Genomic DNA, 54517 nt, shown 5'->3' with positions numbered 1-54517 from the left:
CGTCCCGGACGGCGGCGACCAGGTCCGTCCCCCGAATGGCCTTGAGGACGTATCCGGCCGCGCCGGCCATGATCGCGTTGAAGAGGGCCTCGTCGTCGGCGTACGAGGTCAGCATGAGGCAGGCGACCCCGTCCGTACGGGAGCGGATCTCGCGGCAGACCTCGACGCCGTTGCCGTCGGGCAGCCGGACGTCCAGCACGGCGACGTCCGGTCGGCTGGCGGGGACGCGCGCGAGCGCCTCGGCGGCGGTGGCCGCCTCGCCGACGACCACGAGGTCGGGCTCAGCGTCCAGCAGCTCGCGCAGCCCACGTCGGACGATCTCGTGGTCGTCGAGGAGAAACACCCTGACCTGTCCACTTTCGGGCACAATGCCAGTCTCACATATTGACCCCCCGCTTGCTCTTCCCGTGGCCGCCGCCTCCGGGTTAACGTGCGTTAGTCCTTCGAGGCTGCAAGGCTGTGACCTGTGGTGTTCCCGGCTGCTGTGATCCCGACCGCGATGTACTTGGATTTCCCAACAAATTTGCAGGTCAGCGGTGTTTCACACGCGTGCCGGGTTACTGGGTAACGTGCCTTGTGCGGGCCGTCGAACGGGACACCTGTCACCGCTCGGTCCGACCGCGCCGCACCCCACCCCGTGCGCCGTATCGGCACCGGGCGAGCCGCACTGGCTCTTCCGGAGACCCCGGGGGCCGGACAGACGGAGGAGCACACGTGACCGTGGAAAGCACTGCCGCGCGCGGAACGTCGCGCAGCAGCAGCGGAAAGCGCACGGCGGCGGCCAAGACGGCCGCCAAGAAGGCGCCCGCGAAGAAGTCGGCGAGCCGCGCCAAGCGCGGCTCGGCACCCGCACAGCCGGAGCTGGTGCAGCTGCTCACCCCCGAGGGCGAGCGCGTCGAGCACCCCGACTACGCCATCGACCTCAAGCCCGAGGAGCTGCGCGGTCTGTACCGCGACATGGTGCTCACCCGGCGCTTCGACTCCGAGGCGACGTCGCTGCAGCGGCAGGGCGAGCTGGGCCTGTGGGCCTCGCTGCTGGGCCAGGAGGCCGCGCAGATCGGCTCCGGCCGGGCGCTGCGCGACGACGACTACGTCTTCCCCACCTACCGTGAGCACGGTGTGGCGTGGTGCAAGGGCGTGGACCCGGCGAACCTGCTCGGCATGTTCCGCGGTGTGAACAACGGCGGCTGGGACCCGAACAGCAACAACTTCCACCTCTACACCATCGTCATCGGCTCGCAGGCGCTGCACGCCACGGGCTACGCGATGGGCGTGACGAAGGACGGCGCGGACTCGGCCGTCGTCGCCTACTTCGGCGACGGTGCCTCCAGCCAGGGCGACGTCGCGGAGGCGTTCACCTTCGCCGCCGTGTACAACGCGCCGGTGGTGTTCTTCTGCCAGAACAACCAGTGGGCCATCTCCGAGCCCACCGAGAAGCAGTCCCGCGTCCCGATCTACCAGCGCGCCGCCGGCTTCGGCTTCCCCGGCGTTCGGGTGGACGGCAACGACGTGCTGGCCGTACTGGCCGTGACGCGGGCCGCCCTGGAGCACGCCCGCTCCGGGCAGGGCCCGATGCTGGTGGAGGCGTTCACCTACCGCATGGGCGCGCACACCACCTCCGACGACCCGACCCGCTACCGCGCCGACGACGAGCGCGTGGCGTGGGAGGCCAAGGACCCGATCCTGCGGCTGCGCACCTACCTGGAGAAGGAGGGCCTGGCCGACGAGGCGTTCTTCGCCGGGCTGGAGAAGGAGAGCGAGGAGCTGGGCGTCAGCGTGCGCGAGAAGATCCGCACGATGCCCGACCCCGACACGATGGCGATCTTCGAGAACGTCTACGCGGACGGCCACGCGCTCATCGACGAGGAGCGCGCCCAGTTCGCCGAGTACCTCGCGTCCTTCGCCGACGCGGACGAGACCGCCGGAAAGGGCCACTGACATGGCTGCCAAGAGTTCGGGCCAGCTGCCCGTCGCGAAGGCGATCAACGAGTCGCTGCGGGCCTCCCTGGAGGCCGACCCCAAGGTCCTGGTCATGGGCGAGGACGTCGGCAAGCTCGGTGGCGTCTTCCGCGTCACGGACGGGCTCCAGAAGGACTTCGGCGAGGACCGCGTCATCGACACCCCGCTCGCCGAGTCGGGCATCGTCGGCACCGCGATCGGCCTGGCCCTGCGCGGCTACCGGCCGGTGGTCGAGATCCAGTTCGACGGGTTCGTCTTCCCCGCGTACGACCAGATCGTCACCCAGCTCGCCAAGATGCACGCCCGTGCGCTCGGCAAGGTGAAGATGCCGGTCGTCATCCGCATCCCCTACGGCGGCGGCATCGGCGCGGTGGAGCACCACAGCGAGTCGCCGGAGGCGCTGTTCGCGCACGTCGCGGGCCTCAAGTGCGTCTCGCCGTCGAACGCGAACGACGCGTACTGGATGATGCGCCAGGCGATCGAGTCCGACGACCCGGTGATCTTCTTCGAGCCCAAGCGGCGCTACTGGGACAAGGGGGTCGTCGACACCTCCGCCATCCCCGCCCCGCTGCACGAGGCGCACGTCGCCCGCACGGGCACGGACCTCACCCTGGTGGCCTACGGCCCGATGGTGAAGACCTGCCTGGAGGCCGCGGCGGCGGCCGAGGAGGAGGGCCGCTCGCTGGAGGTCGTCGACCTGCGCTCCATGTCGCCGATCGACTTCGACACCGTCCAGCGGTCGGTGGAGAAGACCGGTCGGCTGGTGGTGGTGCACGAGGCGCCGGTGTTCTACGGCTCCGGTGCGGAGATCGCCGCCCGGATCACCGAGCGGTGCTTCTACCACCTGGAGTCGCCGGTCCTGCGGGTGGGCGGTTTCCACGCGCCGTACCCGCCGGCCCGCCTGGAGGAGGAGTACCTGCCGGGCCTGGACCGGGTGCTCGACGCCGTCGACCGCTCCCTGGCGTACTGAGCAGGGGCTGAGGAGAGTCGTGACGATGACTGCGAACGCGCAGCGCTTCCGCGAGTTCAAGATGCCCGACGTGGGCGAGGGCCTGACCGAGGCGGAGATCCTGTCCTGGCACGTCAAGCCCGGTGACGCGGTGACCGACGGCCAGGTCGTGTGCGAGGTCGAGACGGCCAAGGCCGCCGTCGAGCTGCCCATCCCCTTCACCGGGACGGTCAGCGAGCTGCACTTCGGCGAGGGCACGACGGTGGACGTCGGGACGTCGATCATCACCGTCGACACCGACCCGTCGGCGGGCCCGGCCCAGGCCGCCCCGGCCGCACCCGCAGCCGAGCCCGCCGCACCGGCCGCTCCGGCAGCACCGGCCGAGCCCGCCGAGGAGGCGCCGGAGGAGGGCAAGCGGCAGCCGGTGCTCGTCGGCTACGGGGTGTCCGCCTCGTCCACCAAGCGGCGGCCCCGCAAGCAGGCGGCGGCCGTGCCGGAGCAGGGCGCGGCCGACGCGCTCCAGGCCGAGCTGAACGGCACCGTCCCCGGGGCGCCCGCCCCGGACGCGCCGACGGCCCCGGCCGCCACCCGTCCGCTGGCCAAGCCGCCGGTGCGCAAGCTGGCCAAGGACCTGGGCGTGGATCTGGCCCGCGTCACCCCCACCGGGCCCGAGGGCACCATCACCCGGGACGACGTGCACGCGGCGGCGGCACCGCCGGCGCAGGCCGAGGCCCCGGCGGCGGCGCCCGCACAGGCCGCGGCCGAGCCCGCTGCGGCCCCCGCCGTGGAGCCGCAGTCCATGGCCGCCATCCGGGAGCGCCGGGTGCCGGTCAAGGGCGTCCGCAAGGCGACGGCGGCGGCGATGGTCTCCAGCGCGTTCACCGCGCCGCACGTGACGGAGTTCGTCACGGTCGACGTCACCCGCACGATGCGGCTCGTCGAGGAGCTCAAGCAGGACCCGGACATGGCGGGGCTGCGGGTCAACCCGCTGCTGATCGTCGCCAAGGCCCTGCTGACGGCGATCCGCCGCCACCCGGACGTCAACGCGACGTGGGACGAGGCGAACCAGGAGATCGTCTACAAGGACTACGTCAACCTGGGCATCGCCGCCGCCACCCCGCGCGGCCTGATCGTGCCGAACATCAAGGACGCGCAGGCCAAGACCCTGCCGGAGCTGTCGCGGGCGCTCGGTGAGCTGATCGCCACGGCACGCGAGGGCAAGACGTCCCCCGGCGACATGCAGGGCGGCACGGTGACGATCACCAACGTCGGCGTGTTCGGCGTCGACACCGGCACCCCGATCCTGAACCGCGGGGAGTCCGCGATCCTCGCCTTCGGCGCGGTCAAGCTCCAGCCGTGGGTCCACAAGGGGAAGGTCAAGCCCCGGCACGTCACCACGCTGGCCCTGTCCTTCGACCACCGGCTGGTCGACGGCGAGCTGGGCTCCCGCGTGCTGGCGGACGTGGCGGCCGTCCTGGAGCGCCCCAAGCGCCTCATCACCTGGGGCTGAGCCCCGGCGCACCCCGCACCGCAGCCCGTCCCCGGACCATCGGGGGCGGGCTGCGGGCGGTTCGGGCCGTGGACGGCTCGGGGCGCCGACGGCCGGGGGTGGCCGTCGGCCGCGTCAGAGCGTCAGAGGTAGGGGCCGCCGGAGCGTCCGGGGCCGCGCTCGGCGGCGTCCTCGGGCACGGCGCCGGGCGGCAGGGCGCGCCGCATCTGCTCCAGCTGCGCGCGGGCGGCCATCTGCTGGGCGAACAGGGCCGTCTGGATGCCGTGGAAGAGCCCTTCGAGCCATCCGACGAGCTGGGCCTGCGCGATGCGCAGCTCGGCGTCGCTCGGCACCACGTCGTCGGTGAAGGGGAGCGAGATGCGCTCGAGCTCCTCGATGAGCTCCGGCGCGAGCCCGTCCTCCAGCTCCTTGACGGAGCTGTGGTGGATCTCCTTCAGCCGGGCGCGGCTCGCCTCGTCGAGCGGGGCGGCCTTCACCTCTTCGAGAAGCTGCTTGATCATGCTGCCGATGCGCATGACCTTCGCGGGCTGCTCGACCATCTCCGTGATGGGTACCTCGCGCGACTCCTCGTCGCCCTCGCCGCCGCCGGGGGTGCTGAGCGCCATGCCGTCCGGGCCGACCACCAGGACGTGTGAACGGTCTTGCGGCTGTTCGTTCGTCGGCTGTGTCATGGGTCCATTCTGCACGGCGTCCGCAGGCTTCCGGGGGCGCTACCGCCGACGCAGCCGCAGGCCGAGGAAGGCCAGGCCGAGGCCCACCGAGGCCATGCCGGCGCCGAGGGAGAGGACGGGCAGGACGGGTCCGCCGACGGGCGGGGCGGCGGCCTGCCGGACGGGGGCGGTCCCGTCGGCGGATTCGGCCTCCTCCGCGTAGTCGGCGTAGAGGTCGTAGGTGCCGAAGGTCTCCGCGGGCCGCTCCGGCAGCGGGACCCACGGGTGGGCCGGCGCCCGGGACACCGTCTGGGGCGCGGGGCTCCGGTCGGCGGCGGGCTGCTCCTCGGGCGCGGGCGAGGCGGGCTCGGGCGCGCTCGGTGACGGGCTGCCGGGATCGGTTGAGGGGGAACCGGACGGCGTGCCGGTGGGCTCGGGTGCCGTCGGCGAGGGCGACACGTGCCCGGGTGGTCGGGGCCCGTCGGGGCCCACCCCCGGCTCGGGGGAGAAGCGGTAGCCGTCCTCCTCGGGGAGGACCCAGCCCGGAGGTCGGCTCGGCTCCGCCTCCTGGCCGGGGCCCGGGCTCTCGGCGAGGGCGGGGACGGGCAGCAGGACGGCGGCACCGACCAGCAGGCCCACGGCGTGCGCTTTCACTGCGTGACTCCCCTCTCGCCCCGTGCGTCCCATACGTCCCGTACATCCCATGAGGTCCGTGCGCCCCCTGCAGCCCATGCAGCCCTTTCGGCTCGGTGAGCCCGCCCTTCACACTGACCAGTGACCAGCGTCACACGTCGGCTCACGTCCGGCACCTTGGGCGGGAACTTCCACGCTCAGTGACGACCGCGTGACGTGAAGCCGCTTTCCGACGGCGTGCGTTCCCGTCGCTCCAGGGGCGTGTGCCCCGGCGCACGCACCCACATGCGCGCCCCTTTCGGCCCGCGACGCGCCTCGGGCACCATCGGCTCCCCCTCACCTCACCAGCACGACCTTCCCGACGTGCTCGCCGCCCTCCAGCACCCGGTGGCCCTCGGCGGCGTCCGCCAGCGGCACGGTGCGGTCCACGACGGGCCGCACCCGGCCGCTGCCGATGAGCGGCCAGACGTGCTCGCGGACGGCCGCCACGATCGTCGCCTTCTCCGCGACGGGACGGCCGCGCAGGCTCGTCGCCGCGATCGCCCCACGCTTGGCGAGGAGCGCGCCGAGGTTCAGCTCGCCCTTGACGCCGCCCTGCATCCCGATGACCACGATGCGCCCGCTGACGGCGAGCGCCGCCACGTTCGGCTTCAGGTACTTGGCGCCCATGATGTCGAGGATGACGTCGGCGCCGTGGCCGTCCGTCGCCGCCTTCACCTCTTCGGTGAAGTCCTGCTCCCGGTAGTTGACGAGGATATCGGCACCCAGCTCGGCGCAGCGCGCCAGTTTCTCCTTCGTCCCGGCGGTCACGGCCACCCTCGCGCCGACCGCCTTGGCGAGCTGGACGGCCATGGTGCCGATGCCGCTGGCCCCGCCGTGCACCAGGAAGACCTCGCCCGGCCGCAGGTTGCCGACCATGAAGACGTTGGACCACACGGTGGCGGTCACCTCCGGCAGCGCCGCCGCCGTCACGAGGTCGACGCCCTCGGGAACCGGCAGCACCTGTCCGGCGGGCACCGCGACGCGTTCGGCGTACCCGCCGCCGCTCAGCAGCGCGCACACCTCGTCGCCCACGGCCCACCCCACGACACCCGGCCCGACGGCGGCGATCCGCCCGGAGCACTCCAGACCGGGGTAGGGTGACGCTCCCTCAGGCGGCGGGTAGAGGCCCTGACGCTGCAACAGGTCGGCGCGGTTGACGGCCGCGGCGGCCACGTCGATCAGCACCTCCCCCTCGCCCGCTTCGGGATCGGGCACCTCGGCCCACACCAGCGCCTCGGGACCACCGGGTTCGGGAATCGTGATCGCACGCATGGGCACGACGCTACCGTCTGCGCGCGGCGGTCCGGTGATCGCGACGTGTCGGGTCGCCGACGGACTCGTGGTCACCCGGGTGGTGTTCCGCGACGGCGGGCCCGCCGGGTCGCGGAGCGCCGCCCGGCATGATGGCGGGTATGAGCGAAGAGACGACACGCCGCATCGGCATCCTGCTGTTCCCCGAGGTGGAGGAACTCGACGCCTTCGGACCGTGGGAGGTGCTGTCCCACTGGACGCGGATCTATCCGGAGGACGGCTGGGAGGTGTTCACCTTCTCGGAGGAGGGCGGCGCGGTGACCTGTGCCAAGGGCCTGACGGTCCAGGCGCACCACGCCCTGGCCGACGCGCCCCCGCTCGACGTGCTGCTGTACCCCGGCGGCGACGGCACGCGGACGATGCTCAAGGACGAGGAGCACCTGGCCTGGCTCCGGGAGCAGCGCGCGACCGTGCCGCTGCTGACGAGCGTGTGCACGGGCGCCCTCGTCTACGCGGCGGCGGGGCTGCTGGCGGGGCGGCGGGCAACGACGTACTGGCAGGCGCTGCCGACGCTGGCGGAGCTGGACCCGACGGTCGAGGTGCGGCCCGACGAGCGCTTCGTCGACGACGGCGACCTCGTCACCGCCTCAGGGGTGTCGGCCGGGATCGACATGGCCCTGCACCTCGTGGCGCGGCTCGCCTCCCCCGAGCGGGCGCGCGAGGTGCGCAGGGGCATCCAGTACGACCCCGAGCCGCCGGTGTGAGGCGGGGCTGACGGCGGTCACTGCCCGAGGTCGTCGCGGGGGGACTGCCAGTCCCGCTTGGCGGCGGGCTGCATCTTCGGCGGGTTGCGCAGCTCGCCGGTGTCGTCCTCGTCGCCCTTGCGCAGCTTCCTCACCGGCTGCTCCTCCTGCGAACGGCGGATGACGACGACGCGGTCCTGCTGCTGGAGCGCGGCGGCGGCCGGCTCGTCGAAGTGCAGCAGCCGGTGGCCCCTTATGACGGCGAGGACGAGGTCGGGGCACTGGCGCGGCGAGCGTCCGACCTCGGCCTTGGTGACGGGGCGTTCGGCCAGCGTCATCCCGATGCCGGTCTGGATGAGGTCCTCCATGACCTGGCCCGCGCTCGGGCTGATGAGGGACAGGCCCAGCAGCCGTCCGGCCGCGCCGGAGCTGGTGACCACGGAGTCCGCGCCGGACTGCTTGAGCAGCGGCACGTTCTCCTCCTCCCGCACGGAGGCGACGATGTTGAGCTGCCGGTTGATCTGCCGCGCGGTCAGCGTCACGAGGACGGCCGTGTCGTCGCGCTGGGTGGCGATGACGACCTGCCGGGCCCGGTCGATGCGCGCCCGCTCCAGGACGCTGGAACGGGTGGCGTCGCCGACGACTCCGGCGAACCCGTCGGCGTTGGCCGCGTCGATGACCTTCGCGCTCGGGTCCACGACGACGATCTGCTCCTTCGTCGCACCGGCCGCGAGCAGCGTCTCGGCCGCCGAGCGGCCCTTCGTCCCGAAGCCGACGATGACCGTGTGGTCGCGCACGGTGGACCTCCAGTGGGACAGCCGCCACTGCTGGCGGGTGCGCTCGGTCAGCACCTCCAGCGAGGTGCCGACGAGGATGATCAGGAAAGCGACGCGCAGCGGGGTGATGACGAAGGTCGTCAGCATCCGCGCGGTGTCGGAGGTGGGATAGATGTCGCCGTAGCCGGTCGTGGAGAGCGACACGGTGACGTAGTACACCGAGTCGAGCAGGGTGATGCCGCCGCCCGCGTTGTCCGCGTAGCCCTCGCGGTCGAGGTAGACGACGGCGACCGCTATCAGCAGCACGACGTGGGCCATGAGCAGCCGCTTGGCCACCTGGAGCAGCGGACCGGTGAGCTGCCGGGGGAGTTGCACCCGGAAGGTGTACTCGTCCGCGTAGGCGATCCGCTTCCGGCGCGCCGTGAGCGGGTTCTCGAGCTTCATGGAAGGGTCACCGGTCAGTTCCGGGGCAGGCCGAGCAGATGGACGGGGGCGCCCGCTCCGGCGCCGCCGGGCGGGATGACCGCCAGGGCCGTGGCCGAGGCGATCCCCCGGAGCATAGCCGGGCCGTGGAAACGCAGCGGCGTCGCGGTCCCGCGCCGGTGGGAGACGGGCACGAGCCGGGTGTCCTCGGGGTGGCCCTGCACCCGTTCGGCCAGCCGCGCCGGGCCGGGCCCCGCCTCCGGGTCGCGGTCGGCGAGGGTGCGCAGCAGCGGGTCGGCGAGCGTCAGCAGCGCCGAGACGGCGGCCAGCGGGTTGCCGGGCAGCCCGACGACGTGCCGCCCGTCGGGGAGCGCCGCGAGCAGCATCGGATGACCGGGCCGCACGGCGACGCCGTCGACGACGAACATCGCGCCGAGCTCCCGCAGCGCGGGGCGCAGGTGGTCCACGGGCCCGGCGGCCGTCGATCCGGTCGTGACGAGCACCTCGGCGTCGCCGCCGGTGAGTGCGTCACGCAGCGCCGAGGCGCTGTCGCCCAGGTGCCGGGTGGCGACGACGTCCGCGCCCAGCTCCGCCAGCCAGGGGGCGACGAGGGGGCCGAGCGCGTCGCGGATCCGGCCGTCGGCGGGGACGCCCTCGGTCAGCAGCTCGTCCCCGAGGACGAGGACCGCGGCGCGCGGGCGGCGGGTCAGCGTCAGCCGGTCGTACCCGGCGGCGGCGGCGAGCCCCAGCACGGCCGGGGTGACGAAGGCCCCGGCGGGCAGCAGCAGGTCGCCCGTGCGGCACTCCTGGCCGCGCGGCCGGATGTCGCCGCCGTGCGGCGGGGTGGCGGGCGCGGTGAGCCGACCGCCGCCCGCGAAGCCGTGCTCGCTGCGCAGGACGGCGGTGGCGCCCTCGGGGACGCGGGCGCCCGTCGCGATGGCCACCGCGTGCCCGTCGGGCAGCCGCTCGGGGGTGTCACCGGCGAGGACGCCGGGCCCGGTGTCCTCCAGCGCCCACGGTCCGGGGCCGGCGACGGCCCAGCCGTCCATGGCGGAGGTGTCGAAGGCGGGCAGGTCGGTGAGGGCGGGCAGGGGCTCGGCCAGCACGTGGCCCAGCGCCTCGGGCAGCGGCAGCTCGACCGGCTCGCCGGGGCGGGCGGCGTACCGGGCCGCCGTCCGGGCCTCCGCCCAGCTGACGGCGGCGGGCCGGGAGGGGCCGCCGGAGGGTCGGCCGCCCTCGGGCGCGGCGCCCGGCGGGCCGCCGCCGGACGCGCCGCCGGGGCGGGGGCTCAGCGCGGCGTCGAGCCCGGCCGTGCCGTTGGCCAGGGCGAGGGCGTCGTCGAAGTCGTCATCCATCGCGGGCGTCCGGGGGTGGGAAGGAGGGGTCATGGGGGCCTCGCGCTCTGTGCCGTCAGCCGGCGGGGGGTGGGGAGCCGGGGGAGGTGCCCGGGCCGCCCGGCGCCTCCTCGTTCCAGCGGTCGGCCAGGGCCGCCGCCTTGCGGACGGCGACGGCGATGTCCTCCGGCGAGCCGCCCTGGCGGGCGGCGGCGTAGCCCACGAGGAACGTCGTCAGGGGTGCCGCCGGGCGGGCGACGCCGTGGGCGGCGTCCCGGGCGAGGTCGAGGACGGCGGTGATGTCGACGTCGAGTTCGAGGCCGAGCTCCGCCTTGACTGCGGTGGTCCATTCATCCAGCACACGCCCATGCTCCCTGATGCGGGCGCGGGCGGCGGCGATGTCCTCCCAGGTGTCGCAGTCGGCGCCGGTGTCCGTCGGCACCCGGCGCACCGCGAGCTCGGCGGTGAGGAGCTTCAGGGGCAGGTGGTCCAGGCGGCCGTGCTCGGTGGCGAGCAGCGCCAGTTCGCGGCGCAGCGGCTCGGCCCGGTGGACGGCCAGGAGCGGCTGGTCGCGGCCGTCCGCGGTGGCCAGCGCGCATTCCGCGGCCGGGTCCCCGGCCAGCGCGGCGCGCAGCCCCCGGACGGTGTCCGGGGCGAGGAAGGGCAGGTCGGCGGAGAGCACCAGCACGGTCCGGGCGGTGACGTGCCGCAGTCCGGCGTCGAGCGCCGCGAGCGGGCCGCCGCCGGGGCGGGCCTCGCGCGTCCACGTCACCGGCCGGACGGTGGGCCTGCGGGGGCCGACGACGACGGTGCGGGCGGCGTCCGGGCAGGCGGCCAGGGTGCGGTCCAGCAGGGTGCGTCCGCCGACGGTGACGGCGGGCTTGTCCGCGCCCCCCAGGCGCCGCGCGCCCCCACCGGCCAACACGACCACGTCGTATGCAGCTGCCACGCCTAGAGGGTACGGCGACACCGGGGGCTCGGGGCTCCGGGCTATCCTGCGACGGGCGCAGGCCCGCGATCACCGTGCGCCGGGCGCGCACTCGGGCGTGCGCGGGACGCGCTGGGCGGGGGCGCACCGGTCCGGCCGACCGCGCTCGGCACCCACCGGCTCGGTACGACGACGAGGGCTTGATGAGGTTGTTCCCTTCCACCACGGCCTCGGCGATGCCGTCGTGTCCTCCCGTTCCGTCCGGCCCTGCCGCCGCACCCCGCCACCGGGACGCCGTCGCGTGCGGTGCGGGCCGACGGTGACCGGGAACCGGCGCACCGGTCGCGCCGCCGTCACCCTGGGCCTGACCGTGATCACGGTGGTCACGGTGGTCACGCTGCTCGTCCTCACCGGCGTGCCCGGCACCGCCACGGACGACGGACGGGACCGGGCCCCCGGACACCTCCCCCTGGGCCCGGCGGACCTGGCGGAGCACCGCACCGTCACGCCCCTCGCGCCGGGCGTCGAACACCTCGCCATCCGCCGGGGCGACGCGTCACCCGACGAGCACTGGACGCTCACCGTGGGCCTGGGCACCTCGGAGGCGGAGGTCGCCGAGCTGCGACGACGCGTACGGGAGGCCGGCCACACCCCGGTGCTGAGCGAGGTGGTCGGTGCCGATCCCGGCCGCCGCGACGGCACGGGGCCGGGGACGCTCGTGCGCGTCGGGGCGTACGCCGGTGAGGGGGAGGCGGACGAGGTCCGCGAGGAGTTGGCGGAAGCGGGGGTGCGCACCAAGCAGCAGCACACCAGCGGGGACGGACGAGTCGCCACGGGGCCGTGGTCGGTCCACGTGCTCGTCATCGACCCGGAGGAGTTCGACGGGCGTCTCACGGCGGAGCTCGCGGCGGGGACCGTGGCGGGCCGGGAGACCGTGACCTCTCTCGTCAGCCGTACCGGAGCCCTCGCCGGTGTCAACGGCGGCTTCTTCGTGCTCGGCGAACGTGATCGCCCCGGACAGGGGATCGCCGGCACGGAGGGCGACCTCGCGGGTGTCTCCGTGATCAGGGGCGAGTTGCTGTCCGAGGCCGTGAACGGGCGGCCCGCCCTCGTCCTGCCCGACGGCTCGGGCGCCGAGGCGACGATCCGGCGCCTGCGGACCCGGCTGTCGGTCCGGGTCGCCGGTGCCTCGCGCGAGGTCACGGGCCTCAACCGCGTACCCGGTCTGATCGTCAACTGCGGTGGGGTGGGCGAGCAGACACCCCTGATGCGTCCCGCCCATGACTGGACGTGCGGCAACGCGCACGAACTGATCGCGATCACGCCGGAGTTCGGGGCGCAGGCACCGGGGGGCGAGGGCTACCAGGTCGTCCTGGACGGCGACGGCCGGGTGACCGGGGCGCGGGAGAACGGTGGCGGACCGGTACCGGCGGACGGCCTGGTGCTGCGGGCGACCGGTGATTCCGCGACCTGGCTCCGGCGCCACGTCGCCGTCGGGTCGACCGTCAGCGTCACCGAGGACGTCGTGGACGTCGGGACCGGGAAGGTGCTGCCCAGGTCGGCCGGGACCTCGGTGGTCAACGGCGGGCCGCTGCTCCTTCGGGACGGAGCCGTGGCGCTCGATCCGGAGCGCGACGGCTGGAGCCCCCGGGACATCGCGGCCACCGACCGGGCGGAGTGGTTCACCGAGTGGTACCTGCGGCGGAAGGCCCGCAGCGCCGCCGGGGTGACGGCGGACGGACGTCTGCTGCTGATGACCGCCGACGGCGATCAGCCGGACCACGGTGTCGGGCTCACGATCGGCGAGACGGCCGAGGTGATGCGCTCGCTCGGCGCGGTGGACGCCGTCAACCTCGACGGGGGCGGTTCGGCCGCCATGGCCGTGGACGGCACCCTCGTGTCGAGCCCCAGCGACGCGGCGGGGGAACGCCCCGTGGCGGACGCGCTGCTGGTGCTGCCCTGACGCGCCCCCGGCCGTCGCGGACGACGGCCGGGGTGGTGCGGGCCGGCTCGGTCGGTCAGCTCGGTCGGTCAGCTCGGTCGGTCAGAGGGTGCGCAGGAGGACGGCGGGGTGTTCGACGCAGTCGGCGACGTACCGGAGGAAGCCCCCGGCCGTGCCGCCGTCGCAGACGCGGTGGTCGAAGGTCAGCGAGAGCTGGACGACGTGCCGCACGGCCAGCTCGCCCTCGTGCACCCACGGCTTCGGCACGATCCGGCCGACGCCGAGCATCGCCGCCTCGGGGTGGTTGATGATCGGCGTCGAGCCGTCCACCCCGAACACGCCGTAGTTGTTGAGGGTGAACGTGCCGCCCGTCAGCTCGGCCGGGGAGAGCCGGCCCTCGCGGGCGGCGTCCGTCAGCCGCTGGAGCTCGTCGGTCAGCCCCTGCGCGTTGCGCCGGTGGGCGTCCTTGACGACGGGCACGACCAGCCCGCGCTCCGTCTGCGCGGCGAAGCCGAGGTGCACGGCGGGGAGCCGGACGACCTCGCGCCGCTCGGTGTCCACGGTGGAGTTCAGCTCGGGGTGGCGCTCCAGCGCGGCCACGCAGATCCGGCCGAGGAGCGCCAGGAGGGAGATCTTCGGCCCGGCGGCGTTCATGGCCCGGCGGGCCGCGAGCAGCTCCGTGGCGTCGGCGTCGACCCAGCAGGTGGCGTCGGGGATCTCGCGACGGCTGCGGGCGAGCTTGTCCGCCACGGCGCCCCGCACGCCCTTGAGGGGCACCCGCTCGCCCTCCGGCTCCGCCGCGGGGGCGGAAGCGGCCGGGGCGGCGGCCGGCTCGGGACGGGCGGCGGCGCGCTCGACGTCGGCGCGCAGGATCAGCCCCTGCGGGCCGGAGCCCGGCACGGTGTGCAGGTCGATGCCGTGTTCGCGGGCGATGCGGCGCACGAGCGGTGAGATGACGGCGAGGGGCGCGCCCGTCCGGGCGTCCGCCGGGTCGCCCGCCCGCGTGGCGGGGGCGCGGGGCGCGGAGCGGGGGCGCGTCGGCGCGGGGGCCGGAGCGGGGGCGGCCGGGCGCGCCCGGCGGCGCCGGCGCGGCGCCTCGCTCGTCCCGTAGCCGACGAGGACGTTCCCCGAGCCCTCCTTCGCTCCGGACGCGGCGGACGCTGCGGGCTGCGCGGACGGCGCGGGGGTGCCGTCGACGACCTCCACACCGTTCACGGCGGGCTTCCCGTCCCCTTCCTCCGGTGCCGAGGCGACGGTCACCAGCGGGGTGCCGACGGGGATCTCGTCGCCCTCCGCGCCGTACCGGGCGGTGACCACGCCGCCGTACGGGCAGGGCACCTCCACCATGGCCTTCGCCGTCTCGACCTCGACCACCGGCTGGTCGATGGCCACGACGTCCCCGACCTCGACCAGCCACCGGGTGATCTCGGCCTCGGTCAGCCCCTCGCCCAGATCGGGCAGAGTGAACTCGCGCACCTCGGGCATCAGCGTCCGTTCCCTTCCGTCCACCGCGACTCCCACTGGAGCCTGTCCACAGCGTCCAGGATCCGGTCGACGCCGGGAAGGTGGTGGCGCTCCAGCATCGGCGGCGGGTACGGGATGTCGAATCCGGCGACGCGCAGGACGGGCGCCTCCAGGTGGTGGAAGCAGCGCTCGGTGACGCGCGCCGCGATCTCCCCGCCGGGCCCGCCGAAGCCGCCCGACTCGTGCACGACCACGGCCCGCCCGGTGCGCCGCACGGACGCGGTGACCGTCTCGTCGTCGAACGGCACGAGGGAGCGCAGGTCGACGACCTCCAGGTCCCAGCCCTCGGCCGTCGCCGCCTCGGCGGCCTCCATGCACACGGGCACGGAGGGGCCGTAGGTGAGGAGCGTCGCCGAGGTGCCGGTGCGCCGGACGGCGGCCCGCCCGATCGGTTCCACGGCGGCGGGCGCCTGCGGGTCCCAGTCGTCCTTGGACCAGTAGAGCCGCTTGGGCTCCAGGAAGACGACGGGGTCGTCGGAGGCGATGGCCTCGCGCAGCATGCCGTAGGCGTCGGCCACCGTCGCCGGGGTGACGACGTGCAGGCCGGGCGTGGCGATGTAGTACGCCTCGGAGGAGTCACTGTGGTGCTCCACCCCGCCGATGCCGCCGCCGTAGGGCACCCGGACGGTGATCGGCATGGGCAGGGCGCCGCGCGTGCGGTTGCGCATCCGGGCGACGTGCGAGACGAGCTGCTCGAACGCCGGGTAGGCGAACGCGTCGAACTGCATCTCCACGACCGGGCGCAGCCCGTACATGGCCATGCCGACGGCGGCGCCGAGGATGCCGGCCTCGGCCAGCGGCGTGTCCGTGCAGCGGTCGTCGCCGAACTCCTTCGCCAGCCCGTCGGTGACACGGAAGACGCCGCCGAGGGTGCCGACGTCCTCGCCGAGCACGTGCACGGCCGGGTCCTCGGCCATCGCGTCCCGCATCGCGCGGTTCAGCGCCTGCGCGAGCGGCGTGGGCTTGCGGGCGGCGGCCCGCGTGGCGTCCGCCGGTCGGCGGGTGGCCGCCGTGCTCATCGGCCGTCCTCCTGTCCGTGCTGGGCCTGCTGGGCCTGTTCGTCGTGTGCGTCGTGTTCGTCGGCCGCCGCCAGCTCGGCCCGCAGCTGCTCGGCCTGCTCCCGCAGCTGGGTGGTCTGCTCGGCGTACACGTGGTCGAACAGGGACATCGGGTCGAGCTCGGCCTCCGCGTTCATCCCGTCCCGCAGGTCGGCGGCCATGCGTTCGGCGGCCTCCCGGGCGGCGGCGATGCCGTCCTCGTCCAGCAGCCCGCGCTGCGTCAGCTCGGACTCCAGCAGAGCCACCGGGTCGTGGGCGCGCCACGCCTCGACCTCGGCGTCGCCCCGGTAGCGGGTGGCGTCGTCGGCGTTGGTGTGCGCCTCCATCCGGTACGTCACCGCCTCGACGAGCGTGGGCCCGCCGCCGCGCCGGGCGCGGTCCACCGCGTCGGCCAGCACCTCGTGCACGGCCACCGCGTCGTTGCCGTCCACCAGCCGGCCGGGCATGCCGTACCCGACCGCCTTGTGGGCGAGCGTCGGGGCGGCGGTCTGCTTGGCCAGGGGCACGGAGATGGCGAAGCCGTTGTTCTGCACCAGGAAGACGACCGGGGCCTGCCAGACGGCGGCGAAGTTCAGCGCCTCGTGGAAGTCGCCCTCGCTCGTGCCGCCGTCGCCGACGAGGGCGAGGGCCACGACGTCGTCCCCGCGCAGCCGCGCCGCGTGCGCGAGGCCGACGGCGTGCGGGAGCTGGGTGGCGAGCGGGGTGCTGAGCGGCGCGATGCGGCACTCGAGCGGGTTGTACCCGGAGTGCCAGTCGCCGCGCAGGAGGGTGAGCGCCTGCGCCGGGTCCAGGCCCCGGGCGACGGCGGCGAGGGTGTCCCGGTAGCTGGGGAAGAGCCAGTCCCGCTCCTCCAGGACGAGGGCGGCGGCGACCTCGCACGCCTCCTGTCCGGTGGAGGACGGGTAGACGGCGAGCCGGCCCTGCTTGGTCAGGGCCGTGGCCTGCTGGTTGTAGCGGCGGCCCTTCACCAGCTGGGTGTACAGCTCGGACATGAGCGCCGGGTCGAGCTCGGCGCCGGTTCCGAGGACGCGGTGGGGGTGCTCGTCCGGCAGGAGGGGCGCCGCGTCGGTGAGCGGCCGCCACTGTGGGGGCGGGGCAGGGCGGTATGCGCCGGTCTGCGCGGTGACCGTCATGTCGGGCGCACCTCCGGTGGTTCGGGGGCGGACGTTCGGGGGGGTGGCGGTGGCCACGGAAGTGACCGGGGTCTCTCCCCTACCGATTGTTCGGTCCGGAGTGCATTCTGGCTACAGGTGGTACCGCGCTGTGGACGAATGGCCGCCCCCGGCGGCCGGACCGCGCCGGACGTCCAGAAAGGGAGGGCCACACGCCGTGGCGGATGAACAGATGGCCGACACCGGGCTTCCCGCCCGGCCGCTGGACGCGGTGGACCGGCAGATCCTCGGCATCCTCCAGACGGACGGCCGGGCCTCGGTCCGCGCGGTCTCCGACCGTGTCCACATCTCGCGCGCCAACGCCTACGCCCGCATCAACCGGCTCGTCGAGGACGGCGTGATCCGGGGCTTCAGCGCCCGCATCGACCACGAGCGCGCGGGCCAGGGGGCGTCCGCCTACGTCACGCTCAAGATCGTGCAGAACACCTGGCGCACGGTGCGGGCCCAGCTCGAACAGCTGCCGGGGGCGACCCACATCGCCCTGGTCAGCGGCGACTTCGACGTGCTGCTGCTCGTCCACACCCGCGACAACCGCGCGTTGCGGGAGCTGGTGCTGACCCGCATCCAGGCGATCCCGGAGGTCCTCAGCACGCGCACGCTGCTGGTCTTCGAGGAGACCGACCTCCACCCGACGCCCTGAGCGCCGGGCGGAGGCGTTCCGGCCCGGCCCTCAGGCGCGGGGCGTGGCCGGGGCGCTGAACGAGATCCAGACGTCCGGCGGCAGCTGTGGCCGCCCCGGCACCGGCCTGCGCTCCTCCGTCCACGCGTCACCGGTGAGCTCCGTGGCGACGCGGCGCCAGAAGCGTGCCGCGGCCCGGTTGGCGTCCTGGAACGCGATGTCCCACGGGCCGGGGTGCCGGGCCACGATCTCCCGTACGGCGTGCAGCCCGATCCCCGTCCGGCGCGCGCCGCGCACCACGAAGAAGCTGTTCAGCACGCGCGTCGGCGCGTCGAGGCCCCGGACGAACGCGAAGCCGGCGGGGCGGGCGGCGCTCGTCAGGAGGTAGGGCGCCCAGCCGGGTGCGGTGAAGGCCAACCGGAGCCGGTGGTCGTCGAAGGTCCCGTCGGCGCGGGGCAGGTGACCGTCGAACTCCGACAGGTCGTGGCGGAACAGCAGCCACAGTCGCTCCACTGTGGGACGGTCGGTGCTGTCGGCGAGGCGGACGGACGTCTCGGACACGGGGCCCCTTCCGGGAGGCGGGCGATCGGCGGACGTCCCGTGCCGGGGGAAGCCCGCGCGGAGCAGGAGGCGGAACGCGAAGAAGCCTCCCCGGCACGGACGCGGGCGTCCGTGCCGGGGAGGCTTCCTGGCTGAGGCGCATTCTCGCACGTGCGGGCGCGGTGCCCGCTCGCTTTCCGCCGGGAAGCGGTCAGTTGCCGTAGTAGGTGTCGAAGGTGCGGGAGAAGTCGCGGCCGTTGAACTCGTCCCAGTTGATCGACCAGGTCATCAGCCCCCGCATACCGGGCCACGTGCCGTGCGGCTGGTAGGAGCCGCAGTCGGTGCCCCGGGTGAGGCAGTCGAGCGTCCGGGTCACCTCGGCGGGCCCGATGTGGCCGTTGCCCGCGTGCGACGAGGCGGGCAGACCGACGGCCACCTGGTCGGGGCGCAGCGGAGCGAAGAAGGCGTCCTGGTCACCGGCGACGGGGAAGCCCGTCAGCAGCATGTCGGTCATGGCGATGGGGAAGTCGGCCGAGCCCATGGTGTGGTGCCGGTCGTCCAGGCCCATGATCGGACCGGAGTTGTAGTTCTGGACGTGCAGCAGCGTGAGGTCGTCCCGCAGCGCGTGGATCACCGGCAGGTAGGCGCCCGCGCGCGGGTCCTGCCCGCCCCACTGGCCCGAGCCGTAGAACTGGTAGCCGAGCTGCACGAAGAACGTCTCGGGCGCCATGGTGAGGACGAAGTCCTCGCCGTACTCGGCCGTCAGGGTCTCCAGTGCCGAGATCAGGTGGACGATGACGGGGCTGGTCGGGTTGCGGAAGTCGGTGTCGCCGGCGTCCAGGGCCAGGGAGTGGCCCTCGAAGTCGATGTCGAGCCCGTCGAGCCCGTACCGGTCGATGATGGAGCCGACGGAGGAGACGAACGCGTCGCGGGCGGCGGGCGTCTCCAGCCGGACCTGGCCGTTGGCGCCGCCGATGGAGATGAGCACCTTCTTCCCGGCGGCCTGCTTTGCCTTGATCGCCGCCGCGAACTCCTCCTCGGTCTCGACCTCCGGGCACTCGCTGCGCGGGCACAGGTCGAACCGGATGTCGCCCGAGGTCGGCGTCGTGGGCTCACCGAAGGCGAGGTTGATGACGTCCCAGGAGTCGGGCACGTCCGCCATGCGGGTGTAGCCGGAGCCGTTGGCGAAGCTGGCGTGCAGGTAGCCGACGAGGGCGTGCTCGGGCAGCTCCCCGCCGCCGCCCCCGCCGCCGCTGCCGGTGGTGACGGTGACGGCCGCCGAGCGGGCGGACTCGCCGTACGCGTTGGTGGCCGCGACCTCGAAGGTGTGGGCGGTCTCCGGGGTGAGGCCGGTGACGGTGGCCGAGGTGCCGGTGGTCGTGCGCGCGGACTCGCCGTTGCGGTAGAGCCGGTAGCCGGTCGCGCCCGGCACGGCGTCCCAGGTGAGCGTCACGCTGGAGGAGGTGACCGACCCGGCGGCCAAGCCCTCGGGGACGGCGGGCGGCTGCTGGTCGCCCGGGTCGCCGCCGGGGCCGGTGAGGGAGAGGTCGTCGGCGTGGTAGGCGGGGGTGCCGTACCAGCCGTGGGTGTAGACGGTGACCGAGGTGGTGTCGGGGCCGGTGGTGAAGGTCGTCGACAGCCGGGTCCAGTCGCTCGCGGAGGGCGTCCAGGTGGAGACGTCGGTCGTGCCGGTGCCCCGGGCGCCCAGGTAGACGTAGGAGCCCTGGAACCAGCCGCTCAGCGTGTACGCGGAGTCCGGCCGCACGGAGACGGTCTGCGCGCACTCGGCGTGGTGGCCGCCGCCGGGCGTCGCCTTCAGCGCGGCGGTGCCGCCGTGCACGGGCGTGGAGACGGGCGCGGCGCTGCCCGCCGGGCAGCGCCAGCCGTCCAGGCCGGACTCGAACCCGCCGTTGCGCAGGAGCTCGGCCTCGGCGGCCTGGGAGCTCTGCGCGGTGGCGGTGAGACCGCCGCAGGCCAGCGCGACGGCGAGCAGCGTGGCCCGCAGCCGGCGGCGGGGACGGGCGGGCGGGCGCGCGGTGCCCCTGGAACGTCTGAAGCGGCTCACGACTGCCTCCGGGCTCGGGAAACGGGTGCCGAGAGCGGAATTTGGTCCAGACCAATTACGGTGTCAAGGGTTCGCGCAGCCCCGCGTCACCCGTACCGAACACCGCCCGGCACCGGCGGACGACGGCCGGACACCGGGCGGTTCGGGCGGCTCGGGCAGGTCGGAAAGGTCGGTCAGCTCGTCAGGCGACTCAGGTGACTCAGGTGACGCGGAGGCCGGCGAAGGCCATCCGGACGACGGCGGCGGACACCTCGGGGGCGGCGGAGCCGCGCTCGGGCCGGTACCACTCCACGATCGAGTTGATCATCCCGAACAGCAGCCGCGTCGCCAGCCGCACGTCGATGTCGGTCCGCAGGTCGCCCTCGGCCGCCGCCTGCTTCAGCAGCTCCGCGACCTGCTGGTCGAACTCCCGGCGCCGCGCGAGCGCCCACCGCTCGGTGTCGGTGTTGCCGTGCACCCGCAGCAGCAGCGTGACGTAGGGCAGCTCGGCCATCAGCACCTCGGCCGTCCGCCGCGTGACGTACTCCAGCCGCTCGACGGCCCGGCCGTCCGTCGCGCCGGGCTCGGCGAGGATGCCGAACAGCCCGTCGAGCGCGCGGGCGACGGCGCGCCGCAGCAGCTCCTCCTTGCCGCGCACGTGGTGGTAGATGGACGACTTCGAGATGCCCGCGGCCTTCGAGAGGTGCTCCATGCTCGTGCCGTCGTAACCGCGCTCGTTGAACACGCGCACCGCGACGGCCAGCAGGGTGTCGGGGGTGTACGTGTCACGGCGGGCCATGGTCACGATTGTCCCCCCGCCGGTCCGGAGCGGCGCAGCAGCCCCTGGGAGGGGGCGTAGCGGCCGGTGGGGTGGGCGGCGTGGAGGCCGCGCAGGACGGACGCGGCCCAGCCCGCGCCGAGGGCGTCGCACCACTCCAGGGGGCCGCGAGGGTAGTTCACGCCGAGCCGCATCGCCGTGTCGACGTCCGCCTCCCCGGCCACACCCCGGGCGACGGCGTCGGCCGCGAAGTCGGCCAGCATCGCCACCGTGCGGGCGACGACGAGGCCGGGCACCGGCTCGATGACGCTGACCTGCTTGCCGAGGGCCTGGAAGAGCCCGGCCGCCGCCGCCCGGTCGGCCTCGGGGACGTCGTCGGCGCAGCCCAGGGCGATGCGGGTGGCGGTGCGGTAGTCGAGGGCGAGGTCGAAGTGGATCTCGCCGGGGGCGGGCGCGCGGCCGTCGGCCAGGCGCAGCCGGGCGCCGCCGGGGAAGGCGAGGTGGCCGCGCCCCTCCTCGTCATCGACCGGGGCGGACGGGACGACGGCGGTCCGGACGGCGTCCGCCGGGACGACGCCGATGCCCGCGTCGGCCAGCAGCTCCGGCAGGACGGCGGCGGGGCCGAGGGAGCCGTGCACGGTGACCTGGCGGGGCGCCGGGTGCCGGGGGGCGGTGTGCGGGGCGGGCCGGTCGGCGGCCCCCGCCGTACCGCCCGCCGCCCCCGCCGCGTCCTGCGCCGCCTCGCCGTGCGGGAACCAGCCGTGACCGGACTTGCGGCCGAGCCGCCCGGCCTCCACCAGCCGCCGCTGCGCGAGCGAGGGCGTGAACTTGGGGTCGTGGAAGAACGCCTCCCAGACGCTGCGGGTGACGGCCTCGTTGACGTCCTGCCCGATGAGGTCGGTCAGCTCGAACGGCCCCATGCGGAACCCGCCGCTCTCGCGCAGCACGGCGTCGAGGGTGGCGGCGTCGGCGGCGCGCTCCTCCAGCAGCCGGAACGCCTCGGCGTAGAAGGGCCGGGCCACCCGGTTGACGATGAAGCCGGGGGTGTCGGTGCAGCGCACCGGGGTCTTGCCCCAGGCGGCGGCCAGCTCGACGGCGCGGACGGCGGTCGCCTCGTCGGTGGCGTGGCCGCTGACGACCTCCACCAGCGGCAGCAGCGGCGCGGGGTTGAAGAAGTGCAGCCCCACGAACCGGCCGGGGCGCCGCAGCGCGCCCGCGATGGCCGTCACGGACAGCGAGGAGGTGTTCGTCGCGAGCAGGCAGGTGTCGGCGACGACGGACTCCAGCGCCTCGAAGAGCAGCTGCTTGGCACCCAGGTCCTCCAGGACGGCCTCCACGACGAGCGCGGCGTCGGCCAGGTCGCCCAGCTCCTCGGCGGCGTGCAGCCGGCCCGCCGCCGCGTCGCGCTCGGCCGCCGTCATGCGGCCCTTGGCCACCAGCCGGTCCAGCCGGGCGGTGACGGCCTCGGCGGCCTGCTCGGCGCGGCCGGGGGCCACGTCGTGCAGCCGCACCCGGTGCCCGGCGACGAGCGCGACCTGGGCGATGCCCTGGCCCATCGTTCCCGTCCCGACGACCGCCACGGTCCCCGCGTCCGGCGCGTTCTCCACGCTGGCCATTTCAGCCCCCTTGTCCCGACCGATCGTTCGGTTACTCTAACGGTGTCCGCAAGCCCGCGCCCAGCTCGACGAGGAGTTGGTCTTCGATGACCACCGCGCTCACCGCCAGGCAGCTGATCGACCAGCACCGTCCCACACTCGACCAGGCTCTGGAGACCCTCCGCACCCGGGCGTACTGGTCACCGTTCCCCGAACATCCGAAGGCCTACGGCGAGAACGGCTCACTCGGCCCCGCCGAGGGCCAGGCCGCCTTCGACGCGCTGCGCGACGCGCGCTTCGAGCTGGACCAGCCCGGCACCCGGGGCTGGACGGGCGGCGAGACCTCCCCCTACGGCTTCCCCCTCGGCATCGAGTACCCGAACCCGGACGTCGACGTGCTGCTGCCCGCGATGCGGGACGCGATGCCCGCCTGGCGGGACGCCGGACCGGAGGCCAGGGCCGCCGTCTGCCTGGAGATCCTGACCCGCATCAACGCGCGCACGCACGAGTTCGCCCAGGCCGTCATGCACACCAGCGGGCAGGCCTACATGATGGCGATGCAGGCCGGCGGCCCGCACGCGCAGGACCGGGGCCTGGAGGCGGTGGCCTACGCCTACGCCGAGCAGACCCGCACCCCGGCCACCGCCGTCCGGTGGAGCAAGCCGCAGGGCAAGCGCGACCCGCTGGAGCTGACCAAGGAGTTCACCGCCGTGCCGCGCGGCGTGGCGCTCGTCATCGGCTGCAACACCTTCCCCACCTGGAACGGCTACCCCGGCGTCTTCGCCTCCCTGGCCACCGGTAACGCCGTCCTCGTCAAACCGCACCCGCGCGCCGTCCTCCCGCTCGCGCTGACCGTGCGCATCGCCCGGGAGACCCTCGCCGAGGCCGGCTTCGACCCGAACCTCGTCGCGCTCGCCGCCGAGCGGGACGGCGAGGGCATCGCGAAGACGCTCGCGGTGCGGCCCGAGGTCCGCATCGTCGACTACACCGGCTCCACCGCCTTCGGCGACTGGCTGGAGGCCAACGCCCGGCAGGCGCAGGTCTTCACCGAGAAGGCGGGCGTCAACACGATCCTCTTCCACTCCACCGACGACTACCGCGGCATGCTCGCCAACGTCGCCTTCTCGCTGTCCCTCTACAGCGGCCAGATGTGCACCACCCCGCAGAACCTGCTCATCCCCCGCCAGGGCATCGAGACGGACGCCGGACCCAAGACCTACGAGGAGGTCGTCGCCGACCTCGCGGGCGCGGTCGACAAGCTGCTCGGCGACGACGCCCGCGCCACGGCCCTGCTCGGCGCGATCGTCAACCCGGGCGTCGCCCAGCGGCTGGACGCCGCCGCGTCGCTCGGCGAGGTGGCGCTCGCCTCCCGCACGGTCGAGCACCCCGACTTCCCCGACGCGACGGTGCGCACCCCCGTCATCGTGAAGCTGGACGGCGCGAAGCCGGACGCGGAGGCCGCCTACCTCAGCGAGTGCTTCGGCCCGGTGTCCTTCGCCGTCGCCGTCGACTCCACCGATGCCGCCGTCGCACTGCTGCGCCGCACGATCCGCGAGCAGGGCGCCATGACCGTCGGCGCCTACACGACGGACGCCGCGACGGAGCGCCTGGTCGAGGACGCCTGCCTGGAGGAGTGCGCCCAGCTCTCCCTCAACCTCACCGGCGGCGTGTACGTCAACCAGACCGCCGCGTTCTCCGACTTCCACGGCTCCGGCGGCAACCCCGCCGCGAACGCGACGCTGTGCGACGCGGCGTTCGTCGCCCCGCGCTTCCGCATGGTCGAGGTCCGCCGCCAGGCCTGACCCCCGCCGCCCCCACGCAGCCCCGGCCCGCCCGCGCGCCCTCACGCCGCGCGGGCGGGCCCGCGTCCGACCGGAAGCCTCAGGGCGTGCCGTAGCGCGGCAGAGCGGCGGTGTCCAGCACCACACCGAGCGGCTCCGGCAGGGGCACATCCTCGCCGAACTCGCCGTGCAACACCCCTTGGTACTCACCGCCCTTGGGTCGGCTGTACAGCGCCCACAGGCCGCGTCGCGGATCGATGCTCAGCAGCAGCCCGACACCCGCCGCGGCATACCACGCGCCCTTTCCGGCGATGTCCTTCGCGCGCTCGGAGGTGGAGATCACCTCGACCGCGAGCTCCACGTCACGGGGGTCCGCGAGCCAGTCGTCGTCTTGGTCCCACTCCTCGGGCAGCAGGACGAGGTCGGGAGTGCAGTAGTCGTCCGCGTCATCGGGGAACGCGATGGACGACACCTCGTACGCGCCCAGCCCCGTCGGCAACACGGGTTCGAGCTGCCTCCGCAGCCGCCGGATCACGCCCGCGTGCTTGCCCCGGGGGGTCGGGGACATCACCAGCTTTCCTCCCAGAATCTCGACACGCAGACCGGTCGCCCGCTCGATCTCTTCGGCAACGGTGCGCAGATTGCCGGGGCGTGCACTCATGGCAGGCATCGTCACGTCGTGGCCTCCGCTCCGTGTCGGGAAGAAGCATGGCAGATCTCCACCGTACGCGCGCGGCGTCGGGTCAGGTGGGTGGGCGGGTGGCGCACCAGTGGTAGAGGGTCATGGCGGTGCTGGTGGCGAGGTTGTAGCTGGAGACCTGCGGGCGCATGGGCAGGGCCAGCAGGTGATCGGCCCGCGCCCGCAACTCCGCCGAGACCCCGTGCCGTTCGGTGCCGAAGGCGAGGACGGCGTCGTCGGGGAGGACGGTCTCGCGCAGGTCGGTGCCCGACGGGTCCAGCACGTACAGCGGACCGGGCGGCAGGGCGCCCTCCGCCACCCGCTCGACGGCGGTGGCGTAGTGCAGGCCCGCCCCGCCGCGCACGGCCGCCGGGTGCCACGGGTCGGTGGGCCCGGTGGTGGCGACGCCGGTGATCCCGAGCCCCGCCGCCAGCCGGACGACGGCGCCGACGTTCCCCAGGTTGCGCGGGTCCTCCAGCAGGACGACGGGCGCCCGCCGGGGCCGGGCGCCGAGCGCGGCCAGGTTGGCGGCGCGGTCGCGGCGGGCGGCGAGCGCGGCGACGCCGGTGGGGTGCAGGCGCGGCACGAGCGTCCGCAGCACCCCGCCGTCCACCTCGACGGCCGCCGCCGTCAGGCGCTCCGCGACGTCCGGCGCCAGCTCGGCGGCCAGCTCCCGCAGCCCGGCGGCGTCCCGCGTCAGGACGGCGTGGACGTCGGCCCCGAAGCGCAGGGCGTGCTTCACCGCGTGGAAGCCGTCGAGCAGCACCGCGTCGCCCGCCGCCGCCCGCCAGGCGCGGACGGCCGCCTCGGCCTGCGCCGGGCGTCCGAAACCCACAGTGTTCTCCCTGCTCACCCGCGCAAGGGTAACGATGACGTGCGGCGGTCACTCCACGGCGAGGACCATCCCGCTGCGCGGCCGGGTGGGGATGTGGCCGAGGGGAATGGCCAGATCCTGCTGCGGCACCGTGTAGGACAGCCCGGCCAGCCGGGCGGCCAGCGCGGCGATCAGCGCGCGGGTCGCGTCCTCGCCGGGGCAGCGGTGGCCGGTCGCCGCGTCGCCCCCGCCCTGCGGCACGAGGACGTCCGGCGCGATGTCGCCGTGCCGGAAGCGGTCGGGGCGGAAGGTGTACGGGTCGCCCCACAGCTCGGCGTCGTGGTTCTGCCCATAGAGGTCCAGCAGGAGCAGCGTCCCGGCGGGGATGTGCTCGCCCTCCCACGTCAGGTCGGTCGCGGCCCGCCCGGCCACGAACGGCGCGAACGGGTAGAAGCGCCGCACCTCGTCGGCGAAGGCGTACGCGTGGTCGGCGTCGGCCAGCCGCTCCCGGTGCGCGGGCCACCGGTGCAGGGCGTGCGCGGCGAAGGCGGCGTACCAGGCCACGGCGACGGTCGGGCGCAGCACGTTCAGCACCTCGACGGCGGCCGTGCGGGCGGGCAGGAGGGAGCCGTCCGCGTCCCGGTGCAGGGCGATGCGGGCGAGCCCGGAGTCCTCCGGCACGGGGGCCGAGCCCCGGCGGACGTCCGCCACGAGCCCGGCCAGCCACGCCTCCCGCTCCTTACGCGCCTTGCGGGCCCGCCAGTGCCGGGGCCCGGCCGTCGCGAAGCCGTCGACCATGGCCAGCAGGTCCGCCGCGAGGGGCCGGACCTCCTGCCCCGCGACGGGCACACCCGCCCACCGCGTGACCGCGCGCGTCAGCACGACGCCCACCTCGTCGAACAACACGATCGTGTCCTGTTCCCGCCAGCCCGGCACGGCCTCCTCCCACGCCAGCGCGAACTGCTCCGCGAGCGCCTCCACCTCCTCCGGCTGTGCGGCCACCCGCATCAGCAGGGCCTTGCGCTCCCGGTGCGCCTCCCCGTCGAGCCCCTGCACGCCACCGTGGCCGAACAGGGTCGCCACCACCGGCTCGGGCAGGGCACCGCGCCGCCGCACGTGCCGCTCGTCGTAGAAGAAGCGCACCGCTTCCACTCCGCGCAGGGCGACCGCCCGCTGACCCATGAGCCGGGTCCGGACGATCGGGCCGGTGTGCGCCCGCCACCGGTCGGGCAACCAGGCGTAGCCCTCGGAGGCGAGGGCGAGTGTGCTGTCCATGGCGCCGGGGTTGCCCGTAGGGCCCACCTGAAACGGCGGGCGCGTATCCGCGGGCCTGAACCTGCCGGTTCGTCACCGTCCCGGGGCGGTACCCTCCTGGCGCCGCACTCGACCACCGGGGAACAATCGTTCGCCATGTACACCGATCCGCACCACGCCTTCCTGGCCTCCGTCGAGCAGCGACTGGCGGCCGACGGCTGCGCGCCCCACTGGGACGACTGGGGCGGGGCCCCCGTCCTCGTCGGACGCCGCACCGACTTCCGGTGGGGCTGGATGGCGACCAAGCTGCACCTGTTCACCGTCGCGACGGCCGTCCCCGAGATCACCCTGCCGCTCGTCGAACGGTTCACCCAGGACGCCATGGCCTACGCCAAGCAGCACCGGGGCAGCATGGTCACGGACTTCCGCAACGGCGCGGCCGTCCTCCCGGTACTGGTCTCCCCGCGCGTGGAGCCGGCCGCGATGGCCTGGGCCGAACAGGACCAGCGCAGCCGGATGTCCTGCTTCGCCCGCCCGGTCGTCGTGGACACCACGCACGGCTACATCGGCTACTTCCGGGGCAGCGCGATGATGGGCCTCGTCTACTCCGACCACCTGCTGCGCAAGGCCGCGCAGTACTTCCACCCGCAGTCCCTGCACCCGCAAGCCCTCGACGCCCCGCGCTGACGGCCGTTCCGGCGTCCGGGGCCGGCGTCCGGGGCCGAGGGCCAGGGGCCGTCACGGCGCCTCGGGCACCCGCAGGTCCGTGCAGCCACCGCGCCGGACCTGGTCCTCGGCGAACGCCGTCACGTACGTGCGGAGCCGCTCCCGCCACTCCCGCTTCTCGGCCTCCGTCGGCGGCCCGGCCTCCGTCCCCGGCTCCCGGTAGGGGTAGTCGTACCCCCAGTGCGCGGCGTACCCGACGTCCTCCCCCGCGCACCGGGCGACCGCCCACGCCCGGTACGCGGTCGACTCCGGCTCCCTGGCGGCTCCTTCACCCAGCGGCAGCGGATCGGGTCCGGACCCCATCTCGCGCATCCCCCCGACCCACGTCCCCCGCCAGGAGGTGAGTTCCACCAGCGGTCGTCCCCGGTCCTCCCCGCTGTCCCGGTACCCCTCCTCGTCCCCCGGCCCGTACAGCGTGCACCGCCCGACGACGCCACCGTCCGCGACGGCGATCCGCACCACCCCGTTCGGCCCCGCCTCCGGGACGCGGGCCGTGGCCAGCGCCTCGCAGGCGGTGCCCTCGGCCTCGGCGCGCGGCACGTACGCGCCCCGGTCCGGGACGGCGCCCTCCTGCGGCGCGGGCAGCGGCTCGCCCCCGCACCCCAGCTTCTCCGTCATCTTGTTCGTCATCCGCACGGACAGCCGCAGCATGGCGGCCTTCTCCGCGCGGCTCCGCGCGAAGTACGTCCAGGTGCTCACCGGAAGCCGGTACCGCTCACCGTCCCGCGCCCGACCGGGGCACTCCGGCATGAGGTACACGAGGCTGTTCCCGTCCTCGAAACCCGGCAGCCCGCCGGGCAGCACCGCGTGCGGCGCGTGGGAACTGCCGGCGAGGGAGAGCTCCCGGTCGCGTTCCCGCCCGGGCGGGAACGTCTCCACCGCGACGACCACCTGGTGCTCATCGCTCCGCAGGACGCACACGTACCGGCCGGACTCCGCGTCGTAGGACTCCTCGTACGCACCGAGCGTCACTCCGCTCCGCACGATCTCCAAGTCCTCGGCGGGTAGTTCGCCCCCGCACGCCTGGCGGGCCAGCCACCACTGCTCCACCGGCGCCCGGACCGAGAGCCCGAGCACGACCAAGGCGGCCAGCACCCCTCCCACGCTCCACAACGTCCGGCGGTGCCGCCACGCCCAGCTCTCCACGCTTCCCCCCGTCTCCGCACCCGTGCGCCCTGACCCGCCAGTCTGCAAGCCCACCCCCCACACCCCCGGCCCGGGGGTGTGGGCGGCGATACATGGTGGTGCACTCTTCTTCGCCGTGGAGATCGTGGAGGGTGAACAGCAGCGGCCGACGCGTTACTCACGGGCACAGCCCCTTGTTACGTCACATCTTCGGGGGCGTACGGCTCGCCTCCGATGTAATACCTGCGCGCACTTTCCGAACGCATCTTCTTCGGATACATCACCACATAGCCCGGCAGAACCATAATCTCCCAGGGAGACGACAACTGGGCACTCACGAGCCGGAAGATCTCATCAGCCGTCATCGCTGACTTTTCGAGAGTCACTTCGCGGTCGGCGTAGACCTGAATTTTGTACTTGTCTCGATAATGAGCATAACGAAAGACGTAGGGAAGCTTCTCCTTCACATCCTGGAGCAGTTTTTTCAGGTCGACCTTCCCGACAGGAAGCCCCTCAACAAGCCAGTCCAGACGCGCGGGATACTGTTGATCAAAGTGGCTGGGTTCGAAGTATGTCGTATCCCGATTCTGCCCTGGGTCATTGATTCCGAAGCCGTTGTAGTTCCAGGGCGCCTCTCCGGCACCCTGGTGCTTTTTGATCAATAGCTCCTCAGGCGTGACGGCATTGAAATCCTCATCCACGGAGAGAGCGGTGAACGTGATCTGATCAATGTCCGTGTTCTCGCGCCCGCTCAGCTTTTTCAGATGCTTGTTCAGGCGCTGAGGGAGCGACTTGTCCGCCTTGCCGATGTAGACCAGCTTGCCGTGCCGGTACAACTGGTACACACCTTTGAGCGGTGGGAGTTTGGAAAGGTTTTCTTCCGTAAGGGGAGCCCTGGTAAGGGAGGCGAGGTGTTCCGCCAACTGATCACCGAGAGCCTTGGTGATGCTGAGCTTGAACTCCGCGTAGTTGCCCAGGTCGGCCTGTTCGCCGAGCGCCATGGACGACGCCCCCTTCCGTGAGTGATCGCTGTCACCTTAGAAGCCATCTCATTTGGTGAGTCGGCGGTAGCAGATGAGAGTGCAGGCGATGCTGGTGAAGGCGAGGAAGTGGTCGGCTTTGCGTTCGTAGCGTCGGTGTAGGCGGCGGCAGCCGGCGAGCCAGGCCATGGTGCGTTCGACGGTCCAGCGGTGGCGGCCCAGCCGTTGCGAGGACTCGATTCCCTTGCGGGCGATGCGGTGGGTGATGCCGCGCTGGCGTAACCATCGCCGCAGGTGGACGTAGTCGTAGCCCTTGTCGGCGTGGAGTTTGGCGGGCTTGCGCCGCCGGGGTCCGCGGCGTGAGCGGATCGGCGGGATGCCCTTGACGAGCGGGATCAGGGCCTGGCTGTCGTGCAGGTTGGCCCCGGAGATGCCGATGGATATGGGCAGACCGGACCGTTCCGTGATCAGATGGATCTTCGAGCCGTACTTGCCCCGGTCGACAGGATTCGGACCTGTCAGGTCCCCCTTTTCAGGGCGCGCATGTTCACCGAGTCGATCGCGCACCGTGACCAGTCCAGCTCGCCGCGGGCACCGAGTTCGTCGAGGACCAGGCGGTGGAGCTTGGCCCACACTCTGGCCTTCGACCACTCCGAAAACCGCCGGTGGGCGGTCGCTCCGGACGGGCCGAACGACGCCGAAGGCAACTGCTGCCAGGTACAACCCGACGTGGCCACGAAGACGATCGCGGCCAGCACCTCCCGGTCGCCGTGCCGACGCCGACCACCGCCCTGCGGCCGCGACGGCGCCTCCGGCACCACCCGCTGGAACAACTCCCACAACTCGTCCGGCACCAGCCGCTCAACGATCCCCACCATGACTCACAGAGTAGCGAGTCGCCCAAATGAGATGGCCTCTTAACGGGCGGGCGTGGTGTCCAGGTGGCGTGTCTTCTTGATGTGGCTTGAAGTTCGCCAACTCCGCGGTACGCTTCTCTCATGCCTGAGCTGCGAGAAGGACGCCACGGGGTGGGAACGTGTGTAGAGCTGTTCGCGGGTGGCGGGGGGCTCGCGATGGCTGTGCACGCTGCGGGCTTCCGTCCGCTCCTGGTGAATGAATGCGCCAAGTGGGCCTGTGAGTCCCTGAGGGTCAACCCGCCGGACCCCGAAGATCCGGAGAAGCGATGGCCCCTCGTACAGGGCGACGTGCGTGAGGTCGACTACACGAAGTATGTGAACGAGGAGGTCGATGTCCTCGCGGGCGGGCCACCCTGCCAGCCGTTCAGTTTGGGAGGCGCCCACAAAGGCATGGAAGACGAACGGAACATGTTTCCGGAGATGTTTCGTGCCATTCGCGAGCTGAGACCAAAAGCGGTGATCTGCGAGAACGTGCGCGGCCTCCTCAGGCCATCCTTCAGGCCTTACTTCAAGTACATCCTCAACGAGATGCGCCTGCCCTTTGAGCAGCGCGATGAAGAAGCCTCATGGGAAGACCACAACGAGATCCTCGAAAAGCTCATCGCCAACGAAACAGTTGAGCCGTCGAAGCGATACGAGGTGAAAGAAATTGAGGTCAACGCCGCCAACTACGGTGTGCCGCAAATCCGAAACCGCGTACTCATTGTCGCTTTCCGCGCCGACCTCAATATCGACTGGGTCAAATTTGCACCCCAGCAGACGCACTCCGAAGAATCAATGATTCACTCGATGCGTGAAGGTGGAGACTACTGGAGGCGCCACCATACGGTGGATCCCGACGTGCGGAAACGCGTCATCGCCAATCTGCCGAGGCTCGACTACGACGACCCAAAGACTCAGGAGAAGCTGAAGCTGGCGCCGTGGCGCACATTGCGGGATGCCATCAAGGGTATTGACGAGAACGAGGGAAACCCGCTTCCGGACGTCACGGAGGAAGCCGTCAGGGAGAAGATCGAGGTGGAGGGCATCCCTGACCACATCGGTTGGCCCGGAGCCCGCATGTACACCGGGCACACTCCGAACGTGCTGGACCGGCCCGCGAAAACCGTGAAGGCCGGCGTTCACGGTGTGCCGGGCGGTGAATCGGTCATGCAGCTCGACGACGTCAGCTTCGTCAACCACGGGGGCGGGACCGGGTTCCGGTACATGACCGTTCGGGAGACCGCACGCGTCATGACCTTCCCTGACCATGTGGTTCTCGGTGGGCCCCGGGGCGAGAAAATGCGGCAGTTGGGCAACGCCGTACCCGTGAAGCTCGGTGCGGTCTTCTCCAAGGCCGTCGCCGAAGCCCTCACGTCGTCGGGGGCTTTGGAGGACCCGGAGAAGCGGAAGTGACGGAGGCCGTCCACGATCAGCAGAGGCGTTGGAAGGACCGGATGCCTCCCGACCGAGCGTGGAAGCCAAGGGCGGACATGGACAGGGAGTCCCGAGCGGCTGAGCAGGATCGAGCCGCCGGCGGCCGCCTCGTTCGCGCGGTCGACATTGGCGAGGGCCGCTACGCGCGCGCGTCCATCGCGTTGCGCCTGTACCGCAGGACTCGCCGCATCCGTGCCTACCTGCGGTGGTCGCAGGAAGGTGAGACACGGGAACGGTACGTCGGAGAGGTGGACGCCGCGACCCGTCGCGCGAACCTGGCACAGGCATGGTCCATGGCGAGGACCGCCGGTTACGTGACCACGGAGCCGCTGCCGCGCGGCTCGTGGGCGTCCTCTCACGCTTCCCGCGCGGTCATGACGGCGAACAAAGGGCGCGACACGAAGCCGGAACGGATGCTGCGCTCAGCCCTGCACCAGAAGGGGCTTCGCTACCGCGTCTCGGCGAGGCCGGTGGCGGATCTACGGCGAACAGCCGACGTGGTGTTCACCAAGGCTCGTGTCGCGGTGTTCGTCGATGGCTGCTACTGGCATGGCTGCCCCGAGCACTACCGGCCCGCCACCAAGCGTGCCGAGTTCTGGCAGGAGAAGATCGCGGGTAACCAGGCCCGGGACGCGGAGACGACCACCGCGCTCGAAGAGCGTGGTTGGAGGGTTCTCCGGTTCTGGGAACACGAGGATCCGTTGGAGGCCGCAGAGGTCGTGAGGGACGCCGTGAGAGAGAGACTCGAAGGCACGTGAGTGGACGCTCTCGGGGCGGTGGAGCGGAGACGGACCTACGGCTGTCGTCCTGGCTCCGCGTCCTCCCCGGATCTCACCGTGGGATTACGATGTGTCGCCCAGAGTTGCCAGTAATGTGTGAGAAGGGCTGACGGTGCGGGAGTTCGGGGGGTTGCGGCGGCGGCTCGCGGAGGCGATGGAGGCGTCCGGGGAGTGGCCGGAGCGCTCGCTGTGGCTGCGGGACGCCGTGGAGGCGCTGCCCCGGCACGTCTTCGCCCCCGACCGGCTGTGGCAGTGGACGGGCCACGCCTACGTCCCCGTCGACCGGGCGACCGCGCCCGACACCTGGGCCTCCCTTGTCTACGGCGGGCCGGACGACGCGGCCGTCACGCAGCTCACCGACGGCGTCCCCTCCTCCAGCCTCTCCTGCCAGGGCGTCGTGGTGGACATGCTCGACTCCCTGCGCGTCGAGCCCGGACACCGCGTGCTGGAGCTGGGCACGGGCACGGGGTGGAACGCCGCGCTGCTCGCCCACCGCGCCGGGCCGGGGCGGGTGGTGAGCGTCGAGGTGGACGCGGAGCTGGCCGAGGCCGCGCGGCGGCGCCTGCGCGCGGCGGGCGCCGACGTCGCGGTGCGCGTCGGAGACGGCGCGGCGGGCCGTCCGGACGACGGCCCGTGGGATCGCGTGATCGCCACGTACGCCGTGGAGGAGGTGCCGTGGCCGTGGGTCGCGCAGACCCGCCCCGGCGGCCGGCTCGTGTTCCCGTGGGGGCGGCTGGGGCACGTGGCGCTCACCGTGGCGGACGACGGGCGCTCGGCGACGGGGTGGGTGCAGGGGCTCGCCACGTTCATGCCCGCGCGCGGCACCCCGCCCGGCGCCGACTGGTGGCACGTCCACGACGCCCGGCCGCACGGCACCGAGCGGCCCTTCCGCCACGACGTCCGGGCGCTGCGCGACGACGCGCACCTGCTGTTCGCCCTGCGGGTGGCCCGGCCGGACGTCCACGTCCTCCCCGGTCCGGCCCCCTCCCCCGGCCCGTCAGGCGGTGAACCGGTCGTGCGGCTGCACGACGGGGCGGCGTCCTGGGCCGTCCTCACCGGTCACGTCGGCGCGGCCGTCGCCCGCCAGGGTGGCCCCCGGCGGCTGGCCGACGAGGTGGGGAGCGCCTGGGACTGGTGGACGGCCGAGGGCTCCCCGCCGCTGTACGACTTCGGCATGACGGTCACCCCCGACCACTCCTTCGTGTGGTGCGGTGGCCCCGAGGCGGGCCCGGTGCGGGAGCGGCCCGCGTTTCCGGAATCCTGGACATCCTCGGCTCCGCGATGAGTTTCCGCTTCGCTGGGGGTCTCACCCTCCGACAGCGGCGGACGCACCGAGGGCCGAGGAGACGGCCACCATGCGCAAGATCGTCAACGCCACCTACATGACGCTCGACGGCGACATCACCAACATGCAGGACTGGCACATGAACTACTTCGGCGCGCAGGCCGAGGTCGCCGCCCGCAGCCAGCTCGCCGAGAGCGACGCCCTCATCATGGGCCGCAAGACCTACGAGGGCTTCGCGCCCGCCTGGTCCGCCCAGGCCGGCCAGAACGCCTTCGCCGACCGGATGAACGACATCACCAAGTACGTCGTCTCCTCCACGCTCAAGAACCCGGACTGGTCGAACTGCACGGTCCTCGACGGCGACGTCGCCGCCCGCATCCGCGAGCTGAAGGAGCAGGACGGCGGCAACATCCTCCAGTACGGCTTCGGCGACGTGACGCGCCTGATGCTGGAGAACGGCCTCCTGGACGAGTTCCGGGTGTGGCTGCACCCCGTCCTCTCCGGCAAGGCCCAGCCGTCCGACCTTCTCTACCGCGACCTCGGGCAGCACACGTTCGACCTCACCGGCACCGAGACCCACGCCACCGGCCTCGTCATCCTCACCTACACCCCGAAGCGCTGAGGCCCGGCGCCGGAGTCGGCGCTTCCTCAGACCTTGATCACCACCACACCGGATCGGCACAGCGTCCGCAGGTCGTCCACGTCCGAGGTCAAGACGGTGACGGGGCTCGGCGCCCTCAGGGCCGTGGCCGCGAGCATCGCGTCAATCGCATGCTGGTGGCCGTGCAGACCCACATCAGCCAAAAGCCCAGCGGCTCGGCGTGCCACCTCTTCGGTCACCGGTTCGACCACAATGCGGGAGAGCACCCAGTCCAGGGCTGGACGTCGCACACCCGGATGAACGACCTCGACGAGCGTCGCGGCGCTCGTGACCACACGGAGATCGTCTTCGCGGGCCAGCTCAAGCCACTTCGTGACGCCTCGGTCTCTGAGCACAGCTTTCGCCAAACCCTCACGGTCAAGCACAAGGGTGCCGCCGGGTGTGGCCACTGCTCGGTTCATGCGGCGGTCGCCCCGGAGCTCCCGAGCTGCTCGTCACGTGCCTGCCGCAGCTCCTCCCGCGCCTGACGGACCTCTTCCTCGGTGATCGGGCCGTGCTCGGCCTCAGCCATGGCGATCAGCTCATTGAGGTTGTCGCGCTCGATCTGCCTGGCGAGCGCTGCTGCCACGTATGCGGACAACCCCGATGGCCCGCCACGAGCCCGCGCGGCCTCCGCCAGGCTCTCGGGAAGCGATACGGAATACTTGCGAGTGGCATCAGTCATGACATCAATGCTACTAGCGATGCCACCGCTCATCAGTCCTCTTCTCTCTTCCTACACACAGCGGGTGCGGGCGCGGGCGGCCTCGAAGGCGGCGCGGGCGCGGGCGGCGGCGGGTGGCAGGCCGGGCGCCGGCTCGGGCGGCGGCACGAGCCCCGCGCAGGGGCGGCAGATCCCGGTGCGCTGCCCACGAGGCAGCGGGTCGCGGCACTCCGCGCACTCCGCCAGCGGCGGGGGCGGCGGCGTCCTCGGGGCGACGGGCGGCGGCAGCTTCGCCGTCAGCCGGTGCGCCACGAACGCCGCCGGGGCGTGCACCCGGCGCGGCAGCCCCGCCGTCAGCGCCTCCCGCAGCTCCGCCTCACCGACGCCTCTGGCCAGCCACTGCCGCGCCAGCGGCGCCAGCCGCGCCGCCTCGGCGACGCCCAGCCGCAGCCGGGGCTCGGCCCGTCCGAGTTCGGCCAGGACGCGAGCCGCACGCCCCGACCCGGCACCGTCACCGCCGCCTGGCTCCGGCTCGTCCGGCACCGGCTCCGGACCCGGCTCCGGCTCGGGTTCCGACCTCGGCTCCGCGTGCGGCTCGGCGTCCGGAGCGGCGGGACGGGGAGGGTGGGGTGTGTTCTCCGGTTGTTCTTCACCCTTGGGTGAGTCGCCGACGGCCCGTTCCCCCGGTTCGCCGACCGGCAGCACCCGGCCGCCCGGAGCCCCGGCGAAGGCGGCGTCCACAGCGGCGGCCGTCGTCAGCGGCACGTTGGAGATGAGCACGACGGTCTGCCAGCGGCCGGACTCCCGGTCCTGCGTCTGTCGGGTGTGGACGTATCCCTCGGCGGCGAGCTGCTGCCGTGCCTTGCGGACCGTGATCCGTCCCTCGGGGAGCTTCTCGCTGAGCGAGGTGAACGTCTCCCGCGAGCCCTCGGGCAGCGACAACGCCCACTCCAGCATCCGCACGGCTGTACTGCTCAGCCTCGGATGACGGATCAGCTCGTTGGGAATCTGCGAGTAGAAGCGCGTGGGCGCGATAACATGCCGAAGCATCCCAGGGCCCTCCATTGACCTTGGTGATGAAGGCCCTCACCGGTGTTGCTAGCACCGTTGAGGGCCGCTTCATGCGGGCTGCACGAAGCGTGCGATTGTGATTACTCTAATCACAGCGCCCACCCCGTGCGCCACTCGATCAAATCCGGTCAACTTGCCTATCGGAACAGTCGGGTTCGGCGGTTCACCTCGGCAAGGTCGGCACGCAGCCGCTCAGCCGCCGTGGCCTCCCGCAGCTGGTCACGCGGGCAGTCCCACTCCACACCGCCCCGCAACGGCCGCAGTTGCACGAACCGGCCCAGCTGGTCCATCACTTCGCCGACCCGGCCGGTCCGCAGGTCCACGGCGCACGCGCCGCGCTCCGGCGTCACGGCCGCATCCGGTGCCGCAGGACGACCGCGAGCTGACGCGCCGTCTCCACGTTGCACCGCCCCAGATCGATCAGCGGCGAGGGCTCCGTCCCGGCCGCCGACACCGGGTCGATCCGCAGCGAGGGCAACACCAGTCCCACCAGCCGCAGTTCCTCGCGCAGTTCGTTCGCCGCGCCCTCCGCCTCCCGCAGCCGCTCCAGGGCCATCCTGCGCCCGTCCGTCATCGCCATGTGCGTTCGCGCCTTTCACGTTGGGTATCCCCGTTCGGCACACAGCGTGGCGAGTCATACCTAGGATGGGGAAGTGTCAAGCCCTTCAGATCCAGAAGGCTGAAACGAGGCCCTGACCATGCCTTCCAGCAAGCCACTTGACCCCCGCGCCTCCATGGCGGCCTACCTCGGCTCCCGCGTCCGCAAGCGCCGCGAAGCCCTGGGATGGACGCAGCGCGAGCTGGGCTGCCACGTCCACGTCTCCCACAACCGCATCGCCCAGGTCGAACTCGCCACCGACCCACCACCCCGCGCCCTCGCCGACGCCATCGACGTCGCCCTCGACGCGGACGGCGAGATCTCCGACCTGTGGTGGCACATGACCCGCGAGACCTACGTCGACTGGGTCCGCGAGTTCATGGAGAAAGAGGCCAGAGCCGTCAAGATGCTGAAGTACACAGCTCACTCGGTGCCCGGTCTCCTCCAGACTCCGGCGTACGCACGCGTCAGCCTCCGTGAGGGGCTGCCGCACCTCAGCGAGGAGGAGCTGGACCGCCAGGTCGAAGCACGAGTCAGCCGACGAGAGCTGTTGGAGGGGGACAACCCCGCCTTCCTCTGGGCCGTTCTCGACCAGGCAGCACTCCATCGACGGGTCGGCGAGAAGGTGACCATGCACGAGCAGTTGTCACACCTGATCGACATGGCCAAACACCCGCACATCACTGTCAAGTGCTGCCGTTTGAAGCGCCGCAACACCCAGTCACCGGCGGGTCTCTCACACTTCTCTCGCTTCCGGACGGCCCGGACGTGGCCTATTTGGAGGGGTACTCCTGCGGTGAACTCGTAGAACTGCCCGACCGAGTCACCCGATACGCTCATGCGTACGACCTCTTGCAGGTCAATGCTCTGCCACCAGCGGCCTCCCAGCGCCTGATCCGGGACACCATGAAGGAGCACTACGCATGAGCCACACGACCCCTGACCTCCGTTCCGCCACCTGGTGCAAGTCGAGCTACAGCGACAACACCGGCGGCGACTGCGTCGAGGTGGCCCGGGACTTCCCCGGCGCGGCCCGGTGGCGCAAGTCCAGCTACAGCAACAACACCGGTGGCAACTGCGTCGAGGTGGCGGACGGGTGTGCGGGGGTCGTCCCGGTCCGGGACAGCAAGCGGCCGGACGACGCCGCGCTCGTCTTCCCCGCCGCCGCTTGGTCCGCCTTCGTGGCCGACATCAAGGCGTGACGACCGCCCGGGTACGAACGGTCACGCTCGTCGGGCGCAGGCCATGCCAGCAAAGAGGAGCACGACCATGACCAACGCCGTGGGCGAGACCCCGTGCTGAGGCGGCTTGCGGCGCGGGCCTGGCACGCCACGCGGGGGCCGATCCAGTGGCGGGTGCTGTGGCTGGCCAACGCGACGTTCATGGTGGGGGTGACCGGCGTCGTCCGCGACGACGCGGGCCGCGTCCTCCTGCTCAAGCACCGGATGTGGCCGGAGGGACGGCAGTGGGGGCTGCCGTCCGGGTACGCGATCCGGGGTGAGGAGTTCGGCCGGACGGTGGAGCGCGAGGTGAAGGAGGAGACCCAGCTCGACGTGCGGGCCGGGGAGCTGATCCACCTCAAGAGCGGCTACCGGCTGCGGCTGGAGGTGGCGTACGAGGCCCGGCTGACCGGCGGCACGCTGTCGCTGGACGGCTTCGAGATCCTGGACGCCGGCTGGTTCACCCCCGACGACCTGCCCGACGACCTCCAGCCCGCTCACCGCCCCCTCATCGCCCGCACCCACCAACCACCGCCCCGAGCCGGGGACGCTACCTAGCGTCCTGCTGTGCCAGCCATTGCGTGATCGCACGGTTCGTTTCCTCCGGCTTCTCCTGCTGGATCCAATGGCCGCAGTCCAGACTGACGACTTCCACGCGAGGCACGAACCGCGCGAGCCTTTCGGACTTCTGGATCACGTCCCGCTCGCCGTAGATCATGAGTGCGGGCTGCTGGATGATCGGGTCCACGTCCGCCAGCAGCTGCCAGTTGCGGTCGAGGTTCCGGTACCAGTTCACACTGCTTGTGAATCCCGTCGCTTCGAAGGTGGAGACGAAGACGGCCAGTTCGCTGTCGCTCATGACGGGATCACCGAGTGGCGTCTCCGCTCTGGCCAGATCGATCAGCGCCATACCCGGCTGGGGCTCCCTGGGGGGCTCGTTCTTCCGGTACAGGTTGCGCAGGAACCGGAAGGTGTTCTCTTCGAACACGGCCTCGGCGACACCTGGCTGCCGGTTGAAATGGACGAAATAGAAGTCGCCCCCGAACATTTCTTCCATGAACTCGATCCAGGGCTTCTCTCCGCGCTCCTGGTACGGCAGGCTCAGGTTGATCAGCTTGTTGACGCGGGTCGGATGCAGCAGGGTCAGCCCCCAGACGACCATGGCACCCCAGTCGTGACCGACGAAGGTGGCGTCCTCGTACCCGTAGTGATCGAGCAGCGCGACGAGGTCCCCCGACAGGTGCTCGATGTCGTAGGCCGTCACGTCGGCCGGACGGGATGAGTTCCCGTATCCCCGCTGGTTCGGCACGATGACGTGGTATCCCGCTGCGGCAAGAGCGGGCATCTGGTGGCGCCAGGAATAGGCGTGCTCCGGCCAGCCATGGCAGAGCACGACGGGCGGCCTGCCGGCGTTCCGCCGACCTGCTTCGAAGACTTCGAGCTCCACGCCGTTGACGGGAACCAGGGTGGGCTCGGGAAAATCGACCGGCTTGGACATTTTCTCTCCGGATTTCAGGGTGGCTCGGGCGGCGGACGTTCCGAGGAATGCGCCCGCGCGCCCCGACGGGCCGGGGGCGATACGGCCCGCAGGGAGGTATTCCTCACCGCTGAGGCCATGACGCCATCCTGCCGAGCGAAACCGGTCACCTCATGACCGGTTTGTTGTGCCAGTGTCGTCGGCATGCGAACCGACCGGCTGGTGGCCGTCCTCCTGCTGCTGCAACGGCGCGAGCAGGTGACAGCGGCCGAGGTCGCCCGGGAGCTGGAGGTCTCCGAGCGCACCGCCCGCCGCGACCTCGACGCCCTGTCCATGGCCGGGGTGCCCGTGTACTCCGTGCAGGGCCGAGGCGGCGGCTGGCGCCTGGTGGGCGGCGCCCGCACCGACCTGTCCGGGTTGACCGCGCGGGAGGCCCGCGCCCTGTTCCTGGTCGCCGGTCCGGCCTCGGCTGCGACGCCGGCGGTGAAGGCGGCGCTGCGCAAGCTCGTCCACGCCCTGCCGGAGCCCTTCCGGGGGCAGGCCGAGGCGGCGGCGTCCTCGTTGGTCACGGACCCGCAGCGATGGGGGTCGAGCCGGACCGAGCCCCGACCGCCGCGCTTCCTCGACGCGCTCCAGGACGCGGTGATCCGCGGCGTCCAGGTGCGGCTCGGCTACGTCGACCGCGAAGGCGCCGAGACCGAGAGGACCGTCCACCCGCTGGGCATCGTCGCCAAGGGCTCGTCGTGGTACCTCGTCGCCCACACCGAGGCCGGTCGGCGGGTCTTCCGCATCGACCGCGTCTCGTCCGCCGACCCGACCGACGATCCCGCGCACCGGCCCGAGGACTTCGACCTCGCCGAGAGCTGGCGCGAGATCGCCGACGAGATCGACCGCAGACGGACGCCCCTGAAGGTCCACGCGGTCTGCGCGCCCGCCGGGATGTACCTGCTGCGGATGATGCTGGGCGGCAGGCTCCAGGTGGGCGGCTCCACGCCGGACGGCCGCATCGAGGTCGTCATCGGCGGCGACCACGCGTACGCACTCGCCGGTGAGCTCGCCGGGCTGGTCGAATGGCTGGAGGTGACCGGCCCCCCGGACGTGCTGGACCACCTGGCCTCGATCGGCCACGCGCTCGTCGAGCGCTACGGCTGAGACCGCTCGCGGCGTCGACGTGCGGGGCTTTCGCCGACAGGCGACCGGGTACGGCCGATTCCTCCAAGGCATGCGGAGGGGGCGTCGCTACCGTCGGGGCATGGATCACGTCGCCGAGGAGTCCCGCCACATCAGTGTCCGCATCGACCGCCCGGCCGGTGAGGTCTACGCGTACGCGTCGGACCCGACCCACTTGCCCGCCTGGGCGCAGGGGTTGGGCGACTCCATCGCGGAGGTCGACGGTCGGTGGGTCGCGGAGGACGCTCCCATGGGACGCGTCGAGGTCGCCTTCGTGCCGCACAACGAACTGGGCGTCCTGGACCACTACGTCACGCTGCCCACGGGCGAGACCGTATACAACCCGCTCCGGGTGCTCGCGGACGGCGCGGCGAGCGAGGTGGTGTTCACCCTCAGGCGGCAGCCGGGCACGAGCGACGGCGACTTCCAGCGGGACGCCGACATGGTCGCCGCCGACCTGGCCCGGCTCAAGGAGCTGCTGGAACCGGCGTAGCCGGACGTCCGGCGGGCGACTCCGCGACCCTCCGATCGCCCCCGGCACGTCCGTTTCCATGATCACAGACCGTGATGTCTCCGTGATGTTAACCACAAGCTACGTGTGAGTAATCTATGGCCGCAGAAGCACTGGCCTGCTTCTGCTTTGGGGCGCGCGCTCCCTGATCTCTCCCCACCTCGCAGCTCCCCGCTGCGTGACCGACAGGAGTTCCCATGCGCCTGCGTCGTGCCCTCGCGTCCCTCAGCGCCCTGGTGGCCGCTGCCCTGGTCGTCCCCCTGACCTCCGCCCCCGCTCAGGCCAACACCTCCGAACCCGTCGTGTTCATCCACGGCTTCGCCGGGAAGAGCGGTCAGTTCTCCACCATGACCTCGGACTTCAAGGCGAACGGCTACAGCGACAACCAGCTGCACGTCTTCGGGTACAACTCGTTCCGCTCCAACGCCACCATCGCCGGACAGCTGTCCGACTACATCGACGGCGTCCTGGCGAGCACCGGCGCCAGCAAGGTCGACATCGTCACCCACTCGATGGGCGGCCTCTCCTCGCGCTACTACCTCAAGAACCTCGGCGGCACCGCCCACGTCGACGACTGGGTGTCGCTCGGCGGCCCGAACAACGGAACCGCGATCGCCGGGTTCTGCAGCTTCCTCATCACCTCGTGCAAGGAGATGCGCGGCGGGTCGAGCTTCCTGAACCAGCTCAACTCCGGTGACCCGACCCCCGGCAACGTCAGCTACACGACGTTCCGTTCGCCCTGCGACCTCGTCATCAACCCGATCAGCAGCACGATCCTGTCCGGCGCCGACAACCGCAAGACCGCCTGCCTCGGGCACATCGGGATGATCTCGAACGGCGGCGTCATCGACGCCGTCCGCAACGTCGTCCGCTGACCGAGCCGGACGCAGCCCTCGGCCCGCTCCGACGTCACCCCGACGCCGGAGCGGGCTGACCGCGTAGGCCGGTCGGACGACGCCGTGCCGCTTCTTCGGGACGACGGTCCGGTCAGGATTCGAGAGCGCGGCGGGCTTCGGTGTAGGAGTTGCCGGGAGCGAGATCGGCCATCCGGTCGAAGAAGGCCCTGCCTCCGGACCGGAGGGCAGCGTCCAGGGCTGCCGAGGGAGCATCGGAGGTTCTGGTGTCCCGGCCGACTTCGGCGCTCACCACGACACGAGACCCGACACGTCGGAAGGACAGCTTGATCGGCTGATCGGGGAAGTACGTCTCCGCATACCCCGAGGAGTGCAGGCACGTCAGCATGTCGGCCATGTAGCACCACAGCTGGTCGACGTAATCCCACTCCTCGGTTCCGAGAATCTCGGTTCCTCTCACGGACAGCCGGACGGCGCCCTCGACGTAGTCCGTGTCGGGCGGAGGCATGCGACACGCGGCTGCGGTCACGAACCGGCCGTCCTCGTCCCGCAGAAACGTCTCGACCTCGACCACCGCGCCAGCACCCCGTGCCGGCTCACTTGGGATAGAACTGGCCAACTCTGCCCCTGTTGATTCCGAGCGTGTACTCCACGCCGTCCACCGTGCCGTTCAGTGGATACACGCCCTTGGCACCCTTTTTGATCAACTCCTCACGATTCTGACGCATGACCTGCTCGATGGCCTTGCGGACGTCGTCTACGCTCATGCGGCTGTCCAGGAACGTCTGCCGGCTCTTGACCGAGCCATCCCAGTATTTCGGATGGTGCCGCTTGAGGATGTGCTCCATGCCCTTCTTGTCGAGCAGGAAGGTGTGGTGCCCGAACTGGAACCGTTGGCTGCTCCACTCGCGCAAGGCGGGAAGGCACCCTCCCTTGCTCGGGACAAGAATCGGTGAGCCGGCGACAGGACTGCTGTCCCAGTGGCCGACGGCCGTCAGCGCGACGGTCCGCACGGCCGGAGAGAGGTGCCCGGCCGACGCGGGGGCGGGGCCCCCGCCCTGCGGGGCGGGCTGCTTCGTCGCGCAGGTCTTCGCGTCCTTGGCCTCCTGGCGGACGCGTTCCACCAGGGACTTCGCCTCGGTGACGGCCAGGGCGCGGGCGTCGACGAGGGTGTTGGCGCGGTAGGGGAAGCGGTAGGTGACCGGGCGCCCGCCGGAGCGTCGGGAGTCCGCCTCCGCCTTGGCCTTGTAGCGGGCCTCGACGGAGGAGAAGACCGGACCGGCCTCAGGCGCGGAGCACTTGAGGGTGCCGGACACGGCGCTGCCCTTGACGGGGAAGGTGGAGGGCGCGCTGGTACAGCGGCCTGCGCTCCGTCCGTCGATGGTGATGCTCGCGCTCATCACAGCGGTGACCTCGCCCCGAGTGACGCGTTCCTTCGCCCGCGCGGTCAGCTCACCGTCGAACTTCTGGGCCACCGAGCAGCCGGACGGCCCGCAGGACAGGTCGCCGGAACCGTCGAGCGTGAAGACGATGCCTCCGTCGGAGGCTTCGCCGAGTTGCTCGGCCTGCCGCTCCAGCGTCTCGTACAGATCGGAGACGTCGTCGCCGGTGACGGGAGAGAACTCCAAGCCGTCGGAGTCACCGTCCGCGAGCGGGCCCATCGTGACGCGCGGGAGCTCGGCCGGGGTCCCCTTCTCGGGCTGCTCGGCCTTCTCGCGCAGCCGCTCGGCCGCCTCGCGGAGGTCGTAGGGCTCCAGCGCCAGGACGCGGTGCGGCGGGGTCCTCGTCACGCTGAGGCGGCCCGCCGGGGTGTCGGCCTGGAGTGCCGGCACCCCGCCGATCTCGGCGGACGGCAGGCCGGGGTCCTTGGGGTCCGGGAAGGTGTCGGTCTCCTGGAGAGCTTCGAAGAGTTCGGCAGCGAGCTGCGGAGGGGACCGGTACTGGTCGAGGACGTCGTCCAGCAGGTCGGACTCGCCAAGGGAGCCGACCTGCCACCGGCCGGGCACGTCGCCCTCCTCGCCATCCGCGCTCTCGGGGTCCGGCGCGGGGTCGTCACGGAAGCGGGTGAACGTCTTGTCGTCGATGCGCAGGACATCGCGGCCGTAGCTCTTGGAGCCGTCGGTGCTGCCGTACTGGATGCCCGACGCCGTCACCGTCACGTCCCGTTCGGTGATCCCCGCGACGGCGGTGTCCCGGTACTCGAGCCCCGGTGTGACGGCCAGCTCTTCGACCGCCTCCTCGAACGGCCCCCGATGGGCGGGTGCCTCGGCCTCAGCCCCCTTGCCATCGGCGGTCGGGGAGTCCGTGTCCGAGGAGGACGTCAGGAGGAGGAATCCGGCGACGAGGGATAGGACGAGGGTGCCGACGCCACCGAGGAGGAGCAGCGTGCGGCGGTCGGCCCAGCGGCCCCGGGAAGGAGGCGGGGAGGCCGACGGTGCCGTCGTTGGCCTCGGCGGTACGGCGGCGGGATGCTCGGACGCGGTGGGGTGCCCGGGGCCGGGGGTGGGGCGGTCCTGTCCGGGTTCCGGTCCGCCGTTCATACCCGGACCTTGCCGCTCGCCAGGTCGGTGCGCCACGTCAAAGCTGCCTCCTCGTCCGCTGGCGGCCGGTCCGCACACGGCTCTGGGTGTTACGCTCCGCCAGGAACTGACGGCGCGTCGGTTCTGCGGGGGAGTCTGGGGCAAAGCAGGGCTGCTGGTGGGCGAAATCCCGGAAACTTGGTCCAGAAATGTTCCGGCTTATGCCCCGGGCACGACCGCCGGGGGACGAAGTGGTGTGCCTTTCGGCGGGGCGGGGTGATCCCGGCGTGTCGGCTCAGGCGCCGTCGGGGGCGGAGAAGAGGGTGTTGTCGGCCGGTACGCCGGTGCGGTCGGCGCCGTCGGAGCGGTAGCGCCAGCTGAACGGCAGCCCGTGCGCCTGCCGGCAGTCCGGGCCCGTCATGAACTGGACGTGCAGGTGCGGCTCGGAGGAGTTGCCCGAGTTGCCGCAGCGGGCGAGCGGCTCGCCGACGGAGACCCGGTCCCCCGGCGCGACGGTGAGCGAGCCGCGCCGCAGGTGGGCGAGGAGGGCGAACGTCCCGCCGCCGAGATCGAGCACCACGTGGTTGCCCAGCAGGTTCCGGGCGCCGAAGAGCTGCCGCACGAAGCCCTCCACCAACAGGTAGCCCAGCGCGGGCCAGGACGTGCGGCTGAGGTGGTCCCGCGCTCCGTCGCTCACGCGCACGACCACACCGTCGCCGGGGGCGAGCACCGGCACGCCGAAGGCGGGGAACTCCTCCGGGGGGCGGGCGAGGGGCCACCAGGCGAACCCGGGCCGGTCCGTGCCCTCGGGGTCCTCGGGCTCGTGGACGACGTCGACGGCGAAGGTCTGCGCGCACGTGTGCGTGCCGTGGCTCGGGGTCCGCGCGGCCGGGCTGTTGAGCGCCCGCCACCGGCCCGTGACGGGGACGGCCACGGCCACCGGCTCCGCACCGGCCTGCACGCGCCGCCGGGCGCGGTGGTGCAGCAGGTGCCCGATGCCCGACAGCACCAGCAGCACCAGCCCCAGCAGCCACACGGCCATCGACCAGGTGACCAGGAAGACGCACAGGGCGCCCACCGCCAGCAGCACGTTGCGCCACCTGCGCATGCCCGCACGCTCCTTCACTCACCGCTCCGGCCCGTCCGGCCGACGCCACCCACCGTAGGACCCGGCGGGGGTGCTCCGGCGTGACGGATGTCAGCGGCCGGTCGACGACGGCGCGGTCGAGGTCGGCGCGGTCGACGAGCGGTCGTCCGGCTCCCCGACGGCGGCGGCGTCCTCGGCCTCGGCGTCCTCCGCGTCCTCGGCGTCGTCCGCCGGGGCGCGCTGGCCGGGCACGGCCACCGCCGGACGGCGTCGGAAGCGGGCCGTGAGGCCGGAGACGCGGGCGCCGAGCCAGACCAGGAAGACGGTGGGGAGGAAGACGGCGTCGGCCGCGATCATCGCCAGGGAGAAGAACGGCAGCCCGAGGAGGACGGCGATGGAGAGGTGCTCGACGATCATGACGGCGAGCAGGACGTTCTTCACCCGGCGGTTGAACAGGGTGAAGGGGAAGGCGACCTGGACGATGACCGTGCCGTAGGTGATCAGCATGATCATGGTGCCGTGGGAGCCCAGGGCCTCGGAGAGAGCGGGCCAGGGCGAGAAGTAGTCCAGGTGCATCGGGTAGTAGACGGCGGTGCCGTCCTGCCAGCGCGAGCCCTGCACCTTGTACCAGCCGGCGGTGGCGTAGATGAGGCACACCTCGGCGATGATCACCAGCAGGGCGCCGTTGTGCACGAGGTTCGCCAGGGCGTCGAGCGTCGTGCGCGGCGCCCCGGGGGCGTGGCGGCGCACGACCCACCAGGCGGCCTGGGCGACCCACAGGAGGGCGAAGACGACCGCCCAGCCGGGCGCGAGCAGCCCGAGGCCGAGGCAGGTCACGAGCGCGACGCCGGTGAGGGCGGCGAGGACGACGCCGGTGGCGTCCGCGCCCCGGTCCGGCTGCGGACGCCGCCGGGCCCGGCGCGCGTCCAGCGACCACACCCGCCCGCAGCGCGTGAGGACGAGGTACATGGCCATGAGGTGGATGACGTTGTCACCGCCGTCCCCCATGAAGACGCTGCGGTTCTGCAGCGACAGCACGCCGATCATGAAGAAGACGGACATCGTGCGGGTGCGCCAGCCCACGAGGAGACCGGCGCTCGCGGCGACGGCGAACAGGTACACGGCCTCGAACCAGAGCGTGCTGTCGGACCACAGCAGGACGGTGAAGGCGTCGTTGTCACCGATCAGGCGCTCGGCGAGGGTGAAGCTCCACGGCGAGTCGGGGCCGTAGAGCTCGTGGCGGTGCGGGATCTCGCGCAGCAGGAAGAACAGCCAGGTCGCGGCGAAGCCGATGCGGACGATCGCCGTCTGGTACGGGCCGAGGGCCGTCCCGGTGACGCGCAGGAAGCCGGTCAGCAGGGCGCGGTCGAAGCGCATCGCGAAGGACGGCCTGCGGGTGGAGCCCGCGGGCGGCGGGGTGGCGGGGGCGGCGGGCGGCACCGGGTGCGTCATCGGGCGGCCTCCGGGATGTCGGCGCTGACGACGGGCCACCACGGCAGCACGCGGTAGCGGGTCTCGGTGTTCACGGACTCCTTGCTCCACGGCGGCGGTTCGACCGTGCGGCGGGCGGAGCGGAGCTGGACCTTCGTCACCCGGTCGGCGCCCAGCCGGGGGCCGAGGCGGAGCATGACGATCCGCTTGAGGTAGCTCTCGGACATCTCGCCGCGCGATCCGTTGGGGCGGTTGTCGTCGTCGTGCGAGCCGGTGAAGAAGTCCCAGGCGCGCCGGAGCTCGTTCTGGTTGGTGTGGCTGGGGAAGGGGTTGCCGCGAATGCTCTCGGCGTCCATCGCGGTGAGGTCGACCCAGCCGGTGCGCCGCAGGGAGCCGTCCTCGTCACGTATCTCCGCGCGGGCGTGCACGGCGATGTTCTGCTGGAGGGGGTTCGGGGCGAACAGCTTCCAGTTCTGCTCGAACTCCGGGTAGATGTAGTCGTCGAGCGTCTCGTCGTGCTGCCGACTGAGGGTGTTCGACGGCGCGACGTGCAGGAAGACGGCGCCCAGGTGCGCGGCGACGGCGACGGCGACGGCCGCGGCGGCGGCGACGAGCAGCAGCTTCGGGAGCAGCGGCAGCGCCAGGACGCCCGCCGCGCCGTCGCCCTGCTCGGCGCGCGCGGTGGCCTCGGTGGCCTCCGGGGGGCCGCCCTCGCCCGCCGGGGCGCTGTCCGCGCGGGGGGCGTCGGCGGGCGGCTCCTCCGAGCCCGCCGCCACGCGCGGCCACGGCTCCGCGGGTGGTCGCGGTGCCGGTGGCCTGTCGTTGGACTCCATGCGCTCCCCGTCTCCCTCGGTGCGGTCCCCCCAGAGGTTAGCCACTCCTTGACAGCGGGGGCCGGTCGCGCCAATCATTGAACCGAACGATCGGTCGGTTGGTGCGACGCGACGGGACGACGGAGGGGCTCAGCATGACGACAGTGCTGCCGGGACACGGCCCAGAGGCACCGGGGGAGGCGGAGACCGAGGCGTTCCAGGCCGCCTTCGACGCCGCCGTCGCGGCCGACGAGCGCATCGAGCCGCGCGACTGGATGCCCGACGCCTACCGGGCCACCCTCGTCCGGCAGATCGCCCAGCACGCGCACTCCGAGATCATCGGCATGCAGCCCGAGGCCAACTGGATCAGCCGGGCCCCGTCGCTGCGCCGCAAGGCCATCCTGCTGGCCAAGGTGCAGGACGAGGCGGGCCACGGCCTGTACCTCTACAGCGCCGCCGAGACGCTCGGCACCGGCCGGGACGAGCTGCTCGACAAGCTGCACAACGGCCGCCAGAAGTACTCCTCGATCTTCAACTACCCGACGCTGACCTGGGCCGACGTCGGTGCGATCGGCTGGCTCGTGGACGGCGCGGCGATCACCAACCAGGTGCCGCTGTGCCGCTGCTCCTACGGGCCCTACGCGCGGGCCATGATCCGCATCTGCAAGGAGGAGTCCTTCCACCAGCGCCAGGGCTACGAGCTGCTGCTCGCCCTCAGCCGGGGCACCGAGGCGCAGAAGGCCATGGCGCAGGACGCGGTGGACCGCTGGTGGTGGCCGTCGCTCATGATGTTCGGCCCGCCGGACGACGAGTCGGCGCACTCCGCGCAGTCCATGGCGTGGAAGATCAAGCGGCACTCGAACGACGAGCTGCGCCAGCGCTTCGTCGACATCTGCGTGCCGCAGGCCGAGTCGCTCGGCCTCACCCTGCCCGACCCGGAGCTGCGGTGGAACGAGGAGCGCGGGCACCACGACTTCGGCCCGATCGACTGGTCGGAGTTCCAGCAGGTGCTCAAGGGCAACGGCCCGTGCAACGAGCAGCGGATCAGTCAGCGCCGGGCGGCGCACGAGAACGGCGCCTGGGTGCGCGGGGCAGCGGCGGCGTACGCCACCAAACACGCCACCGAGCACGCCACCCAGCACACCGGCGCGCGGAGCGGGGAGGCAGCATGAGCGGGACATCGTCCGAATGGCCGCTGTGGGAGGTCTTCGTGCGCGGACGGCGCGGGCTGTCCCACACGCACGCCGGAAGCCTGCACGCGCCGGACGCGCAGATGGCCCTGCGCAACGCGCGTGACCTCTACACCCGGCGCAACGAGGGCGTCTCCCTGTGGGTCGTGCCCTCCGCGCAGATCACCGCCTCCTCGCCGGACGAGAAGGACCCCTTCTTCGCGCCCTCGGCCGACAAGCCCTACCGCCACCCGACGTTCTACGAGGTCCCCGAGGGGGTGGAGAACCTGTGAGCACCGCAGCCCGCCCGGACAGCCCCGGGAACATGGCGACGCTGCCCCTCGGGGACGACGCCCTGATCCTCGCCCAGCGGCTCGGCGAGTGGGCCGGTCACGCTCCGGAGCTGGAGGAGGAGGTCGCGCTCGCCAACATCGCGCTGGACCTCCTCGGCCAGGCCCGCACCCTGCTGACGCTCAGCGGCGACGAGGACGAGCTGGCGTTCCGCCGCGAGGAGCGGGACTTTCGCAACGTGCAGCTCGTGGAGCAGCCGAACGGGGACTTCGCCCACACCATCGCCCGCCAGCTCTACTTCTCCACCTACCAGGAGCTGCTGTACGGGCAGCTCGCGGGCGGCACGGAACCGCTCTCCGCCCTGGCCGCGAAGGCCGTCAAGGAGTGCGCCTACCACCGGGACCACGCCGAGCAGTGGACGCTGCGCCTGGGCGACGGCACCGAGGAGAGCCACCGGCGCATGCAGACCGCGCTGGACGCCCTGTGGCGGTACACGGGCGAGCTGTTCCGGCCGGTCGAGGGCCTGGACGTCGCCTGGGACACCCTGGAGGACACCTGGCGCACCAGCGTCACCGGCATCGTCACGCAGGCCACGCTGACCGTGCCGAAGGGCCCGCAGGCCGCGCCGTGGGCCGCCGGGGCCGGGCGGCAGGGCGTCCACACCGAGCCCTTCGGGCGGCTGCTCGCCGAGATGCAGCACCTGCACCGCAGCCACCCGGGGGCGTCGTGGTGACCGGGACCCGCGCCGACATGACGGCGCTGGAGGCGGAGCTGTGGGAGCTGGCCGGTGCCGTGCCGGACCCGGAGCTGCCGCAGGTCGGCCTCGCCGAGCTGGGCGTCCTGCGGGCGGTGCACGTCACCGGCCCGGGGCGGGTGGAGGTGGAGCTGACGCCGACCTACACCGGCTGCCCCGCCGTGGAGACGATGGCCGCCGACGTGGAGCGGGTGCTGCACGCGCGCGGCATGCCGGAGGTCGCCGTGCGCACGGTGCTGGCGCCGGCCTGGAGCACGGACGACATCACCGCCGAGGGGCGCCGCAAGCTCGCCGAGGCGGGCATCGCGCCGCCCCGGCCACTGCGGGACGCGGACGGCGGGGCCGTCCCCCTCACCCTCGCCATCCGCTGCCCGCACTGCGGCTCCACGGACACCGCGCTGCTGAGCCGCTTCTCCTCCACCGCCTGCAAGGCGCTGCGTCGCTGCACCGCCTGCCTGGAGCCGTTCGACCACTTCAAGGAGCTGTGATGATCTTCCATGCGCTCCGCGTCTCGGCGGTCGAGCGGCTCACCGACGACGCCGTGGCCGTGACGTTCGCGGTCCCGCCCGAGCTGCGGGAGACCTTTCTCCACCGGCCCGGACAGCACCTCACCCTGCGCCGGGTCATCGACGGCACGGAGGTGCGGCGCACGTACTCGATCTGCACCCCGGCCGGGCCCGAGCCGCTGCTGAAGGTGGGCATCCGGCACGTCGAGGCGGGCGCGTTCTCGTCCTGGGCGCTCAAGGAACTGGCCGTCGGCGACGAGGTCGACGTCATGCCGCCCACCGGCCGCTTCGTGCTGGAGCCGCGCCCCGGGCACTACGCCGCCGTCGTCGGCGGCAGCGGCATCACGCCCGTCCTGTCCATCGCCGCGACCCTGCTCGCCCAGGAGCCGGACGCGCGGTTCTGCCTCCTGCGGGCCGACCGCACGACCGCCTCGGCGATGTTCCTGGAGGAGACGGCCGAGCTGAAGGACCGCTTCCCCGAGCGGCTGCACCTGGTGCACACCCTCTCCCGGGAGGAGCGGCAGACGGGCCTGCCCACCGGACGGCTGGACGCCGCACGGCTGGCGTCCCTCCTGCCCGCCCTGCTGCCCGTGCCGGACGTCGCGGGCTGGTTCCTGTGCGGGCCCCACGGCCTGGTGGAGGGCGCCGAGGAGGCGCTGCGCACCCTCGGCGTCCCCCGGGACCGGGTGCACCAGGAGATCTTCCACGCCGCCGGGACGCCCGCACCCGCCGCACCGGCGGCCGAGGCGGAGGCGGGCCCGGAGGCGACCGTCAGCGCCACCCTGGACGGACGCGGCGGAAGCTGGCCCGCCCGCGCCGGGGAGACGGTCCTGGAGACCGTGCTGCGGCACCGCGCGGACGCCCCCTACGCGTGCAAGGGCGGGGTGTGCGGCACCTGCCGGGTCCGGCTGCTGGACGGCGAGGTGCGGATGGACCGCAACTTCGCGCTGGAGGACGACGAGCTGGCCGACGGCTACGTCCTGGCCTGCCAGTCGCGCCCGGCGACCCCGTCCGTCACCGTCGACTTCGACGCCTGACGGCGCCGGCCCCCGTCACAGGACGTGGGCGGGGTCCGCGTCGCCGGTCATCGGGCGCCCGGCGGCGGCCCAGCTCAGCATGCCGCCGTCCACGTTGACGGCGTCCACGCCCTGGGCGACGAGGAACTGCGTCACCTGCGCCGAGCGCCCGCCGACGCGGCACACCACGTAGACCCGGTCGTCCCCGGCGCGCTCGGTGACCTCCGCGGCCCGGCCGACGATCTCGCCGATCGGGACGTGGAGGGCGCCCTCGGCCCGTCCGGCGGCCCACTCGTCGGGCTCGCGGACGTCCAGCAGGAAGGCGTCGGCGGGGACGTCCCTGACGTCCACGGAGGGGATGGGGGCGTGGTTCATCGGTCTCGCGCTTCCTCTCGGGTGCGGGCGGGGTGGTGCGGGCGGTGGTGCCCGTGCCCCTAGGGTTCCAGCAGCTCGGCGAGCCGCTGCTCCCGTTCGGCGACCTGGGCGTCGAGTTGCTGGGCGATCTCGTCGAGCAGGCCGTCGGGGTCGTCGTGCGCCAGCTTCAGCATGGAGCCGATGGCGCTGTCCTCCAGCTCCCGCACGACCTGGCTGAGCCAGTCCTTGCGGGACGCCAGCCACTCCAGCCGCGCGTACAGCTCCTCGCCCCGGCTGACGGGGTCGGGCTCCCGGGGCGGCCCGGCCGCCCACTCCTCGGCGAGGGCGGCGAGCGCCTCCTCGTCGCCGTCGGCGTAAGCGCGGTTCACGCGGACGATGAACTCCTCGCGCCGCAGCCGCTCGTCCTCGTCGGTCACCAGGTCCGGGTGGGCCTTGCGGACCAGCTCGCGGTAGCGGCGGCGGGCCTCCTCACCGGGCCGGACCCGCTCCGGCGGGCGCACCGAGCGCTCGTTCAGCATGGCCTGGGCCTCCGGCGACATGCCCTCGGACTGGATCCAGCCGCCCAGCAGCTCGTCGATCCCCGGGATCGGCGCGACGGCGGCCCGCGCCTGCCGCGCGCGGCGGACGTCCTCCGGGTCCTGGCTGCGGGCGGCCACCGCCTCGGCGATCCGGGCGTCCAGCTCGTCGAGCCGCAGGTAGACGGGGCCGAGGCGCTGCTGGTGCAGCCGGGAGAAGTTCTCCACCTCGATGCGGAAGGTCTCGACCGCGATCTCGTACTCGATCAGCGCCGTCTCCGCCGCGCGGACCGCCCGTTCCAGCCGGTCCGTCCCGGACTCCGGCTGCTCGCTGTGGGCGTGCGGGGGCTGCTGTGGCGTACTCACCCGGGCCACCCTACGTGCGCGCCGCTCAGGGCTGGAACTGCTGGGGGCAGGAGGAGCCGCCCTCGGGGAGGTGGGCGTCGGCCCAGCGGGTCAGCTCGACCATGGCGGGGCGCAGGGCGAGCCCGGCCTCCGTCAGCGCGTAGGAGACGCGCAGCGGCGGGCCCTCGTCCACGGTGCGCAGCACGAGGTGCAGCGCGGCCAGCTCCCCCAGCCGGTCGGAGAGCATGCGCTCGCTGATGCCGGGGACGGCGCGGCGCAGTTCGGTGAAGTGCCCGGGGCCGCTCATCAGGGCGGCGATGATCACGCCCGTCCAGCGCTTGCCCAGCAGCTCGAAGACGCGGGTGATGCCGTGCGTGGGCGAGCTGCAGCCCGGTGACGCCGTGGACGTCCCGGCCGCTTCGGTCTGTTCGCGTGGCTCGGCCATGCGCCCAGGGTACTGCACGAGCGCAAGGGACTTCCGATTAGTAAGTAGCTGTGCTACCAATAGGTGCAGACGGAAGTGCACCCACTTACCGAGATTCCCGGACTTCCGGCCTTCCCGCCTCCCCGCCTCCCCGCCATCCTGAGGAGAACCACCATGGCCACGCTGCTGCACCTCGACACGTCCCTGAACGGCGACACCAGCGCGTCCCGCGCCGTCACGGCGGCCTTCCGCACCACCTGGGAGAACGAGCACCCCGAGGGCACGGTGATCTACCGCGACCTCTCCCAGGACCCCGTGCCGCACCTCGACGGCTCCGGCTTCGCCTCCGAGCTGCGCGAGACCCTGATCCGCGAGCTGGAGACGGCGGACGCCGTGCTCATCGGCGCCCCGATGTACAACTACGCGATCCCCTCCACCCTCAAGGCGTGGATCGACCACGTGCTCGTGATGGGCCGCACGGCCGCCGCCCCCGAGCCGAGCGCCGCCGGCACCCCGACGACGATCGTCGCCAGCCGGGGCGGCTCCTACGCGCCCGGCACCCCGCAGGAGGGCAACGACTACGTGCAGGACTACCTGCGGTACGTCTTCGCGACGCAGATGGGGCTGGACGTGGAGTTCATCGTGCCCGAGCTGACGCTGGCCCCGACCGTCCCGGCCATGGAGGAGCTGATCCCGCTCTTCGAGAAGTCCCGCGACGCCGCGCACACGGCGGCGGAGAGCCGGGCGAAGCTGCTGGCCGCCGCCCACGCCTGACCGCCGTCACCCCGGCAGGACGGGCCGCGCCCCGGCCCGTCCACGGGGAGGCGGGGCGCGTCGAACCT

General features: G+C 72.6%; 57 protein-coding genes and 1 pseudogene (1 of these 58 cut by a window edge). 24 read left to right on the top strand and 34 right to left on the bottom strand.

Translation table 11 applies throughout. The features are described from left to right. Positions 1-367, bottom strand: the 5' portion of a protein-coding gene (locus tag V6D49_RS13350; protein ID WP_340559790.1) for a response regulator transcription factor. It extends 311 nt beyond the left edge of the window; the window shows 367 of its 678 coding nt (coding positions 1-367); the start codon lies at positions 365-367; the stop codon falls past the left edge of the window. Between the two features lie 347 nt (positions 368-714). On the opposite strand from V6D49_RS13350, the gene pdhA (V6D49_RS13345) reads away from it, so the two are divergent. From pdhA (V6D49_RS13345) to V6D49_RS13335, 3 genes are read left to right on the top strand one after another with little or no spacing between them, the layout of a single operon-like run. Beyond that, positions 715-1938 carry a pyruvate dehydrogenase (acetyl-transferring) E1 component subunit alpha gene (gene pdhA, locus V6D49_RS13345; protein WP_340559788.1) on the top strand — a complete coding sequence of 408 codons (1224 nt, stop codon included), beginning with the start codon at positions 715-717 and terminating at the stop codon, positions 1936-1938. A 1-nt stretch (position 1939) separates the two neighbouring features. Further along, entirely contained in the window at positions 1940-2929 is a 990-nt protein-coding gene (locus V6D49_RS13340) for an alpha-ketoacid dehydrogenase subunit beta (RefSeq protein WP_340559786.1), read from the top strand. Between the two features lie 25 nt (positions 2930-2954). Further along, positions 2955-4418 (top strand): dihydrolipoamide acetyltransferase family protein, encoded by a 1464-nt coding sequence (locus V6D49_RS13335; RefSeq protein WP_340559785.1) that lies wholly within the window; start codon positions 2955-2957, stop codon positions 4416-4418. 122 nt (positions 4419-4540) lie between these two features. On the opposite strand, the gene V6D49_RS13330 is transcribed toward V6D49_RS13335, so the two are convergent. From V6D49_RS13330 to V6D49_RS13320, 3 genes are all read right to left on the bottom strand, one after another. Next, on the bottom strand, positions 4541-5089 hold the full coding sequence (locus V6D49_RS13330) for a bacterial proteasome activator family protein (RefSeq protein WP_340559783.1): 549 nt from the start codon (positions 5087-5089) through the stop codon (positions 4541-4543). Positions 5090-5128: 39 nt separating this feature from the next. Then, complete coding sequence (locus tag V6D49_RS13325) at positions 5129-5722, bottom strand: hypothetical protein (RefSeq protein WP_340559782.1); 594 nt, start codon at positions 5720-5722, stop codon at positions 5129-5131. 315 nt (positions 5723-6037) lie between these two features. Continuing rightward, a complete protein-coding gene (locus tag V6D49_RS13320) occupies positions 6038-7015 on the bottom strand; it encodes an NAD(P)H-quinone oxidoreductase (RefSeq protein ID WP_340559779.1) in 978 nt (325 codons plus the stop codon). Between the two features lie 140 nt (positions 7016-7155). Between V6D49_RS13320 and V6D49_RS13315 the strand changes: the two genes are divergently transcribed. Continuing rightward, a complete protein-coding gene (locus tag V6D49_RS13315) occupies positions 7156-7758 on the top strand; it encodes a DJ-1/PfpI family protein (protein ID WP_340559777.1) in 603 nt (200 codons plus the stop codon). 17 nt (positions 7759-7775) lie between these two features. Here the strand turns inward: V6D49_RS13315 and V6D49_RS13310 are convergent, their stop codons facing one another. The 3 genes from V6D49_RS13310 to V6D49_RS13300 are packed head-to-tail and all read right to left on the bottom strand — an operon-like array spanning position 7776 to position 11219. Further along, positions 7776-8957 (bottom strand): potassium channel family protein, encoded by a 1182-nt coding sequence (locus V6D49_RS13310; RefSeq protein WP_340559775.1) that lies wholly within the window; start codon positions 8955-8957, stop codon positions 7776-7778. A gap of 14 nt (positions 8958-8971) precedes the next feature. Continuing rightward, positions 8972-10324: a molybdopterin molybdotransferase MoeA gene (locus V6D49_RS13305; protein ID WP_340559773.1), complete on the bottom strand. Its 1353-nt coding sequence runs from the start codon at positions 10322-10324 to the stop codon at positions 8972-8974. 22 nt (positions 10325-10346) lie between these two features. After that, the gene (locus V6D49_RS13300) at positions 10347-11219 is read right to left on the bottom strand and encodes an NTP transferase domain-containing protein (protein ID WP_340559771.1); all 873 of its coding nucleotides are present in this window, start codon (positions 11217-11219) and stop codon (positions 10347-10349) included. A gap of 298 nt (positions 11220-11517) precedes the next feature. Here V6D49_RS13300 and V6D49_RS13295 point away from each other — a divergent pair, with 298 nt between their 5' ends. Then, entirely contained in the window at positions 11518-13161 is a 1644-nt protein-coding gene (locus V6D49_RS13295; RefSeq protein WP_340559769.1) for a phosphodiester glycosidase family protein, read from the top strand. Positions 13162-13242: 81 nt separating this feature from the next. Here V6D49_RS13295 and V6D49_RS13290 read toward each other — a convergent pair whose 3' ends face one another. Genes V6D49_RS13290 through pdhA (V6D49_RS13280) form a run of 3 tightly spaced genes read right to left on the bottom strand, consistent with a single transcriptional unit; the run spans position 13243 to position 16855 of the window. Next, complete coding sequence (locus tag V6D49_RS13290; RefSeq protein WP_340563971.1) at positions 13243-14625, bottom strand: dihydrolipoamide acetyltransferase family protein; 1383 nt, start codon at positions 14623-14625, stop codon at positions 13243-13245. Beyond that, positions 14625-15683 carry an alpha-ketoacid dehydrogenase subunit beta gene (locus V6D49_RS13285; protein WP_340559767.1) on the bottom strand — a complete coding sequence of 353 codons (1059 nt, stop codon included), beginning with the start codon at positions 15681-15683 and terminating at the stop codon, positions 14625-14627. The genes V6D49_RS13290 and V6D49_RS13285 overlap by 1 nt, the downstream gene beginning before the upstream one ends. Beyond that, complete coding sequence (gene pdhA / locus V6D49_RS13280) at positions 15680-16855, bottom strand: pyruvate dehydrogenase (acetyl-transferring) E1 component subunit alpha (protein ID WP_340559766.1); 1176 nt, start codon at positions 16853-16855, stop codon at positions 15680-15682. Before pdhA (V6D49_RS13280) ends, V6D49_RS13285 begins: the two co-directional genes overlap by 4 nt. A 196-nt stretch (positions 16856-17051) precedes the next feature. Here pdhA (V6D49_RS13280) and V6D49_RS13275 point away from each other — a divergent pair, with 196 nt between their 5' ends. Then, positions 17052-17534, top strand: coding sequence for an Lrp/AsnC family transcriptional regulator (locus tag V6D49_RS13275; protein ID WP_445330519.1), 483 nt, complete (start codon positions 17052-17054; stop codon positions 17532-17534). Between the two features lie 30 nt (positions 17535-17564). Here the strand turns inward: V6D49_RS13275 and V6D49_RS13270 are convergent, their stop codons facing one another. From V6D49_RS13270 to V6D49_RS13255, 4 genes are all read right to left on the bottom strand, one after another. After that, on the bottom strand, positions 17565-18074 hold the full coding sequence (locus V6D49_RS13270) for a GNAT family N-acetyltransferase (RefSeq protein ID WP_340559764.1): 510 nt from the start codon (positions 18072-18074) through the stop codon (positions 17565-17567). A 190-nt stretch (positions 18075-18264) separates the two neighbouring features. Beyond that, a complete protein-coding gene (locus V6D49_RS13265; RefSeq protein ID WP_340563965.1) occupies positions 18265-20058 on the bottom strand; it encodes a chitinase in 1794 nt (597 codons plus the stop codon). Positions 20059-20317: 259 nt separating this feature from the next. Next, positions 20318-20902, bottom strand: coding sequence for a TetR/AcrR family transcriptional regulator (locus tag V6D49_RS13260; protein ID WP_340559762.1), 585 nt, complete (start codon positions 20900-20902; stop codon positions 20318-20320). Next, positions 20899-22491 carry a 3-hydroxyacyl-CoA dehydrogenase gene (locus V6D49_RS13255; protein WP_340559761.1) on the bottom strand — a complete coding sequence of 531 codons (1593 nt, stop codon included), beginning with the start codon at positions 22489-22491 and terminating at the stop codon, positions 20899-20901. The genes V6D49_RS13260 and V6D49_RS13255 overlap by 4 nt, the downstream gene beginning before the upstream one ends. An 86-nt stretch (positions 22492-22577) precedes the next feature. Here V6D49_RS13255 and paaN point away from each other — a divergent pair, with 86 nt between their 5' ends. Next, complete coding sequence (gene paaN, locus V6D49_RS13250; protein WP_340559760.1) at positions 22578-24272, top strand: phenylacetic acid degradation protein PaaN; 1695 nt, start codon at positions 22578-22580, stop codon at positions 24270-24272. Between the two features lie 79 nt (positions 24273-24351). Here the strand turns inward: paaN and V6D49_RS13245 are convergent, their stop codons facing one another. The 3 genes from V6D49_RS13245 to V6D49_RS13235 form a co-directional block, all read right to left on the bottom strand. After that, positions 24352-24912, bottom strand: coding sequence for a Uma2 family endonuclease (locus tag V6D49_RS13245; protein WP_340559759.1), 561 nt, complete (start codon positions 24910-24912; stop codon positions 24352-24354). Positions 24913-24994: 82 nt separating this feature from the next. After that, on the bottom strand, positions 24995-25783 hold the full coding sequence (locus tag V6D49_RS13240; RefSeq protein ID WP_340559758.1) for a TrmH family RNA methyltransferase: 789 nt from the start codon (positions 25781-25783) through the stop codon (positions 24995-24997). A gap of 30 nt (positions 25784-25813) precedes the next feature. Further along, positions 25814-27019, bottom strand: a complete 1206-nt coding sequence (locus tag V6D49_RS13235; RefSeq protein ID WP_340559757.1) for a cytochrome P450 — start codon at positions 27017-27019, stop codon at positions 25814-25816. A gap of 135 nt (positions 27020-27154) precedes the next feature. Here V6D49_RS13235 and V6D49_RS13230 point away from each other — a divergent pair, with 135 nt between their 5' ends. Then, positions 27155-27685, top strand: a complete 531-nt coding sequence (locus tag V6D49_RS13230; protein WP_340559756.1) for a levansucrase — start codon at positions 27155-27157, stop codon at positions 27683-27685. A 51-nt stretch (positions 27686-27736) separates the two neighbouring features. On the opposite strand, the gene V6D49_RS13225 is transcribed toward V6D49_RS13230, so the two are convergent. From V6D49_RS13225 to V6D49_RS13215, 3 genes are all read right to left on the bottom strand, one after another. Next, positions 27737-28870 carry a hypothetical protein gene (locus tag V6D49_RS13225; RefSeq protein ID WP_340559755.1) on the bottom strand — a complete coding sequence of 378 codons (1134 nt, stop codon included), beginning with the start codon at positions 28868-28870 and terminating at the stop codon, positions 27737-27739. 176 nt (positions 28871-29046) lie between these two features. Continuing rightward, positions 29047-29850, bottom strand: a complete 804-nt coding sequence (locus V6D49_RS13220; RefSeq protein ID WP_340559754.1) for an Eco29kI family restriction endonuclease — start codon at positions 29848-29850, stop codon at positions 29047-29049. A gap of 48 nt (positions 29851-29898) precedes the next feature. After that, positions 29899-30707, bottom strand: a protein-coding gene (locus V6D49_RS13215; RefSeq protein WP_445330487.1) for an IS5 family transposase whose coding sequence is annotated in 2 segments (ribosomal slippage) — positions 29899-30359 and positions 30359-30707 — 810 coding nt in all. Because the reading frame shifts where the segments join, the coding sequence is not laid out codon by codon here. A gap of 120 nt (positions 30708-30827) precedes the next feature. On the opposite strand from V6D49_RS13215, the gene V6D49_RS13210 reads away from it, so the two are divergent. From V6D49_RS13210 to V6D49_RS13195, 4 genes are all read left to right on the top strand, one after another. Further along, entirely contained in the window at positions 30828-32141 is a 1314-nt protein-coding gene (locus V6D49_RS13210; protein ID WP_340559753.1) for a DNA cytosine methyltransferase, read from the top strand. Continuing rightward, a complete protein-coding gene (locus tag V6D49_RS13205) occupies positions 32138-32920 on the top strand; it encodes a very short patch repair endonuclease (protein ID WP_340559752.1) in 783 nt (260 codons plus the stop codon). The genes V6D49_RS13210 and V6D49_RS13205 overlap by 4 nt, the downstream gene beginning before the upstream one ends. Positions 32921-33053: 133 nt before the next feature. Next, positions 33054-34226 carry a methyltransferase domain-containing protein gene (locus tag V6D49_RS13200; protein WP_340559750.1) on the top strand — a complete coding sequence of 391 codons (1173 nt, stop codon included), beginning with the start codon at positions 33054-33056 and terminating at the stop codon, positions 34224-34226. 70 nt (positions 34227-34296) lie between these two features. Then, positions 34297-34848, top strand: coding sequence for a dihydrofolate reductase family protein (locus V6D49_RS13195; RefSeq protein WP_340559748.1), 552 nt, complete (start codon positions 34297-34299; stop codon positions 34846-34848). Between the two features lie 26 nt (positions 34849-34874). On the opposite strand, the gene V6D49_RS13190 is transcribed toward V6D49_RS13195, so the two are convergent. From V6D49_RS13190 to V6D49_RS13170, 5 genes are all read right to left on the bottom strand, one after another. After that, the gene (locus V6D49_RS13190; RefSeq protein WP_340559747.1) at positions 34875-35288 is read right to left on the bottom strand and encodes a type II toxin-antitoxin system VapC family toxin; all 414 of its coding nucleotides are present in this window, start codon (positions 35286-35288) and stop codon (positions 34875-34877) included. After that, on the bottom strand, positions 35285-35551 hold the full coding sequence (locus V6D49_RS13185; protein ID WP_340559746.1) for a CopG family transcriptional regulator: 267 nt from the start codon (positions 35549-35551) through the stop codon (positions 35285-35287). The genes V6D49_RS13190 and V6D49_RS13185 overlap by 4 nt, the downstream gene beginning before the upstream one ends. A 51-nt stretch (positions 35552-35602) precedes the next feature. Next, entirely contained in the window at positions 35603-36580 is a 978-nt protein-coding gene (locus tag V6D49_RS13180) for a hypothetical protein (protein WP_340559744.1), read from the bottom strand. 158 nt (positions 36581-36738) lie between these two features. Then, entirely contained in the window at positions 36739-36951 is a 213-nt protein-coding gene (locus tag V6D49_RS13175; RefSeq protein WP_340559742.1) for a hypothetical protein, read from the bottom strand. Beyond that, positions 36948-37181, bottom strand: a complete 234-nt coding sequence (locus V6D49_RS13170; protein WP_340559740.1) for a hypothetical protein — start codon at positions 37179-37181, stop codon at positions 36948-36950. Before V6D49_RS13170 ends, V6D49_RS13175 begins: the two co-directional genes overlap by 4 nt. 118 nt (positions 37182-37299) lie before the next feature. Here V6D49_RS13170 and V6D49_RS13165 point away from each other — a divergent pair. The 3 genes and pseudogenes from V6D49_RS13165 (at position 37300) to V6D49_RS13155 (ending at position 38977) form a co-directional block, all read left to right on the top strand. Beyond that, a pseudogene (locus tag V6D49_RS13165) lies at positions 37300-38126 on the top strand (helix-turn-helix domain-containing protein). Next, positions 38123-38401 carry a DUF397 domain-containing protein gene (locus tag V6D49_RS13160; RefSeq protein WP_340559738.1) on the top strand — a complete coding sequence of 93 codons (279 nt, stop codon included), beginning with the start codon at positions 38123-38125 and terminating at the stop codon, positions 38399-38401. The pseudogene V6D49_RS13165 and the gene V6D49_RS13160 overlap by 4 nt, the downstream one beginning before the upstream one ends. 96 nt (positions 38402-38497) lie before the next feature. Continuing rightward, positions 38498-38977 (top strand): NUDIX domain-containing protein, encoded by a 480-nt coding sequence (locus V6D49_RS13155; protein WP_340563962.1) that lies wholly within the window; start codon positions 38498-38500, stop codon positions 38975-38977. Here V6D49_RS13155 and V6D49_RS13150 read toward each other — a convergent pair. Next, complete coding sequence (locus tag V6D49_RS13150; RefSeq protein ID WP_340559736.1) at positions 38970-39917, bottom strand: alpha/beta fold hydrolase; 948 nt, start codon at positions 39915-39917, stop codon at positions 38970-38972. The genes V6D49_RS13155 and V6D49_RS13150 overlap by 8 nt on opposite strands. Before the next feature lie 183 nt (positions 39918-40100). Between V6D49_RS13150 and V6D49_RS13145 the strand changes: the two genes are divergently transcribed. The 3 genes from V6D49_RS13145 (at position 40101) to V6D49_RS13135 (ending at position 42452) form a co-directional block, all read left to right on the top strand. Further along, positions 40101-41048, top strand: a complete 948-nt coding sequence (locus tag V6D49_RS13145; protein WP_340559735.1) for a helix-turn-helix transcriptional regulator — start codon at positions 40101-40103, stop codon at positions 41046-41048. A gap of 100 nt (positions 41049-41148) precedes the next feature. Beyond that, a complete protein-coding gene (locus tag V6D49_RS13140; RefSeq protein ID WP_340559734.1) occupies positions 41149-41559 on the top strand; it encodes an SRPBCC family protein in 411 nt (136 codons plus the stop codon). Positions 41560-41774: 215 nt separating this feature from the next. Beyond that, the gene (locus V6D49_RS13135; protein WP_340559733.1) at positions 41775-42452 is read left to right on the top strand and encodes an esterase/lipase family protein; all 678 of its coding nucleotides are present in this window, start codon (positions 41775-41777) and stop codon (positions 42450-42452) included. Between the two features lie 112 nt (positions 42453-42564). Here the strand turns inward: V6D49_RS13135 and V6D49_RS13130 are convergent, their stop codons facing one another. The 5 genes from V6D49_RS13130 to V6D49_RS13110 all read right to left on the bottom strand — a co-directional run bounded on the left by V6D49_RS13130 (position 42565) and on the right by V6D49_RS13110 (position 48301). Next, positions 42565-43005 (bottom strand): hypothetical protein, encoded by a 441-nt coding sequence (locus V6D49_RS13130; protein WP_340559732.1) that lies wholly within the window; start codon positions 43003-43005, stop codon positions 42565-42567. A 22-nt stretch (positions 43006-43027) separates the two neighbouring features. Beyond that, positions 43028-44971, bottom strand: coding sequence for a hypothetical protein (locus V6D49_RS13125; protein ID WP_340559730.1), 1944 nt, complete (start codon positions 44969-44971; stop codon positions 43028-43030). Between the two features lie 274 nt (positions 44972-45245). After that, positions 45246-46058: a M23 family metallopeptidase gene (locus V6D49_RS13120; protein WP_340559729.1), complete on the bottom strand. Its 813-nt coding sequence runs from the start codon at positions 46056-46058 to the stop codon at positions 45246-45248. Positions 46059-46148: 90 nt separating this feature from the next. Next, positions 46149-47489, bottom strand: a complete 1341-nt coding sequence (locus V6D49_RS13115; RefSeq protein WP_445330518.1) for an HTTM domain-containing protein — start codon at positions 47487-47489, stop codon at positions 46149-46151. Next, complete coding sequence (locus V6D49_RS13110; protein ID WP_340559727.1) at positions 47486-48301, bottom strand: DUF5819 family protein; 816 nt, start codon at positions 48299-48301, stop codon at positions 47486-47488. Before V6D49_RS13110 ends, V6D49_RS13115 begins: the two co-directional genes overlap by 4 nt. A gap of 134 nt (positions 48302-48435) precedes the next feature. On the opposite strand from V6D49_RS13110, the gene paaA reads away from it, so the two are divergent. From paaA to V6D49_RS13085, 5 genes are read left to right on the top strand one after another with little or no spacing between them, the layout of a single operon-like run. Then, positions 48436-49452 (top strand): 1,2-phenylacetyl-CoA epoxidase subunit PaaA, encoded by a 1017-nt coding sequence (paaA, locus tag V6D49_RS13105; protein WP_340559725.1) that lies wholly within the window; start codon positions 48436-48438, stop codon positions 49450-49452. Next, positions 49449-49742, top strand: a complete 294-nt coding sequence (gene paaB, locus V6D49_RS13100; protein WP_340559724.1) for a 1,2-phenylacetyl-CoA epoxidase subunit PaaB — start codon at positions 49449-49451, stop codon at positions 49740-49742. Before paaA ends, paaB begins: the two co-directional genes overlap by 4 nt. A gap of 32 nt (positions 49743-49774) precedes the next feature. Beyond that, the gene (gene paaC / locus V6D49_RS13095; protein ID WP_340563957.1) at positions 49775-50473 is read left to right on the top strand and encodes a 1,2-phenylacetyl-CoA epoxidase subunit PaaC; all 699 of its coding nucleotides are present in this window, start codon (positions 49775-49777) and stop codon (positions 50471-50473) included. A gap of 17 nt (positions 50474-50490) precedes the next feature. Then, entirely contained in the window at positions 50491-50982 is a 492-nt protein-coding gene (paaD, locus tag V6D49_RS13090; RefSeq protein WP_340563955.1) for a 1,2-phenylacetyl-CoA epoxidase subunit PaaD, read from the top strand. 2 nt (positions 50983-50984) lie between these two features. Then, complete coding sequence (locus V6D49_RS13085) at positions 50985-52037, top strand: 2Fe-2S iron-sulfur cluster-binding protein (RefSeq protein ID WP_340563953.1); 1053 nt, start codon at positions 50985-50987, stop codon at positions 52035-52037. 15 nt (positions 52038-52052) lie between these two features. Here V6D49_RS13085 and V6D49_RS13080 read toward each other — a convergent pair whose 3' ends face one another. The 3 genes from V6D49_RS13080 to V6D49_RS13070 are packed head-to-tail and all read right to left on the bottom strand — an operon-like array spanning position 52053 to position 53696. Beyond that, the gene (locus V6D49_RS13080; RefSeq protein ID WP_340559722.1) at positions 52053-52391 is read right to left on the bottom strand and encodes a rhodanese-like domain-containing protein; all 339 of its coding nucleotides are present in this window, start codon (positions 52389-52391) and stop codon (positions 52053-52055) included. A 59-nt stretch (positions 52392-52450) separates the two neighbouring features. Next, complete coding sequence (locus V6D49_RS13075; RefSeq protein WP_340559720.1) at positions 52451-53272, bottom strand: hypothetical protein; 822 nt, start codon at positions 53270-53272, stop codon at positions 52451-52453. Positions 53273-53297: 25 nt separating this feature from the next. Continuing rightward, positions 53298-53696, bottom strand: coding sequence for a winged helix-turn-helix transcriptional regulator (locus V6D49_RS13070; protein ID WP_340559719.1), 399 nt, complete (start codon positions 53694-53696; stop codon positions 53298-53300). A gap of 153 nt (positions 53697-53849) precedes the next feature. Between V6D49_RS13070 and V6D49_RS13065 the strand changes: the two genes are divergently transcribed. Further along, on the top strand, positions 53850-54449 hold the full coding sequence (locus tag V6D49_RS13065) for an FMN-dependent NADH-azoreductase (protein WP_340559718.1): 600 nt from the start codon (positions 53850-53852) through the stop codon (positions 54447-54449). Positions 54450-54517 lie beyond the last annotated feature (68 nt).

Origin of the sequence: Streptomyces sp. GSL17-111, from assembly GCF_037911585.1 — a bacterium.
Classification (GTDB): domain Bacteria; phylum Actinomycetota; class Actinomycetes; order Streptomycetales; family Streptomycetaceae; genus Streptomyces.
This window is presented reverse-complemented; position numbering and strand designations above follow the sequence as displayed.

What these genes read in the sequence shown, in the direction of transcription:
- V6D49_RS13340 (WP_340559786.1), top strand. Translation starts at nt 1,940, where the DNA reads ATGGCTGCCAAGAGTTCGGGCCAGCTGCCCGTCGCGAAGGCGATCAAC.
- V6D49_RS13335 (WP_340559785.1), top strand. Translation starts at nt 2,955, where the DNA reads ATGACTGCGAACGCGCAGCGCTTCCGCGAGTTCAAGATGCCCGACGTG.
- V6D49_RS13330 (WP_340559783.1), bottom strand. Translation starts at nt 5,089, where the DNA reads ATGACACAGCCGACGAACGAACAGCCGCAAGACCGTTCACACGTCCTG.
- V6D49_RS13320 (WP_340559779.1), bottom strand. Translation starts at nt 7,015, where the DNA reads ATGCGTGCGATCACGATTCCCGAACCCGGTGGTCCCGAGGCGCTGGTG.
- V6D49_RS13315 (WP_340559777.1), top strand. Translation starts at nt 7,156, where the DNA reads ATGAGCGAAGAGACGACACGCCGCATCGGCATCCTGCTGTTCCCCGAG.
- V6D49_RS13310 (WP_340559775.1), bottom strand. Translation starts at nt 8,957, where the DNA reads ATGAAGCTCGAGAACCCGCTCACGGCGCGCCGGAAGCGGATCGCCTAC.
- V6D49_RS13305 (WP_340559773.1), bottom strand. Translation starts at nt 10,324, where the DNA reads ATGACCCCTCCTTCCCACCCCCGGACGCCCGCGATGGATGACGACTTC.
- V6D49_RS13290 (WP_340563971.1), bottom strand. Translation starts at nt 14,625, where the DNA reads ATGCCCGAGGTGCGCGAGTTCACTCTGCCCGATCTGGGCGAGGGGCTG.
- V6D49_RS13285 (WP_340559767.1), bottom strand. Translation starts at nt 15,683, where the DNA reads ATGAGCACGGCGGCCACCCGCCGACCGGCGGACGCCACGCGGGCCGCC.
- pdhA (WP_340559766.1), bottom strand. Translation starts at nt 16,855, where the DNA reads ATGACGGTCACCGCGCAGACCGGCGCATACCGCCCTGCCCCGCCCCCA.
- V6D49_RS13255 (WP_340559761.1), bottom strand. Translation starts at nt 22,491, where the DNA reads ATGGCCAGCGTGGAGAACGCGCCGGACGCGGGGACCGTGGCGGTCGTC.
- paaN (WP_340559760.1), top strand. Translation starts at nt 22,578, where the DNA reads ATGACCACCGCGCTCACCGCCAGGCAGCTGATCGACCAGCACCGTCCC.
- V6D49_RS13245 (WP_340559759.1), bottom strand. Translation starts at nt 24,912, where the DNA reads ATGAGTGCACGCCCCGGCAATCTGCGCACCGTTGCCGAAGAGATCGAG.
- V6D49_RS13235 (WP_340559757.1), bottom strand. Translation starts at nt 27,019, where the DNA reads ATGGACAGCACACTCGCCCTCGCCTCCGAGGGCTACGCCTGGTTGCCC.
- V6D49_RS13230 (WP_340559756.1), top strand. Translation starts at nt 27,155, where the DNA reads ATGTACACCGATCCGCACCACGCCTTCCTGGCCTCCGTCGAGCAGCGA.
- V6D49_RS13220 (WP_340559754.1), bottom strand. Translation starts at nt 29,850, where the DNA reads ATGGCGCTCGGCGAACAGGCCGACCTGGGCAACTACGCGGAGTTCAAG.
- V6D49_RS13210 (WP_340559753.1), top strand. Translation starts at nt 30,828, where the DNA reads ATGCCTGAGCTGCGAGAAGGACGCCACGGGGTGGGAACGTGTGTAGAG.
- V6D49_RS13195 (WP_340559748.1), top strand. Translation starts at nt 34,297, where the DNA reads ATGCGCAAGATCGTCAACGCCACCTACATGACGCTCGACGGCGACATC.
- V6D49_RS13190 (WP_340559747.1), bottom strand. Translation starts at nt 35,288, where the DNA reads ATGAACCGAGCAGTGGCCACACCCGGCGGCACCCTTGTGCTTGACCGT.
- V6D49_RS13185 (WP_340559746.1), bottom strand. Translation starts at nt 35,551, where the DNA reads ATGACTGATGCCACTCGCAAGTATTCCGTATCGCTTCCCGAGAGCCTG.
- V6D49_RS13180 (WP_340559744.1), bottom strand. Translation starts at nt 36,580, where the DNA reads ATGCTTCGGCATGTTATCGCGCCCACGCGCTTCTACTCGCAGATTCCC.
- V6D49_RS13170 (WP_340559740.1), bottom strand. Translation starts at nt 37,181, where the DNA reads ATGGCGATGACGGACGGGCGCAGGATGGCCCTGGAGCGGCTGCGGGAG.
- V6D49_RS13160 (WP_340559738.1), top strand. Translation starts at nt 38,123, where the DNA reads ATGAGCCACACGACCCCTGACCTCCGTTCCGCCACCTGGTGCAAGTCG.
- V6D49_RS13150 (WP_340559736.1), bottom strand. Translation starts at nt 39,917, where the DNA reads ATGTCCAAGCCGGTCGATTTTCCCGAGCCCACCCTGGTTCCCGTCAAC.
- V6D49_RS13145 (WP_340559735.1), top strand. Translation starts at nt 40,101, where the DNA reads ATGCGAACCGACCGGCTGGTGGCCGTCCTCCTGCTGCTGCAACGGCGC.
- V6D49_RS13140 (WP_340559734.1), top strand. Translation starts at nt 41,149, where the DNA reads ATGGATCACGTCGCCGAGGAGTCCCGCCACATCAGTGTCCGCATCGAC.
- V6D49_RS13135 (WP_340559733.1), top strand. Translation starts at nt 41,775, where the DNA reads ATGCGCCTGCGTCGTGCCCTCGCGTCCCTCAGCGCCCTGGTGGCCGCT.
- V6D49_RS13125 (WP_340559730.1), bottom strand. Translation starts at nt 44,971, where the DNA reads ATGAACGGCGGACCGGAACCCGGACAGGACCGCCCCACCCCCGGCCCC.
- V6D49_RS13120 (WP_340559729.1), bottom strand. Translation starts at nt 46,058, where the DNA reads ATGCGCAGGTGGCGCAACGTGCTGCTGGCGGTGGGCGCCCTGTGCGTC.
- V6D49_RS13115 (WP_445330518.1), bottom strand. Translation starts at nt 47,489, where the DNA reads ATGACGCACCCGGTGCCGCCCGCCGCCCCCGCCACCCCGCCGCCCGCG.
- V6D49_RS13110 (WP_340559727.1), bottom strand. Translation starts at nt 48,301, where the DNA reads ATGGAGTCCAACGACAGGCCACCGGCACCGCGACCACCCGCGGAGCCG.
- paaA (WP_340559725.1), top strand. Translation starts at nt 48,436, where the DNA reads ATGACGACAGTGCTGCCGGGACACGGCCCAGAGGCACCGGGGGAGGCG.
- paaB (WP_340559724.1), top strand. Translation starts at nt 49,449, where the DNA reads ATGAGCGGGACATCGTCCGAATGGCCGCTGTGGGAGGTCTTCGTGCGC.
- paaC (WP_340563957.1), top strand. Translation starts at nt 49,775, where the DNA reads ATGGCGACGCTGCCCCTCGGGGACGACGCCCTGATCCTCGCCCAGCGG.
- paaD (WP_340563955.1), top strand. Translation starts at nt 50,491, where the DNA reads ATGACGGCGCTGGAGGCGGAGCTGTGGGAGCTGGCCGGTGCCGTGCCG.
- V6D49_RS13080 (WP_340559722.1), bottom strand. Translation starts at nt 52,391, where the DNA reads ATGAACCACGCCCCCATCCCCTCCGTGGACGTCAGGGACGTCCCCGCC.
- V6D49_RS13070 (WP_340559719.1), bottom strand. Translation starts at nt 53,696, where the DNA reads ATGGCCGAGCCACGCGAACAGACCGAAGCGGCCGGGACGTCCACGGCG.
- V6D49_RS13065 (WP_340559718.1), top strand. Translation starts at nt 53,850, where the DNA reads ATGGCCACGCTGCTGCACCTCGACACGTCCCTGAACGGCGACACCAGC.